The sequence below is a fragment of the Burkholderia glumae LMG 2196 = ATCC 33617 genome (genome assembly GCF_000960995.1).
GTDB classification, from domain to species: domain Bacteria; phylum Pseudomonadota; class Gammaproteobacteria; order Burkholderiales; family Burkholderiaceae; genus Burkholderia; species Burkholderia glumae.
Genome location: NZ_CP009435.1, coordinates 3180608 through 3231637, shown reverse-complemented (window position 1 = coordinate 3231637; position 51030 = coordinate 3180608). Strand labels below are relative to the sequence as shown.

The following is a 51030-nucleotide window of genomic DNA, read 5'->3' as shown; positions in this document are numbered from 1 at the left end:
GCCACGTCGCCGAGGCGACCAGCGCGAACGTGTTCTTCGTGCGCGACGGCGTGCTGCACACGCCGGTGCCCGACTGTTTCCTCGACGGCATCACGCGGCAGACCGTGATCGGGCTCGCGCGCGAGCGCGGCCTGAGGGTGATCGAGCGCACCGTCCTGCCGGAAGAACTCGGCAGCTTCAGCGAGTGCTTCCTGACCGGCACGGCGGCCGAGGTCTGCCCGGTCGGCCGCATCGACGCGCACGCATTCACGCCGTCGGCCATCACGTTCGACCTGATGGCCGCCTATTCGGCGCTGGTCCGTCAACCCGCAGGAGTCGCGATCCATGCCTGACACGCTCGACATCGACCTCAACGACGCCGCCCTGCTGCTCGACACCGCGCGCGCGGAGCTGGACCGCCAGGGCTGGACCGTGCTGCCGCCGCAGGCGTTCGGCGCCGGCGTGCGCGAGACGCTCGCGCGCTTCGGCACGATCGTGCCGCAATACAACGGCCAGGACACCTGGGAGGTGAGGGTCAAGCCCGGCTTCGAGAAGGTGCCGTATTCGCAGAGCCGCAACGGCATCGGTCCGCATACCGAGGTGCCGGTCGGCGCGCCGCCGCCGCGCTATCTGGCGCTGCACTGCCATCGCCAGGCGCGCTGCGGGCAGGGGCATACGCGGCTCGCGGACGGCCTCGCGTTCTGCCGCTCGCTGCCTCCGGAGCTGCAGCGCTTCGTGAGCGAGGTGCCCGTCACGTTCGCGGCCACGCTGGTGCCGGGCACCCGCTCGCGCCAGACGCTGACGGTGCCGATCATGAGCCGCGACGGCGAGCGGCCGGTGTTTCGCTTCAGCTACAACCAGTTCCTGTACGGCGACGTCAATCCGTCGGAGGACGCGCTCGAACGCGCGCCGAGCGGCGAGGGCGCCGACACGCCGCTCGCGCGTCTCGCGAAGCTGGCGCAGGCGTATTTCGAAGCGGACGCCGTGCCGGTGCTGATCCCGGACGGCCACCTGCTGATCTGGGACAACCACCGGCTGATCCACGCGCGCAGCACGTTCACCGACCCCGAGCGCCACCTGACGCGCTACTGGCTGCAAACCGCACACTGAGGAATCTCGATGACCATCACCAACACGAAGTTGCTCACGCAACTGAACCATGCCTGGCCGCGCCGCGCGACCGTCTGCGACATGGCGAAATTCCGTGTCGAGGGCGAGTTCGACCCGACGCGCGCCGACTATCCGGCCGCGCTGGTGCCGTTCTTCACGCACGACGCCATCCAGCGGCTCGACGATCCGCTGCGGCAGGCGATCCTGACCTGGGGCTGGATCGGCTACAACCGCCGCACGGTGGCTGCCGAGGACCTGGTCGTGAATCCTGCGCTGAACTATCTGGCCAGCGAGATCCTGGCCGGCGACGACTGGGTGTTCACCGAGTCGGTGCGGCAGACGCTGATCGACGAGCACTACCACACGCTGATGCACCTGAGCGCGATCCAGCGTACCCGCGCGCAGCGCGCCATCACGATCGACATGGAACTGCCGATGTCGGTCACCTACCGCGAGCTCGAGGCACTGAAGGCGACGCTCGCCGAGCCGTGGCAACGCCAGCTCGCCGCCGTGGTGTTCGCGACGGTGGCCGAGATCAGCGTCAACGCGTTCCTCGACATCCTCGCCGACGACGAGACGATCCAGCCGCAGAACCGCAGCGTCGCGCAGCTCCACAACCGCGACGAGTATGCGCACAGCAAGACGCTCGGCGAGATCAGCAAGGTGGTGTTCCACCGCCTGAACGCGAAGCAGAAGGCGTTCTTCATCGAGACGCTGCCGGTCGCGCTGCGTGCCTTCGTGGCGCAGGATTTCTCGATGTGGGAGGCGATCCTGCGCCAGCTCGGCGTGCCGAACGGCGCGCAGATCGTGCGCGAGTGCCGCCAGCCCGGCAGCGGCAACACGCTGACCCGCGACTACAGCGGGCTGCACCGGCTCGCCGACGAGCTCGGCATCCTCGGGCAACTCGATTTCGAGTTCGCCGGCACCACGCGGATCGCCCATTGAGCGCCGCCCGCCAGCCCCCGAGGTCCATCATGCAACCAGCTTCAGGGATTTCTCAGATGCCTGCCCCGACGCCGCCGCTCTACGAGGTCTACGCGCTTCGCATCGGCAGTAACGCGCAACGCACCGCGCGCGAAAACTTCTTCTTCGACGCGTGCTGCGGGCCGCCCGACGCCTCGATGCCGCTCGACTACTTCTTCTGGGTGGTGCGCGACGCCAACCGGACCGTGATCGTCGACACGGCGTTCCCGATCTCCACCGGCGTGCGCCGCGAGCGTCAGATGATGCGCTCGGTCGGCGAGGCGCTGGCCGGCCTCGACATCGATCCGTCCAGCGTGACCGACGTGATCATCACGCATCTGCACTGGGACCATGCCGGCAATCTGGACCTGTTCCCCAACGCGCGCGTCCACCTGCAGGGCGCCGAGCTGCGCTTCTGCACCGGCACCGAGATGCGCCACCCGGCGCTGCGCAAGATCTACGATCGCGAGGACGTGCTGCAGGCCGTGGGCATCCTCTACGACGGCCGGCTCGTCGTGCATGAAGGCAACACCGAGTTCGCCCCCGGCATCGAGATGTGCCTGGTGGGCGGGCATACGCCCGGCAGCCAGGTGGTGCGCGTCGCGACGCGGCGCGGCCATGTCGTGCTGGCGGCCGACGCCGCCCACCTGTGGGCCAACGTGCGCGGCCGGCTCGCGTTCCCGATCCTGCACGACCTGGCGAAGGTACTCGACGCGTTCGAGACCATCGACGCGCTCGCCGACGGTCCCGACCACGTGATTCCCGGCCACGATCCGCTCGTCGCGAGCGTGTTCCCGCACTTTCGCGGCGATCCGCACACCTTTTGCCTGCACGAGGACCCGTTGCCGGGCAAGGCCGTGCGGGCAACACGCAAGGAGGGCTGAGATGGCCGATATCGTGACCCGAGGGCAACTGTTCGATTATCAGCGGTATCGCGCGCATTTCACCGAGGTCGAGCCGGGTGCGGTGGCATGGTCGTGGGCTGCGATCGCGGCGCGGCTCGCCGGCTGCGCGCACGGCGAGCGCGGCACCTTCACGCTGAGTGCGGACGGCGCGGCCGCCGGCTGCGAGATTCTGCCCGGCATGGCCGTCAACGTGCAGGTGGTGCAGGCCGGCGCGTCCACGCGGCCGCATGCGCATGCATGGTGGCATCTGTTCGTGGTGCAGTCGGGCAGCGGCACGGCCTATCTCGGCGCCACCGGCGAGGCGGTGGAACTTGCCACGCGCGACTTGCTGCTGGTGCCCGCTTGGTGCGAGCATGCGTTCCAGAGTGATAAAGCGGCGGCGCTCATTTTGTTCAGCATGAGCAACCTGCCGCAACAGACGCGGCTCGGCAACCTGATGGCCCAGGAGCCGACCGATTCCGACGACGTACCGGCGGTCTCGCCTGCCGGAGCAGCTACCTCGACAGGGTCTCATCCATGAGCGCAACGAATCTTCCTTCCGGCAACCTGGCGCAAGGCCGCGGCGACCGATACCGATGGATCGTGCTGGGCGTCGCGGCGCTGGCCCAGACCACGGCCTCGATCACCGCGCAGGGCATCTACACGCTGATCCCGTCGCTGCAGACGGCGTTCCATCTGTCCGAGGGGGCCGGGGCGCTGTCGGTATCGGCGCTCAACGGCGGGCAGGTCGTGACCATGCTGATGCTGGGCTGGCTGATCGACCGCTTCGGCGAACGCTACGTGGTCGCGTTCACGATGGTGACGATGGGGCTTTCGGCGCTGGCCGGGGCGGTGGTGTCGCCGAGCTATCTCGTGCTGCTGCTGTTCTTCGTGCTGGTGGGCACCTCGTATGCCTCGGTGCAGCCGGGCGGCACGCGCGCCATCGTGCGCTGGTTCCCGCCCAACGAGCGTGGCATGGCCACCGGCGTGCGGCAGGCGGGGCTGCCGCTCGGCACCGCGCTCGCCGCGATGGTGCTGCCGCTCATGGCCGCCACCTACAGCTGGCGTGCCGCGCTGATGCTGCAGGGGGCGATCGGCATCGCGGGAGGAATATTGTTCGGACTGCTGCATCGTGACGAGCGCAACATTCCCGGCGCGCCGCCCGCCGCGCCGCCGAACCTGCTCAAGGCCGTGAAGCTGGTGGCCGGCTATTCCGCCCTATGGCCCGTCATGCTGGCCGGGGCCGCGATGGTCACGTTCCAGTACACGTTCGCCACCCATGCGATTCCGTTCATCGCTGCGCGCTTCCATTACTCGGTGGTGGCCGCCGCGCTGCTGTTCTCGATCTCGCAGTGGCTCGGCATCGCCGGGCGGGTCGGCCTTGCCTGGATCAGCGACCGCTTCTGGCCCAACCGCCGGGTGCGCTCGCTCGGCGCCAGCATGGCGATCTGCATCGCCGCGACGATCGCGTTGCTGCTGTTGCCGGTGGGCACCTCGAACGCCGTACTGACCGCGATCTTCTGCGTGCTCGGGCTGTTCGGCGTGGGCTGGTATCCGCTCTATCTGCTGCAGATCGCAGAAATGGCGCCGAAGACCGTGGTCGCCTCCACCATCAGCTTCTCGATGACGCTGAACATGGTCGCGATCAGCGTGGTGCCGCCCCTCTTCGGCGTGGTGGTCGATCAGGCCAGCTATGGCGTGGCCTGGAGCGCACTGTCGCTGTTGCTGCTGGCCGGGATCGTCGTGCTGTGGCGCGGCGCCTCGAAGGCCGAACTGGCGCGCGTAAACGGCTGAACCCATGCGGCATGGCCGGTGCGCGTCGGCTCCGGCCCGCGCCCGCGCCAGGTGCCGCCGGAACACGCGTCAATCGATTCCAAGACGCTTCAATCATTCATTCAGAACGTCGGCCGGCCCGTGCCGGCCGACACAGATCAGGAAACACCATGAGCCAGAAACCGATCACGCTGTATGTCGGCGCCGACTATGTCAGCGCCTTCGCGATGTCCGCCTTCGTCGTGCTGAAGGAAAAAGGTCTCGACTTCGAGATTCGCACCGTCGATCTGAAGAGCAAGCAGCAACACGGCTCGGCCTATCGAGAGGTGTCGCTGACGCGCCGCGTGCCGACCCTGCAGCACGACCGCTTCACGCTGTCGGAATCGTCGGCGATCGCCGAGTATCTCGACGAGGTCTATCCGGCGCCGCACTACGCGGCCGTCCTGCCGGCCGACCGCGAGACGCGCGCGCTCGCTCGGCAGCTACAGGCGTGGATCCGCAGCGACTTCATGCCGCTCAAGAGCGAGCGGCAGGCCGACCGGATCTATTTTCCGGAGCCGGTGAAGCCGCTGGGCGAGGCGGCGCAGCTGGCGTGCGAGAAGCTGCTGTCGGCGGCCGATCGACTGATCGACGACGAGCGCTACGGCGTGTTCGGCGACTGGTGCATCGCCGACACCGATTTCGCGCTGATGCTGAACCGGCTGGTGGCGTGCGGCGACCCGGTGCCGCCGAAGGTGCTGCGCTACGTCGAGCGGCAGTGGGCGAGGCCGAGCGTGCAGCAGTGGGTGAAGCAGAAGCGCGACTGAGGCGGGGCAGGGCGGCGCGGCTCAGTGCCCCTTGGGGGACACCGCGCCGGTGCGCGCCTGGTTAGCGTTGCGCGCGAACCAGGCGCGCACCCGAGCCATCAGGCCCGGCTTGACCGGCGCTTCGAGGTGCAGCGTGGTCATGCCGGAGCGGATGCCGGACAGCGCGACATGGCAGGGCTGTTCGATCTGGTGCGTGTCGCCTTCGTGCAGCATGAGCCGCATCGTGGGCACCGCCGTGCCCAGCCAGTCGAGCGTCGGGTCGGGGAACGCCAACTGCGCGGCGCCCTCGGCGACCACCAGCCGCGTGCCGCGAGGCAGCGCGACGATCAGCGACTGGCGATGGTGAAGCCGGACTTCCGAGGTGGCCGACTCCTGCCGTGTGCCGGATGCATGCGTTTTCATGTTGACTCCTGGGTGACGGGCTCGATGACCCGTGCGACGCAGGTTATCGTTTGCGTCGCGGTGAAAACAGCAGCACAAAGCACCGATTTTTTCCCATACAGCGCGGCGGGGCGATGCAGACAGGGCGACAGGCCCGAGCCGGCCGTCCCATGGCGGAGGTTGTCGAGCGGCGCGTCGGCACGACGCATCGCGGCTTGGGCCGGAATTCGCATCGGCAGCAAGGCTTGCGGAAAAGCCATGCAAAAAATTGCGTCGGGACGGTTTTACCCGAACAAACTGTCTGATATACTCTCGATCTTTCTCGGGGCGTAGCGCAGCCTGGTAGCGTACCTGCATGGGGTGCAGGTGGTCGGAGGTTCAAATCCTCTCGCCCCGACCAGTATCAAACCCGCGTCAGTTAAGGCTGACGCGGGTTTTTCGTTTGTGCCTATTTTTTGTGCATATTGGAGACCATATTGGAGGTTCTCCAATATCGCCGCCCAGGTTATGCCGATTTCGGCATCGGAAGGTGCAGGACGACCTTGGAGCGGGGTACCTCCCGCGCCTTCAGGTAGGTCTCGGTCGTCGCAGTATCCGTGTGCGCCCCGGCCACCCTCAGATCCTCGATTGCATACCCGGCGCGCTTCGCGTCCGTCAGCGCCTTCGCGCGAATATCCTTGATCGTGTAGGGTTTACCCGCGATGCTCGGGTCGAGCTTGGCGACGCGATCGATCGCCCCGTCCCACGCGTCGCGGCACGACTGATCCGTCTTCGGTTTGCCTTTCCTGTCCCGGATAACGTAGGTCTGCCCGAAAGCCGGGTCCAGCAGCTTCGCGCGCGCCAGCACCGCCTCGATATCGGGCGTCAGGGGCCAGTCCACGGCCTCGCCGCTCGAATCCTCCGTCTTCGTCGGCACGAAGTGGATAACGCCGGCATCCCTGTCGATCTGGTCCCACCGCAGCAGCCGGATGTCCGTCGAGCGCTGGCAGGTCAGGTAGCAGAGGTCGATGAAGCACTGCATCATCGGCCCCGTCTGTACCTTACCGACCAAGGTCTTCTCCTTCGGCGTGCCGGCGTTCTTCGTGTAGGTGTAGGTCATCAGCGCATCGCGAATGGCGACGAAATCCCGGTCCGGGATGTAGACGTCGCGGGCCTTCGGCTTCTTGACGATGACCTCGCGGCAGGGGTTCACCTGCATCAGTTTCTTCCGGCGGATGATCCAGTTGAAGAACGTCGACAGCCACGCTTTCATCGCCCGCTGCATTGGCAGCCGGTCCGCCCAGTTCTTCATGAGGAAGTCCTCGACGGCTCCAGCGTCGACGCGCTCGACGTTCCACTCGCAGAGCGATTCGATTACCGCCTCGCCGCGACGCACCCACTCGTCGCGGAAGGATGGGGCGTAGCGCATCTTGTGCGTGTCCATGAATTCGCCGACCAGCCTGGGCAGGTTGCCGCCACCGGCGGCCGCCGTGAACTGGCGCTTCTCAGCGGCCAGGCGCTCGAGCATCAGCGCGTCGCCCTCGCTGACGCGGCATAGCCGGATCCACTTGTTGCTGTCCGGCCGGACCCAATAGAACGACCCGTCGCGAATGTAGACGCGGCTCGGGAGCCCATCTGGGCTCTTTCGGCGGCGGGGCGTCATGCTTTTCGCAGCACGTGGATCGGTGGGCGATCGGGCGACGCATCGATCCGCCGGTCGACAGCCCGAATCCCGAGCTTGGCCTCGGCGAGAGCGTCGAGGGTCTCCCACGTCAGCACGATGCTGCCGTCGGTCCGCTGCGGCACGTCGACGCCGTACTGCGCCTTGAACCACTTCGCTTGCGCGCTGTATCGTTTCTTGTGGGTGACCTTCACCAGGTCCTCAGGCGTCATCAGTCCCGTGCTCATCCTTCCATCCTCCGAAATTCCACCACCCACACCCACGGGTTCGCCTTCCAACCTAGGCCGCGCTCCGCGTTGAGGCCATCCCAGAGTTCGGCGTATGAGCCCACCGGATTGATGTCGCCGGTGCTCATTCCTTCCGCGATCGCATCGGCCTCGCTGATCTGCTGCACGCGTTCGATCCTGGTGCGGACCACCTCGAGCTGCGTGCGCGAGGCGGCGCGTGGCATGAAGATCGCCGGCCGGCGCCACCAGGTCGGCGTCGCGCCCGCACGCTGCGCGTTCGGCAAGTCGCCGCCGTAGCGGTACTGCCGGCCGGTGTCGAGCGTCATGTCGACGAAGTGCCATTGGTCCCGGCCTTTCTTCACGCTGAAGCGCGTCTCCCAGCGGCCGAATGCCACGAACGTCTCGCGGACCCAGAGCTGGTCGTCCGGTCCGCCGTAGGGGCAGCGAGCCAGCCATGCCGGATCGGGAGCACCACCGGGCGGTCCCCAGCTTCCGCGGTTCTTCGCGAACATCCAGGCGAGCCGGCGGTAGTCGTCATACGGTTGCGGGGTCATCGGGCGGCGCGTCTGCGACTTGCGACCCTGCGATATCGCCCGTACCATCGGCGCAGAAAACAATATCGGGAGTTCACGCATGGGTCGCTACTCCGGTCTGGCAATGTTCATAGGGGCGTTTGCAGCAGGGATACTCGTCACGGCAGTGTTGCGCTGGCCACCTGCGCAAAGTTCGGACTGGGCGGCATGGGTTCAGGCGGTGGGCTCGATCGGCGCCATCGTCGCGGCGACTAAGATCGCGTCCCAACAGGCGGATCGCGACAGGAAGCTGCGTCGTGATGAACTGCATGAGCGAGTCCAATGCGTGGCGGTCCTCGTGTCGCAGTGCAGAGACGTCGTGCTCACGTTGGATGAACAGATTCAGCGGCTTCCTGCCACCAATGGCTTGAAGTGGCCGCATCCCGACCAAGTAAATGCCGTGCGAGCCGCGATGAATATCGTGAGCCTGATTAGGCCAGAACAGGCGCCTACCCCTAATACCGTGGGCGCGTTGCTGAGGGTCCAGACAGCCATCGCGGGATGCGCGGGAATTGTCCCGATGCCCAGTGCGGAATTTCACGTTGGCTGGGGCGATAAGCTGAAAGAGCTGGCCAGGGAATTGGTTGGGGCCAGCGAAACTCTGGAAATCGAGGCGGCGGTGGTCGCAAATAGCTAAGCGCATTTCGTATCCTCGATCACGGGGAATTCGTCATGCGTGCGGCCGTCGAGCAGCCGGCCGGCAGCGCGCTTGCCGACGCTCCAAACCGATTCGTTGTCGTCCGTCTCCTGCCCGTCAAGGTAAGCTCGCTCGCCGCTTGGGATCGGGACGTCCTCAGGCCAGTTCGAACCTGGCGCCCATTGCCCCCACTGCTTGAAGAAGAACGCCACGTGCGCCTCGGCGCATTGGTCGCGCAGCGACCGGAACCAGTCGGGATGGGCGGGCCGCGCGCGGTGGCCGCTTTCGCCGCCAGCGATCACCCAGTCGATGCCAATCGGCGTTCCAGATGCGTGGGCCGACAGCGCGCCATAGTCGGCGTCGCAGGTGTCACAATGAAACGGCGGGAGCGCCTGGTTGAGATCGATCGGCCCGAGCATCGGCTCGATCGACAGGAAGCGCACGCGCGCTGGCACCGCGAGGAGCTTCGGGATATCGCGGTCAGCTTCCTCCTGGTTGACGATCGTCGCGCCGAGCCAGACGTTGTCCGGGATGGGCGATAGCGGGCTGCCGATGAGCATTTCGCGCGCGTTGCCGGTTCTCTTCGTCAGAAGGAGCCAGTCGAGATTCGGGGTGGCCTTGATCAGCGCGAAAAGGTCGCGACGCCAGGAGGACGGCACGCGGTTATCGAATACATCGGCAAGCGATGAGCAGAAGACGCGCTGCCGGCGCCCGTGAGCGGCCATGAACTCGTCGTGTCGCGCGTTCCACCGCACCGGCAGCCGCCAGTTCTCGGGGGTCGTGCGGGCGCGCAGTGCTGACGCTCCCCACTTCACCTTGTGCATTCTCTTGTCCATCATCGCCTCGGCGTAGCAGTTATCGCAGCCGGGTGAAATCTTCGTGCAACCGATCCACGGGTTGAATGTGTGGTCGCACCACTCGATTTTGCTGTTCTCGCTCATGTTAGGATGTCCCGAAATTTCTGGAGGAGCAGTTCATGTCCAATGTGAATCCATTGAAGTCGGTTTCGATTGAAGACCTTGAACAAGCGCTGGCGAAGGCGATAAGCGATTTGACAGGGCACAAATACCAGGCGGCGATAACGCAGTTGGCTATTCAGCCGACCTCGGCAGTTGAAACGCTTGTCGGGAAGTACGCGACTGACGCAGCGATTACGATCAACTTGGTGCCAGAGCAGAAGAAGCAGGACGAAGGCCTTTTTTAACGTCGGACCAGCATCCGGGTCGCGCGCCGGTGGCGTCGGCCACTTCGAATGGGAGCACCCATTCGGGTGAGCGGAAGCGCGTAGCGCGGCATTTACTTCAGCGGTCCGCACGGCTACCTCCTCCGAGGACAGAGTCGATCGCGGCGAGCCGCGCCTCCAGCGCCGTGGCCGCTTCGCCGTAGGCATCTGCGAGATAGCACGCCGGGGAGCCCATGAAGTCCTTGCGATAAGCGTTCCGGCAGCGTTTCTCGGCGGCGCGCAGGTCTTCAGCACGTGAGCGCAGGCTGTTGACTACGAACGGGCGCCGCGATTCGCACGTCATCCAGGCTGGTGTTGCCTCGTCGTGCGCCTCGGGACTTTCCGAGATAGCGGGCGCAGGCCGGGCGAGCAGGGCGGTCGCGCGCTCGTGCCAGTCGTTTCCCAAAGCCGAGATCGCGTACTCGCTGGCGTGTGCGATCAACTTGCGCGCCTCGATGAGTTGGTCGTTCATGAGGTCCTCCTAGTCGCAGAGCAGGATCAAGCGCTGGTTGTTCGAGCACACGTCGGTCCGGCCGTCGACGATGCCGAACCAGCGGAGAAAGGCGCGGTCGCCGTAGACGGCCTTCCACATCTTTCCCGGATAGACCCCGGCGGGGATGGTGGTGGAGTACTCGAGCAGCTCGTCGTAGGTCAAGCGCGACATAACGGCGTGCTCGTCGTCAACGAGGATTTCTTGGGGCGACGGATGCCGCCAGTGCCGCCCCAGCGGATCGGTCATCGGAGGGATCACGCTTCACCCCCTTCGCTGTCCGGCAGGTCGATACTCTGTGCGCAGGCGGCATCGAGCAAATCCTGAGCGCGCTCTGCATTGCGCTGGCACTGACCACACGGGCTCCAGTGATCTGGCTTCTCCGGCTTCTGCGTAGCTACTTCACGGATGAACGCCGCTACGTCGCGCGTATCGGCCGGTGCGGGGGCCTGCGATGCGCGGGCCTCGTCGCGTTCGTTGAGGAGGTCGCTCACGATTTCGGTCGGCGATTCGTTCCAGCAGTAGCCCGGCACCATGCGCTCGATCGTCTGCATCAGCGCGTAGCCGATGTTCGCCATGTCCGCGACGGCGTGCTGCGCATCCGGCTCGAAATCGAGGTCGTTATCGATGAACGCGGGATCGCGCTCGGTCGTATTGATCGGATTTGCCGCGAGCAGGGCATCGTGTCGCGGCCCGAGCAGCGACACGTCATCGCCGCCGCAATGCCGGATGACCTGACGCCACGTATCGTCAAGGGAGCGGCGATGGACGTTGATGAGCGGCCGGTGCTTCACTTCCGCATCCCATCGCTCCGTGGCCCATTGGAGCAGCGCCGCCCGCTCGTCGGCCGTGGCCGGCGTCGCGGGAACGCCGGGGCGTCCGGCTTTCTGCCAATCACGCAGGGGCCGCAAGTAGCCGGCGCGGCTGGCGTGAATCTTCTCCAGCGCCGCATTCGGATCGGCTGCGTTCGCAGCATTCCAGCCCGCTTTGACGCCCGCGAGGTATTGGCTGTCCATCAGCGACTCGCGCACCTCGTCGGGCATCCCCGTGGAGGTCTCAGCCGTGGCCGGCGATACTGCTGCGCGCGGCACGGTGATCGCGAGGGCCTTCTCCAAGCGATGTTTGTGTGCGGTCAACGACTGCACGACTGGCACCTTGTCGAGGAAGTTTCCCGGGGCGCGTTCAAAAATCAATTCAAGCTGCCGTCTGATCGTATCGATCGTGCGCGTCACGGCTTCTTTCAACGCATCCCCATCAGCGGCGACAGCCTGAGCGGCGACGGTCGAGCCGTCGAGCAGCGACGCGCCTTCGTCGGGATAGTCGGTGATCCAGCAGTACATGCCCTTGCCGGAATGGCCATTCCCGTATTGGAACGACACCTCGCTTTCGAACTGGTCAGCCGTGCGATCCGGCGCGACGAGATCCAGCGCTTCGAGCAACTGCGCTCCGGTGAGGATCAATGCCGGCTCAAGCTTATCGATCGGCTCGGCCTCGGCGACCGGGGCGGAGCGAGTGGCGTACACGACAGCCGGCGCCCGGCCGCCGTCAGGCATCATGTACAGCTCGCAGTCCCGCGGCTTGCGTCCCGTCATCCAGCGAAGATTCCCACCATCCTCGGCCAAGGCGACGTGGACGAGCCGGATCGGCTCGACGGCTGGGGCGGCAGCAGTCGCGTCGAGCAGCGCATCGACACGGGCGAGCAGTTCGCTCTTCAAGATGATCGTATTCCAACCGGAGTTGTTGCCCCAAGGCGCCGGGACGTTCGGGTCGTATCGCTTGCGCGCGGCGATCTCGCGAAGCAGATCGAGCGCATCGGCTCGGAGAGTCGCGGGCGTGGTGGTGTTGGGATCGGTCATGATGGTGTCTCAGGTATCCGAAAAAGATGAGGCGCCGTTGCTGGCCGCCTCACGTAACCGCGCGGTCGAGGAAACCTACGCGGGAGGCTCTGTTCAGTAGTTCAGCGGGGCATGCGGCGCGGCTCGTGGCGCCCGCGCGGTGCCGACTTCCACCACGCGTCTTCGGGCGACCGTCGGTGCTCGACGTAGATCGTGCCGATCTGCCCTTTGTCACGGAGGAAGCCCCAGGGCTTCGAGCGCTTGGCGCGGTGAGCGAACAGCGTCCAGACGTTGTCTACGCCGCGGTCGAGCGGCAGCACGACGCGGTGGAAGCTGTCGCCGATCAGGAAGTTGAACCAGCGCACGCGCGCGCAATTTCCGCGTGTGACCTCCCAATACCAGCCGGCCAGGATCACGGAGAAGGCCCAGGGCCACGGATGGTCGTGCAGGCCTCGATCCGGGTCGCTGGCGACGAACCGGTGCAGGTAGAAGCGCACGCCGAACACCGTCGCCAGGTAGTACCTTTCGAGGTACGGTTTATTGCCGTCGGCGATGATCCGGCAGGGCAGTCGGCTGCTGATGGCGTAGAGAACGCGTCTCATGGTTGGCTCCTGGCTAGACGTTGGCGGGGAGGGGCGTGACGGACAGAGCGATCGCGATGTCGCGGACCCAGATCGGCGTCGATGACAGGCGAAAGGTCTCGCCGGATTCGGCGAGCAGCAGCGTTGTGCCCATGACCTCGCCGATTGCCTCGGCGGCATCCGGCGGCACCGCGTTGCCGATGCGTTCGCGCCAGGCTTGGTCGGACAGGCCGTCGAGCTGCAGGTATTCCTCCGGCTCGACGAGCGACTGCAGGACGGCGAGATCCAGAGTCGTGAACGGGCGATGCCAGGTGCCGTCGAGCGCGCGGATGATGGCGACGATCTTCTCGTTCTGCGCCGGCAATCTCGGATCGGCAACGGACCATCGGCCGTTGTCGTGGCCGGCGGCGGCCGAAACGGCGCCGCTGGGCTCGCTCCAACCGACCACGCCGTAATGTCCGCCGGTCAGGTAGGCATCGCCGCGTTCGCGGCGCATGCCCGGGCGCGGGTCGGCGACAGCGAAAGCGCCCTGGCCGCTGTCGCTGCGCGCGATCACTGTGCCGGCCGGCTCGTCGAAGTGCGTCACCGCGTATTTGCTGAACAGCGGCCCGGGCGCTGGGCGTGGATCGGCGACACCGCCACCACCAGACGCTTTGAAATCGCCCGTCACGGTGCCCGAGTGGGAATCCCACGGGGTGACGCGATACGCGTTCGCGTGGTACTCGCTGGCGGCGCGGGGATCCTGCACGCACTGGCCGGTACCGTGCGCGCTGGTGACCGCGCCAGCGGCATCGGACCACGGGATGATGCGGAATTCGTTGTTGTGCTTCGCCGGGCCAGCGTGGCGCGGATCAGCGACGCTGTAATAGCCTTGGCCCGGGGTCTGCTGGCCGGCGATCGTGCCGCTGTGATCGTCCCAGGGGAGCACGCCGTATGCGTGTCCGTCGTTCCACTTCGCGCTCTGGGTGAACCTCGGATCGGCGACGCTGAAGGAGCCGTTCGTCGGCAGCGACTCGCCGGCGACGGTGCCTGCCGGCTCGCTCCAGTCGACCACCCCGAGGTGGCCACCGCGACGCTCCGGCACAATCAGGTAGTCGCGCAGCTGGCCGTTCTCGACGGCGAGCTTATTGAGGCTGCGCCAGTCGCTGCCGGCCTCGACGAAGGCCAAGCGCACCCAGGTCTTCCACTGCAACGACGGGATGCGGTGCATGGGGCCGGCCGCCGGATCACCGGGCAGCGGCATGCGGCCGAGCAGCGTGCCGACTCCCTGCAGGCGATTCTGCTCCGGCTCGTACAAGAACGCTGGCACCTTCGCGACGTGCCGCGCGACTTTCAGATAGCGTTTCCGGCTTTGTGCCATGCCGCGCTTCGCGATCTTGCCGCAGTCGTGCGTCGTGTCGGCAGTGACATACCCGTAGTGCTGAAACAGTTGGTCGATCTGGCTGAGCAGGTGGCCGGCGCGCGTCGCGAGCCGCGGCACGTTCTCGAACACGATCAGCTCGACCGGATCGTCTTTCCAGGCTTCGCACATGAGCCACACGCAGCGCAGCGTCAGCTCGTTGAGCGCCTGGTACTTCGGCGTTCGACTGAGCGTCTCCGACAGTAGCCCGGAGGCACCCTTACACGGCGACGAGATGAACACGCAGTGCGGATGCTCGTGGCCGGCAGCGGCGCGCACGTCGGCGGCCGTCGCTTCCTTCCAGCCGGCCGGCGGCGGCGCGCCGTGGAACGCCGTGTACTGCTCGCGCGTGAACAGGTCCATCACGGTGCAGTCGGTACCGACCAAGCGCCGGAAATCGCGAGCCGCGGCGGGATCGTTGTCGATACCGCCGATGCAACGCCACGAGGCCGTCATCGCGCCGACGCGCGACATCGCCTTCGTGAAGCCCTTGGCGCCGCCGCCGAGGCCGGCGCAGAAACTGAAGTTGTTGTAGACCCTATGCATGTCGGCCCTCGGCGGTCAGTCGGACGAATCCACGACTTCGGAGAAGCCGCAGGCCTGGCACGTGTAACGGTGCAGGCAGTTGCCGACGGTCTCGGACTTCATCTGGTGCTCGCAACCGAACCGGAACACCTTCACCGTGCCGGCCCAGTAGTCGTTGATCAGGGCGTAGCCGTTCTGGTCGTGCATGAAGAACAGCTTGGCGTCACCGATCGTCGTGCGGATCCAGCCCACGGCCTTCGGCGTGTACATGAAGAACTTCGACTTCGCGAATTCCTCCCAGGTGATCTCGACCCAACCGCTCGGGAGCATGTCGCAGCCGTAATGCCGAGTCGGGTCCGGCTCGGTTCCGACAGGACCACCCCAGTACGTTTTCTCGATGTGGCCGCGATAGGCAGCGTCCGCGCCTTCGATCTTGTTGAGCAGCATGGTCAAGCCTCCTTGGACTTCGGTAACGTGGCGTCGAGGTGCCGGATGCGGGCCACCACGCGCTCGGGGAGTTGCATCGCGTGGCTGACGTGCATCACCGCGAACGCGGGACGGAGCAGGTTGCGATCGGCGTCGGCCAGGTCGGCGTGCTCAAGGCGCAGCAGGGCGCGCCACACGGGTTCTTGGGTCGCGGTCATTGCGGGCGTCCCTCGTTGATGATCTCGACGACGCGGTCGCACATGGCGACATCGAACCAGCCGACGTGGCACTCGCCGACGGCTATCCCGAGACGCCCTGCGAGCCACGAGTACGCAGCGGATCTGGTCATGACGCGCGTTTGCCAGAGGGGCTGAAACGCTGCCTTCGCGCGCTTGCGCGCCGCACGCGTCGGACCGTCGGCGAGCGTGCCGAGCGGGATGCCGGTTTGCGGATGCATGCCGACATAGGCCCCGCATTTACGGCACAGGAAGGCCCACGGCCATTCCCCGTATTCGCGGCCATAGATTTCGCTGTTCCGGACGATGTGCACGGAGCCGCCGCAGAAGCGGCAGACGGTGGGCGCCGGCAGCGGGTTGAGAACGCGGCGGACGGCGCGCCGCGAGGGGTTCCACGGGGTCTTGTCGCCCGTGGCCCGGTCGAAGGCTTCGGCGAGCTGGGTCATTTGCCCACCCATTCGACGCCACGGACGACGCGGCCCACCGGAGCGCAGACGTGGACCTCGGTCTCGCGCTCGCTTCGCACCAGGGCGTTCGCGCGCTTGCGGGCCTTCTCGATCGAGGTGTGGCGCTTGCTGTCGCAGTTGCGGCCGACGGTAAAGAACACCGGGCCCTTAGAACCGGGAGGCCCGAGCGTCAGATCGTCGATCTTTCGCTCGAGCTGGGCGTTGTTCTGCTTGAGGCGCTCGACGGTCGCGATCGCGGCTTGGAGGCTGGTGAGGGCGGTCTCGGCTTCTTGCCGCAGCCGCGCGCTGGTGCTGCGCTCCGCCTCGAGCTCGGCGAGCAGCTCCTGAACGACGACGGGATCGGCCGGCGGTTGCTCGCCGGCGATCGGAATTGCGGCGGCAGGCGCGGCAGGCGGGAACGGGACAGAGTTCTTCGCGGCGAGTTCGGCCGGCGACGGGCCGGTAGCGCGCGGGGTGCCGGCGAGCCAATACAGGTATTCGTTGCCGCCGCCGGTTCGCTTCTGCCGCTCGACGACGCCGTCGGCGTGCATCTTGTTCAGTTCCTTCGCGACGTCGAAGTGGGGTTGCGCGATCCGCGCGGCGATCGTCTTGGCCGTGGAGTCCATCACCGTGCCCAAGTACTTCACGATTTCGTCCCTCATGGTCATGCTCCTGAAGGGGATAGGGGGCTCTGCCGCCGGCTCTGTCGGAGAACCGCGCCTGGCGCCAATTCCGGTCGGCCGGCGGCTTCGCCCGTTCGGTTACTCGGCGCTGGCGCCGTCGGCGATCTGCTGTGCGGCGTCGGCAAAGGCGTCCGTCTGCTTGCCTCGGCGCGGCTTGCGACCGGTCTTCGCGGCGGCCGGCTTTTCAAGCTTCTCAGCGTCGGTCGGCGGCGCGGTGTCGTCCTCATCCGGGTCGCTGTCGATCGTTCCGGTGATCTCGCTCTGCAGGAGAGCGCACATCCGCGCGACTTGCGCCTCGTCGGGGTTGCACTGGACGCGCACATTGAAGAGCGTCGTGCCGCCTTCCTTCGGGTGGAACTTGATCTCGTTGATCTTCGCTTCCAGCATGACGATGTCGTCGGACGGTTTGTTTCCGTGGTGGACGCGGAACAGACCCTCCTCGTACTTCTCGGCCCACTTAAGCGGCGTGACCAGGTGCTCGAAGCGCAGGTTCGGCAAATCGGTGACGCGCTCGACGCCTTCGAGCGCCTCGGTGTTGCCCGTCGGACTCTTCCAGTAGAAGGCCTCGACCAGCCGCCCGTCGAGCTTGTCCAGCGCGCGGTTCGACTGGTTGAATTCCAGATGAATGTCCATCGCGAGGCAGTGCTCCTCGCCGTGCAGCTCCTGGCGCACGTTGATGCTGGTGACCTTCATCTTGATCTTGGTGAAACGGAATTCCGGCATGTCGATGACTCCTTCGGTGATGGCGGCGAGCGGGGGTTAGAACGCAGCGGCAAGCCGCTCGCTCGCCGCTTTCAGGTCCATGGCGAGGAGCCATTCGACGATCTTCGATTCGTGCTGGCGGTAGTGCAGGGCGAGCACGCCGACAATCTCGTCGTCGCTCGGGCGCGACGGCTGGGTACGCATGGAGCCGCCGGTGCCGCGCCGAGGGCCGGCAGACGCTGCTGCAGGAACCGACGTGGTCTGCGGTGCCGGTTGCCGGGTCGCCTGGGCGGCTGCGGGAGCCGGCTCGTCAACCGCGGGGGCGGCGTTCGCCTTCGCTGCTGCGGCCGCCGCTGCCTCATCGGCTGCTGCCCGCTCAGCGGCGCGCTTGCGTTCGGCTTCCTCGGCCTGCTGCTTCTTGTGCTGCTCGATGCGGGCGTCGACGGCGAGGTGGAAGTCCTCAGCCGGCTTCTGGATGAGCTGCTGCAGGTCGCGGAACAGGAAGGTGTGCTCGGCGGCCTGCTTGCGGTACCAGTCGAGCTTGGCGCGCAGGTCGCGCGCGGCCGCGTCGGCGGCGATCTTGCCGTTGGCCACGGCGGTGTCGATCGCTTCGTGCAGGCTGGCCAGCGTGCGCTTGTTCTTCGCGGCGGTGACGAAATCCGGTACGGCGACGACGAGCGTCACGTCGGCCAGCTCGTCGTTCAGCGACTTGATGTGGGCGGCGTAGGCGCTTTTGCCACCGAGGATGATCTCGTCCTTGATCTCGCCCTTGCGCTTCGTCACGAGCTTGTCGAGCGCCAAGCGCTTTTCGCGCAGCTGCGCGCTGATGTGGTCGAGCGTGCGCATCAGCTCGTCGATACTCGCCGTCTGGCCGATGGCCGCGTTCTTCGCCATCTCCAGTTCCTTCTCGGCTTTCTCGCAGAACGAAACCGTCGACGCGGCGTTGGCAAAGTCCTCGTCGGTCTTGAGGTCGGTCTTGATGTTGGCGATGAACGATTCGGCCGCCGCCTTGAAGCGGGGCAGGTTGCTCGACACCACTTCGCCGCGAATCTGCACGGCCAGCGTCGGCAGGCTGAGAATCGCTTCGCCCTTCGGGGCTTCGCGGATATCGCGCGGTTGGTACGTGGCGAGATCCTTCGCGAACTGTTCCCAGCCGGCGTTGATGCGCGCGACCCATTCCGGATCGGGTGCCACCCACAGGTGGACCATCTTCTCTTCGGTGCCATTGGAGCAGGTGAACAGCAGGCGGGACGCACCGGTGACGTGCATGTTCTGCTGCACCTGCGGCTGGTGCTCGTCGGGAAGCACGCCGGCGCGCAGCGATTTCGCCAGATCCTCATTCCATTGCTTGTGTTCCCACGCGGTGCTGTGGTCCATCGTCAGGCCGTCGCAGGATGCCGACGGCACGCCGAACGAGCAGGTCACGGGATACAGGTCTTCGCCGATTACTTCCTCGGCGAATGGGCGCGCGAGCGCTTCGACTTCGTGGCCGCGATCGAGGATGTGCTCCTGCACCCAGTCGCTGAATTCCTTCGGCGTGCCTGTGTGCTTCATGTGCAGCAGCTCGTTGCGCTTGACCTTCGGCGAGATGCCGAGCATGGCGGCCGCCTCGCTGGCGCCGAAGTGTTCGAGGCGGAAAGCCTCCCATTCGGGAGTACCTTGGATGAGGTCGTGGATGATGCGTTCAGTCATTTTCATGGCTCCAAGAGTCGATGGTGTTCTTCTGGGCTTCAGTGAGCGGGGCGCCACGGGATTCGATGAAGGCGATCATCTTGGCCGGGGTCTTACGCTTCGACGTGACGACCTTTCTCCATTCGGCTTTGTTGGCGTCGAACTTCGCCTGGTCGTAGAAGGCAGGGCGAGCGGGCTGGTTCTGGCCTGCGGCGCGCGCGCTCCGGGCGCCGTTTTGCTGGGCCTCGCCGGCCGGCTGCTGGCCGGCGCCAGGATCGCCGTCGGGATCTGCGCCGCCTGCGCCGTCGTCGTCCTCGCCCTTCGTGGACATGCCAGTCGCGGCGAGCAGCGTGTAGCGCTGCAGATAAGTGATCGTGCTGGCCGCCTGCTGGATGGCGTTCTTCTTGCCGCTCGCGTCTGGTGCGCCGGACATCGTGACCTTCTTGAAATGTCCCTGAACGTGCGTCACGACGCAGTCGACGGTAATGAGGCCGTTACTCTGGTGGATGTCCCAGTCGAACGACAGGCCATACTTCGCCATGGCCGGCCCGACGACGTCGGTGATGTCCGACAGCTCGGCGTGCTTGTAGCGCGTCCATTCGCCGTCCCGAGTCTGGAACTCGACCTGCTTGCGCTTGAAGATATCGAGCGGTTCCTTCTTGAAGGCGGCCATCGCCTCAACGAACGCGAGCCGTGCGTCGCGCGCTTCGTTTCGATCCAGCAGATCCATCAGCTTCTCGATCTGCTCGAGGCTCGCCCCGCGTTCGACCGACAGGCGGAGGAGATCCCGCGCCGTGATGGTCGAAGCGGCGCGAACTGGCGCGGGCGGCGACGACTGGACGTTGGCCAGGGGCTGCTCGGGGCGTGGGGCGGTGATGTCGGCGTCGATGACGTCGGCCATGGTGGCGGTCTGCATGAAATGCTCCGGGGCGGTTACACCTGGCGCACGCTGGCCAGTTGCCAGCGCAGCAGGTCGGAGTTGGTGTGGTCGATCTCGCGTGCGACGTAGAGGACGGCGAAGGCGATCAGGATCGCCGCTGCCATCGTCAGGCGAGGGTGCTTGGAGTGGAGTCGGTCGAGCCAGCGCATCACAGGTCCTTGTTGCAGTCGTGTTCTTCGTTGCTGAACAAGTGCGCGTCGGAAAACTCGGTAGGGCCTTCGCCGTCTTCGTAGGCGTCGCGGCGATCCACGAACGCCCGGTGCTGCCCGGTGCGCTGCTCTTGCTTGATCGCTTTGCACGACTTCGAGCAAAAGCGGCCCCAGCCGCGCTTTACGTCAGCAGCGCGCGCTTGAAACGACCTGCCGCACCGGTTGCATTTGCGATCGACCATCTTCGGCATCGGGACGCGTTTTTTCCGTTTGTCGGTGGTCATGTCAGGCGACCTTGCAGTAGGTGTAGACGCGCGCGATCCCGCGCGGCACAAAGCCGGAGCTGATGGGCACGCGCGGCGAGCGCGTGAGGCGCTGAACCATCCAGGCGCGCCGCTGCTCGCGGTTGAGGTGCGCGCCGTAGCGGCGCAGGGAGGGGCGAAGGGACATCGGGCTCATGCCGGCGTCCTGTCCGTCGGGGCGTTGTCGATCGCGAGCAGCGTCTGGATCAGCCGATTGATGTCGGTGACCTTGAGATTGGCCTCGGCGAGGATCTGGGTCTTCTCGCGCTCGAGGTTCTCGACGATGCCCGGGCGCGGGTCGAAGTCGTCGGGCACGTCGACCTCGATCGAGTGCTCCCGGACTTTGGCGGCGTGGTTGTCGTACTTCGTCACGTCGTATTCCGAGAACTCGAAATTCAACGAACCGTCACGCGCCGGCCGCGCGAAGATGAAGCCATTGATGGTTACTTTCATGTCGCACCTCGGTGAATCGCCTGTGTGGGCGCCGACTGCGATGACCTGGCCGGCGTCGTGTTCTGACTCCTGATGGGAGCCCGCTGTCTAGCCCGCTCACCGCGCTCACGAGCTAGACCTCGTGTCGTCTGTTGCGGCAGTGGGCTCCCATCAAGGTGCCGGGTACTCGCGTCCGGCGACTCGCCAGCCACGCGCCACATGACGCGCCACTGCTAGTCAGGTGCCCCGCGCTCGCCGCGGGGTGAAGCAGGGTGTTTCCAACCGACTGGAGGCTCAGCCGACCTGCAGCGCTATGGGCCTAACCGCATGTCGCGCAGCTCTCGCGCTTGATGCGGCCGCCGCAAACTTCTGCGGCGTGCGGCCCTCCGGGGGTTGCGTTACGCCGGCGCGGTCGCCGGCATCTTCTCGATCTGCACGTACGGGTACTTCTTGTCGTACGGCTTGATGTTCTGGCTGAAGTACGTGCCGATCGACTCGGCCGACGCGAACTCGGCGAACAAGGCGGCCGGCACGTTCGCGTAGTGGTAGAGCGACGTCGGGCCGTTCGTTTTGTAGCTGCGGAAGCGGATCGCCAGCGTGTTCGTTGCGGCGTCATGGCCGATCGCGAAGATCTGCGACGATTCGACTTCCTTCACGGCGATGGGGGCCGTGGACACTGCTGCGGTTGCCGTGGCTTGCATGTCTACCTCTCGTGGTGATTTCGAAGCGGGCTTGCTGAAGGCCCGGAGTTCGACCCGCGGCGCATTCGCCGCGACGCCCAGCGGTTAATGCGTGGCGGCGGCGCGCTGACGGCGTGCGTCGAGGCGCCCCGCGAGGTAATGCAGCTCCGGCTCGGCGTACGGCGCGGGCCGGTCGAACATCTCGTCGTGCCAGCCCCGGTGGTAGAGCGCGATCTCGCGCGCCAGGGTGAGCTCGCCGGCCGCCGCGTAGCTGATGCCGCGCGCCAGTTGATCCATCGCCTTGCGCTCGCCGTGCTCGCGGGCGACGGCGTACTCTTGCTTCAGGTCCGACATGAGGTCCGTGTGCATCGCTATCCCCAGATCCGAAAAGTGGGAGGCGCCTTACCGGCCGCCTCGCCGAAAAACTCCAGGCCATTTCCGAGGGCCGTGCCTGGAGCTGAGAGCCTTCGTGCCGAGCGGCACGCGAATCAGTTGTGGTCTTTGTTGTCGTCCTGCTTGCCCTTGATGCCACCAATCAGGCCGAGTACAACGAAGCCGACGATCGTCCCGACGATGACCAAGCCGGCAATGAACCAGTCCGAGGTCATCACGGGCTCAGGCGAAAACCAGCTTGTTGATCGCGGCCATGTCGGCCACCGTCTGCTTCGAGCGCGCGATCGCGCGCGCCGCTTCGCGCTCCGCAGCAACGTGCGCTGCGTCGAGCAGCTCGCGCGCTTCGAGCGGCGTGACCTTCTCGACGCCGTTGTGGGGAACGAACTTGTAGAGCTGCGTGCCCGCAGCGTTGACGAGGATGTAGGCGTCCGGCGCGTGGTCGCCGGGCGTCGGCACGACCGCCTTCACGGTCAGCGACAGGAAACCGACCTTCACGGTCGAGCCTGCTTCCCACGATTGCTTGCTGTTCTTGATCACGTCTGACTCCTCGATTTCTAAAGCGAATCGGAAGACAGGCGATCTCGACACTTGGGGTTTGAGGGAGGGCGCGAACGGTTCTGCTATGCTCGGCGCGCTGGCGTATTGCATCGCCAGCACGGCGTCTGGCAAGACGCCGAAGGTGACGCCAGTGTCGGAGCCGGTATCAAATCCGGTGTACCGACCCGCGCCGAGCCGACCGACAGCAACTTGTCGGGCGGGTGGTCATCCTAGGCAGCCACTCGCACGCGCCAGCTAGGGCGCGCTACAAGTACTCAACGGGCTTAACGCCTGTGGCCACAGGCTTTCTCCGGTGCGCAACACATGGTGAAAGTAACTGTGAAGGTGGACGTTAAGGTCGATCTGGCCAAGTGCCTCTGGTACCTGTTCCTGATCGTCTGGACCGTCGTGACCTAGGATTTGCGGCCCGGTTCGCGCCGGGCCGCGCCTCCTAACAGAGCAGGCGAACTGAGCCAGCAACTCGCCAGCACCGCCACGCCCTCTCTCGAATCCCCAAGTTGTCAAAGATCGCCGGCTTCCGCCGTGCAGCGTGTTGTGTGCTGCGATGGACCGAATATTAGAAGTTCTTCTTTTTCAAAGCAAGAGAACTTCTAATATTTTCGAGGAAAATTTGTAACAGCCGATCGACAGCACAAGGCGCAGCGTTGGCCTGAAATAGACGGTTCGGTATGCTTCCTGGACAACGAAACTCGACGGGGTGGCCGGATGGCGCTGGTGAAATGTGGGGAGTGCGGAGCAGAGATAAGCGACAAGGCGGACGCGTGCGTGCGCTGCGGCGCTCCGATCAAGAAAAATCTCTCGAAGCGGGCCGCCTGGATCACGGCTGGAGTTGTCGTCGTGTGCGGCGTGGCTGCTTACCTTGCGGTGACCGCGCCGAAGCAGGAGGGCGGAGCACCGCCGGCAGCGGCGGAGAGGTCAGGCACGAAGGAAAGCGCTTCGGACTGCGCCAAGACCGATCTGCAGTGCCTTGGCGACAAGGGCATAGTCGGCGCCAGCGTGTACTGTAAAAATCCAGTCACCAAACTTGCTAAGTACGACGTCAAGTGGACTGACCGAACCTTCGAGCTGAAATTCAGCCGATTCCGTTGGGCCGATCAGGCCGCCGGAGTGATCACGTATGTGGGCGACAAGGCCTTATTCCAGAACGGATTCGGCGCTTACACCCCAGTCATATACGAGTGTGATCTGGCGGCCGACAACAAAACCGTGCTCGATGTGCGGGTGAAAGAAGGGCGTCTGCCCTGACGAACGGGGCTGGAGGACGAGCGGCTCACGCAAGCCTTTTACCGATGTTGCGGTGCTGAATCCGGTTGAACCGGGTTTCGAAACGCGGCAAACTACTGTTCACATATACAGTTGTTTGCCGAGCAACAGGAGGTGTCATGCGACGGGTCAGCGATGGGCGTGGGAGTTTGCGCTGCAAGCCGGGGGACCTGGCTCGTATTACCTCTGCCTGGAACCGCCTGTTGGTCGGGGAACTTGTGATTGTGAACCACGCGTTGCCGGACGGCCGCTGGATGACCCACCTGGTGGGGGATCCCGCTTTCACGGTGCGCTCTACAGGACCGGGATACGTGGTTACTCGGCGCCTCAAGGCGAAGGATTCCTCGCTGGAACCCCTTACCGATGAGGAGAAACAGGTGGCGATCGCGGCTATGATCGCTCGAGTTCGCCTGCCTCATCGCGAGGCGGAAACAGCCGAAGCACCAGCCGAAACACTTCGTCCGATTCGCCCGCCTGTTCTGCACGAAGAATAGCTTCAATCGCATCCCGTGCTGCAGGACGGACGTCGGCCAGGATTTCCTTCAGACCGGCCGGCATGATCTGACTCATGAGCCGCGGGCTGATTGCCTGAGGATCGGCGTTGATGTGCTTACAGATCGTCAGGAGAGCCCGGACGTTGAGCGGGATGACGCCGCGGAAATACTGCGAGATCAGGCTCTGACCACCAAGTCCTGTCACTTGGCCCAACCAGTTCTGTGACGCTCCCGGATTGTCTTGCTTGTGCCGCTCCCAAGCCTGGGCCAAGCGGCGGCACTCTTCGATTTCTTCGGATGTGAGAGGTCGTTTCTTTACGGTAGCCATGCGGCAATCATAAAAAGGGCTACTAATATCCGCTGGCCGACAGCATTAGAACTTCTCTTGACCATGAAAAGAAGAAGTTCTAATATTCGGCCATGAACAACATCCGCCACCTTCGCAAGAGTCTCAGCCTCTCCCAGGCCGAAATGGCCGAGCAGATTGGCGTGACTCAATCCGCCCTGTCCCAGTACGAACGGCAGCTTTGCGATCCGGTTATCGAAACCGCGCGGCGAATGATCGTGTACGCCGGCTCGCTGGGCGCGACCTGGACGCTGGACCAGATCTACTCCGATCCGCCCTTGGCCGAGCCGGCCCAGGCCGAAGGGGGATGAGATGAAGCATTGGTTTGCGCGGCGTGTTGCCGACTTCATCGACTTGCGGCTGCACTGGTCTGTGCGGTTTGCCGCCGAGTACGAGGGGAAGGCGCCGTGTCCGTGCGCAGCATGCGTGAGGCTTCGCAAATTGCGGCTGGACAGCCATGGGCATGACCTGTTGTGCGACGTCCATCGGCATATCTGGGGCTTCGATATGCCGCATCCCTGCAACTGCAGTGCCCGTTTCAAGTTTGAGCGTAGGTGGTGGAAATACTGCTTCGCAAGTGTTCGGGGATCGATCTTGGGCGAAAGGAACTTGGCTTCCCAGCGGGGATACCGAATCCCGTGGCTGGCAGGCACTTCCATAGTTCTTCGTGCGCTGCTCGGTGCCCACCGTCGATTTGATAGCAGATCACCACACCGTCTCCGCCGCGCGCCCCGTAAAGGTGAGGCTCGACGAGGCGGGTATGGCCGAAGCGATCGTGAAACCGGAGCAGGTGCCGATTGGCAATCGCATCGCAGATGAATTGAAAGGTCATGCGAACCCCGTCGGAAAAGGGTTGAGGAGGTGAGATACCTCGATTCTGGCACGACGGCGGTTCGCACCCAGTGGTCTCCACCTGCAAACCCCCGTGCAGTGTGGTTTCGCCCAGCCTCCGGGCTGGGCTTTTTTACGCCTGATCCGGTTGCACGCGTGTTGTGCGGCCGGCCGCAGTGAGGGGTGAGAAGAGAGTTCGTGTCCATGACCGAACTCTATTTTTTCCGCCGGACGGTGTCTTTCCGAACGCGTCCGAATTTTTCGGGGAACCTCGGAAATGCAGCTCGACATCCCGTTTTACGAAGGACCGGAAGACGCGCTCAAGGCCGCCGTACAAGCCTTGGGCGGTGCGAAGAAGATCGGTCCGATGCTTTGGCCGGACAAGTCCACCGACACGGCCGCACGCCTGTTGCTCGATTGCCTCAATCCCGCGCGCTCGGAAAAGCTCGACCTGTCCCAGACGATGATGGTCTTCCGGCTGGCACGCGACGCGGGCTACTTCGCCCCGTTCCAATGGTTCGCGCTGGAGATCGGCTTCGAGGCGAAGCCGGCGAACAAAGCCGAGGAAGTGAACCGTATCACCACGGTCATCGAGCGAGCGACATCGACGCTGTCGAACGCGCTGCGGATGCTCGACCGCATGCAAGGCCCCCAGGGGTAGCCGGTCGCCATGAAACGCCGGCCCGCACCACTCCCCGAGTCGACGACCGACCGCGAGCTCGCGGCGCGCAGCGAGCGGCTCGCGCGCACGCGGTCCGCGTATCCGATCGACCACCCGCAGCTCGCCGATATATCGGAGCTGCTCCACCGAATTTGCGACGCTGAATCGCTGCCTGTCGCGCGCTGGTATGCCGGCGACGCGCTGGCGCTGCTGCGCGCCTTCAGCATGGAAGTCAGGAATCAAAGTCATGAGTGAACCGACCAAGCCCGACGAGAAAAAGGCGCGGTTCCGGAAAATCCAGGTGCGCATGTGGGGCGACGAGAAATTCCGCGAGCTGACACCGATTCCGCCGTGCGGCGCGGGCCTCTGGGTCTACCTGCTGACCGGGCCTCACACCGGCCCGATCCCCGGCATTTTTCGGAGCGGCCGCGCGGCGATGGCTGAAGAGCTGGACTGGGATCAGGAAGCCTTCGACGAAGCCTTCCGGGAAGTCTTTCAGCAAGGCATGGCGAAAGCCGACTGGAAAGCCAAGGTCGTGTGGATCCCGAAGGCCATCGCCTGCAACCTGCCCGAGTCGCCGAACGTGGTGAAGTCGTGGGGCTCGGAGTGGGAGTTGATCCCCGAATGCGACTTGAAACGCGAGGCATACGAATCGCTGAGAGCCAATATCTGCGGGCGTGGAGAGGCTTTCGCCAAGGCTTTCCATGAGACTTTCGACAAGCCATCGCCTAAGCCTTCCGGAAAGCCTTCCCCGAAGGCTATCGGGAATCAGGAGCAGGAGCAGGAGCAGGAGAAAAAGACGGGGGCTAACGCCCCTGTGCCCAGCGCCGCTGACGCGACGCCGGCCACCCCGGTCGCTGCCGAGCCAGCCGGACCGGCCGGTGCTGCCGAACCTGATGGCCCCAACAGGGATCTGCTCGGCGATGGCGACAGCGACGCTGACGCTGGCGGCAAGGGGGCACGTCGCAAGCCGGCGGAACTGCCGTGCCCCGTCGAGCGGATCGTCGAGGCGTATCACGAGCTGATGCCGCTGAATCCCAGGGTGCGGCTGCTCAACGCCAAGCGGCGCCGGGCGATCGCCGCGCGCTGGCGCGAGGCCGCCACGCTCACCTGCAAGCCGTTCGGCTACTCGACCGTCGAGGCGGGCATGCAGGCCTGGTGCCGGTTCTTCCGCGTTTGCGCCGATTCGGACTTCCTGACCGGGAAAGCCAAGCCCAGGCCCGGGCAGCCGCCGTTCCTCGCCGACATCGATTTCCTGATCTCGCCCGACGGCTTCACGAAGTGCCTCGAGGACAAATACCACCGGGAGGCCTCGTGAGCCTGGTCATCGCACCGATATCGTTCGACGAGGCAAACGCCTTCGTCGCCACCCATCACCGACACCACCGGCCGGTGATCGGCCACAAGTTCAGCATCGCCGTCGTCGATCCGCTGTCGCTCGATTCGATTGCCGCGCAGGAGCCTTGCGTCTGCGGCCTGGTGATCGTTGGGCGCCCTGTTGCGCGCGGGAACGACGACGGGCTGACGCTCGAGGTGACGCGCTGCTGCACCGACGGCACGCGCAATGCATGCTCGGCGCTCTACGGCGCGGCCTGGCGCGCGGCCCGCGCGCTTGGCTACCGCCGCCTCATCACGTACACGCTGCCGGCCGAAGGCGGCGCCAGTTTGCGGGGCGCCGGCTGGCGGCTCGTTGGCGCCCGCGGCGGCGGTAATTGGAACACGCCCGCACGGCCGCGTATCGATACGGCTGCGCACCTGCGCGGGCAGAAGCTGCTGTGGGAGGCATCGTGACCGATCGCCAGACCCTGCACGTGGTGTCGCTGTCGGGCGGCAAGGACAGCACCGCGACGCTGCTCGTCGCGCTCGAGCTGCACGGCAGCGCGAACGTGCGCGCCGTGTTCGCGGACACCGGCAACGAGCACGAGGCCACCTACGCCTACGCGCTTGATTACCTGCCCGGCGCGCTCGGCATCACCGTCGACGTGGTGCGGGCCGATTTTGCGGACGAGTTCGCGACGAAGCGCGCGAACCTGGCGCGGCTCGCCGCCGGCGAGCCCGAGTCGGCGGTCTACGGCAAGCGCGAGTTCATGTACGCCTGGACGCCCGAGGCGGCTGCGCGCGCATTGGAGCTGTTGCATCCGACGGGTAATCCATTCCTGGACCTCTGCCTTGTACGCGGCGGGTTCCCGTCGCGCAAGCGGCAGTTCTGCACCGAGTACCTGAAGCGCAACCCGCTCACCGAATACGCGATCGGGTTGATCGATGACGGCTATTTCGTCGAATCGTGGCAAGGCGTGCGCGCCGACGAGAGCGAGGCACGCAGGTGGCTGCCGCACTACGAATGGCGCGGTGGTCACTACGCCGTGCTCCGTCCGATCCTGCGCTGGAACGTCGCCAACGTGTTCGAGGCGCACGCGGCCGCCGGCATCGAGCCGAACCCGCTGTATCGCGAGGGCATGTCGCGCGTCGGCTGCATGCCCTGCATCAACGCGCAGAAAGCGGAGATCCGGGAGATCGCGCGCCGCTTCCCCGAGCACGTTGAGCGCGTCGCAGCGTGGGAGCGCCTCGTTTCGGAGGTATGCCGGCCTCTCAGCCCGGTTTCGTTCTTTCACATGGGCACCACGGGGCACATGGGGCAGGCCACGACGGTGCTTCAGGTTGTCGAATGGTCGAAGACCACGCGCGGCGGCCGGCAATACGACTTACTCGCGGACGCGGAGCCGGCCACGGCCTGCTCGTCTGCCTACGGTTTGTGTGAGTGATCCAACTGAGAAGGAGAGGTAAATGGCAAAGAATTCGATCGATGCATACGGCGCGAAGGGGAAGGGCAACCTGCTCGACTTCGATCCAGATGACCTGACGCTCGTCGTGGACGAGGCCCACCCGCTGTACGACTCGCGCGTGCACCTTCCGCTCGACGAGGCCATGGTGCGCAACATCGACTTCCAGGGCGTCCTCCAGCCCATCGAGGTGACGAAGAACCCGGAGACCGGGGAAATCGAGGTCGTGACCGGCCGGCAGCGGGTCAAAAACTGCCGTGAGGCGAACCGCCGGCGCCGGGATCGTGGCGACCCGCCGCGGCTGATCCAAGGCTTCGTGCGTCGGCTTGGTCGCGAGGAGCGCGACAAGGTGCTTTCGGCAGCGACGGCCAGCGAGAACGCGATCCGCCAGCAGGAGACGCCGATTTCTCGCGCCGAAAAAATGGCACGCCAGCTGGCCTACCGCTCGGAAGATGATGTGGCGACGATCTTCGGCTGCACCGTGCAGACCGTGCGAGCCTCCCTCAGCCTGCTCGAATGCTGCGCCGACGTGCAGAAGGCCATCGAGGCCGAGCAGATCAACCTGACGCACGCGAAGGCACTGGCCAAGTTGTCACCCGCCGAGCAGCGCGAGAAGGTGAGGGCGCTTATCGCGGCTGGTTCTGGCGTCAAGGGCCGCGCCAAGGCGGCCGCGCAGCGGGCCGTGATCGACGGCGGCGCGCCCCGGATGCGCTCACGCGCGACGATCGAGGCGAAGCTGGCGGGGGAGCCTGCGGACAGCGAGTGCGCTGCCACGCTGCGTTGGGTTCTGGGCCAGGATTGACCGCCATGAACGCTGTCGAAAACTATTTCGGCGACGGGGCGATCGATGTGCCGCACAGCATCGAGGCCGAGCAATCGGTCCTCGGTGCGCTGATGATCGACAACGACTCGATCGACCGCATTGGCGCCCTGCAACAGGAACACTTCTTCCGCTACGAGCACCGGATCATCTTCGAGGGCGCCACCAAGCTGATTGCCGTCGGCCGTTCCGCTGACGCCGTGACGGTCTACGAATGGCTGCAAGCGCATGGCCATGTCGAGAAGACCGGCGGCCTGCCTTACCTCAACTCGATTGTTCAGAGCACGCCCGGCTCCGCCAACATGGCGCGCTATGCCGAGATCGTTGTGGAGCGCGCGAAGCTGCGGTACATCATGGCGGCCGCAGACAAAGTGAGCGCCGAGGTTCAAAACCGGAACGGTCGGACGGCTGACGAGCTGACAGCCTTTGCGCAATCGCAGTTCGAGCCACTTTCGGAAGGGCGCACAGACGGGCCGAAATTCATCGGCACCTTCCTGAGCCCCGTGGTCACGCAGATGGATCAGGAGCATCACGGGAACGCGCCGCTCGCTACGGCGACGGGTTACCGTGAGCTCGACTTCAAGCTGGGCGGCGGCGTGCGCGGTGGTGATCTGATCGTCGTCGCTGCGCGGCCTTCGATGGGTAAGACCGCGATGGCGCAGGGCATTGCCGAATACGTTGCGCAGACCCAGGGCACCGCGCTGATCTTCTCATTGGAGATGCCTGGCACGCAGCTTACGCAGCGCGCGATCGCGCGGCAGGGAAGCATCCAACTGCGGAGCGTCCGTAACGGCTCTCACATGACGGACGCCGACTGGCCGAAGCTGACCAACGTCGTCAGCTATCTGTCCGAGCTGCCACTGATGATCGACGAGACGCCCGGCCTGACGATGGCCGAGATCGCGAGCCGCGCGCGCTCCGTCAAGCGGAAGCACGGCCTAAAGTTGATCGTCGTGGATTACCTGCAGCTCATGACTGGCGGCACGGACGAGCGGCACGACCTTCGGATCGCCAGCTATTCCGGCGGCCTGAAGATGCTCGCGAAGCAGCTCGACGTGCCCGTCATCGCGCTGTCCCAACTGAACCGGCAGCTCGAGCAGCGGCCGAATAAGCGCCCGATCATGGCCGACCTGCGCGACTCCGGCGCAATCGAGCAGGACGCCGACACGATCATCTTCCTGTACCGGGACGAGGTCTATCACGAGGACTCGCCAGAAGCCGGTACCGCCGAGGCAATCATCGCGAAGCAACGCAACGGCGCACTCGGCACGGCCTATCTCGCATTCATCCATGAGCAGGCGAAGTTCGGCGACCTCGCCATGGGCTACTACCCGCAACCGCGCTCGGCGCCTGTTAAATCGCGAGGCTTCAATGACGACTGACATCACCACCGAGTTCGACGTCGCGGAGGCGCCGCCGGCGCTGGGCGGTCTGAACCTGCTGGCGCTCGACCTCGGCACGCAGTGCGGCTGGGCGCTTTCGAAAGGCGGCGTCCTGACCTACGGGACGAAGAACTTCTCCGCGAAGCGGACCGACGGGCCCGGGCAACGGTGGCTGAAGTTCCGCGCCATGCTCGGCAATCACTTTGCCGCGGCCGGCGAGATCCACGCGATCTACTACGAGCACGTCATGGCCCACGGCACGAAGGATCATCCGAACACGATCGCCGCACACGTGTACGGCGGGTTCCTCGCGCACCTGGAGGCGTGGTGCGATGTCCAGCGCGTTCGCCTGGTCGCGGTGTCGGTCGGGACCGTGAAGAAGGCCTGGACCGGCAACGGCAAGGCGAGCAAGGAGGCCATGATCGACGAGGCTCGTCGGCGCGGTTTCCGGGTGGGGGCCGAGGAAGACGACACGGCCGACGCGCTGGCCATCATGCACCTCGGCATGTCGATGGAGGGCATCCAATGAGCTGCCATGACGCGTCGTGGAACCGCATCCGAGTGGTGCTTCTGGGCAGCGACGGCATGTCCGTGCGCGATATCAGCGTGGCGAGCGGCATTCCGCTGACGACTGTTCATGACGCGCTGACCCGTCATTGCGACGAGGTGCGCGTCGTCCAGAGCCGAAAGACCAAAGGGCCGCAAGCCTCGGTCTGGGCCCTGTACACCGCCGGCGTCCCTGAACTCTCTCCCGCCGCGCCGCGAGATCCGCACTGGCGAATGCTGGTGTCAAGCCCGTTTGCCGTCGCCGCAGGCGCCGTTGCTCCATTGCAGACCGTCATCGGACGTGTTTATCGGCAGGACATGGATGCGGGTGGAGGCGCGGACGCCTGATGGAGCGACTGTTCATCGACGGCCCGCTGCCCGATACCCATCCGGGCGCATCCGTGCCGGCGCATTGGACTGAGGGGTATGCGGTGCTCCTCGCCTTCGGCCGACGTGCGCACTGGTTTCGCCGTGAGGCGGCGCGCCCGGTGTCGATCGACGGCGTGCCGCAGCTCATCACCCCGGTGGCCACCGCCTGCGGGCACACGCGGTTCGAAGTCGGGAATGCGGCGCTGCACGAGCGCGGCGAATTTGCTGTTTGCCAACGGTGCGCGGCCGCGCGCGGGGAGGGGACGTGACGGCGCGCCTGATTGGATTCCCGAAAGTGCTCACCTTCCGGTCGGAGGATCTGCGGCGCCTGGTGGTGACGCTCCCCTGCATGAACTGCGGCGTCGAGCGGTACACGCAGGCCGCGCACATGAACCTTGGCAAGGGCGGCGCGCTGAAGGCGAGCGACGCGGCGATCGCAGCCTTGTGCTGCGACCGTCCGGGCATCCGCGGTTGCCACGCGATGCTCGACCAGGGCGGCGTGATGACGAAATCCGAACGGCGGCTATTCGAGATCGAGATGGTGGCACTGACCTACATCGCGCTGATGGAGCGCGGCCTCCTGGAGGTGGGCAAGCAATGAGCGAGCGAGTGTTTCGGGCGTTCTCCCTGCGGACGCCGATGGTCTGGAAAGCGATCGTGGAGGTGGTTCGCGCGCACGCCAAGGCGTACATCGATCGCGGCACGCCGCTGGTGGTGATCATCACCAGCCCCGAGCACGACGCGCTGGACAGCCAGCGCGCGTACTGGCACAGCGTGGTGCTCCCGCAGATCGCCGAGCACATAGCCGACGAGGACGGCTGCCTGCGCGATGTCACCTACTGGCACGAGTACCTGGTGCTCGAGTTCCTCGGCATGACCGAGACCGCGAGCGAGAGCGGCAAGATCCGCCGCCAGCGCCGGTCGACCGCCCGCGGGAAGATCACGATCGGCGAGTACTCGGACCTCATCACGCGCGCGCAAGCGTGGGCCGCCCAGCGAGGTGTCGAGTGGGATTGAAGACACGTCGGAAGGACGAGGGCGAGCGCTGGACGTTCCGGGACCCGGCCGAAGTCTGCGCGCGCCGGCAGGAGGCGGACCGTCGGGCCGCGACGCGGACGTGCGCCGGCTGCAAGCACCTGATCGGCTCGCCGCTTGGCGGTCCTGAGGTCGCCTGCGACGTCCGCGTCCGCCGGCCGGCGAAGTCGGTGGCCGACAGCCGCCGGTGCGCCCTGTATCACCTGCAGAAAGACCCCCCCGTAACTGAAACTGGATCGCAATGACCATGGACGCCGTCTTCCAATCGACCTCGCAAGCACTGCACGTCTCCTTCCTCGTGATGGCGCAGCCGGTCCGGGAGAAGAACACCTTCCGCCTGGCCCTGATCCAGATCATGGAGATGCAGCCGACACTTACCGCGCGCCAGCGCATCTGGCTCAACCAACTCATCGGCGATGTCGTCGAATCGACAGTGAACTTCGCCGGCCTTGGGATGGACGACGTCCGCGCGCAGTGCGCAGTTGTCGTAAGCGCAGTGCGCACGAAGCTGCCGGACATCGAGCGCTGGGCCGTGCTGGCACGCTATGGGCAACTGGGCGACGAGCGTACGCCTGAGGGCACGAAGAGGTTCTTCTTCCTGCGGGAGCGGGCGGAGGCGATCCGGAGTTTGTCTGGATGGCTGGCGCCGTCGTTCGATGGGATTTCGACGCTCGCGCTCGACTGCATGCTTGCGCGCCGGTATGCCAACCACGCGCGAGTTGAAATCAGTTTTCGTGATCTCGCGAAGTCATTCGGTGCGAACCACATGACTTACAAGCGAGCGTTCGACAAGATTGAAGCTCGAATTCGAGAAGTGGAGAATCGGGCCGCTGGTATTCTCACACCATATTTCGAAGCTACGGGGCTTATCGGGCAGCAACAGTCTCATGCATAATCCTGCTGCGGCGGATTATTTTTTTGAGGAGAATCGCGCAGATGGCCCAAGAGCAAGTTTCCCATGCAGAGCTGCTCCACAAATTCGATGTGGCGCAGGGTAGATACGATATTGAGGTCGAAGAGCTTCGCAAGATTATTGACCAACTAAAAGCTGGAATTGAGCTTAAGCTTAACGCCGGCGGAATGGTCATTTTGTGGGGAGAGGATGATCTCGCAGTTTACGGGAACGCATCTGATTCCGAAGCTTCGAGCATGCCGGTTAGGGAGGGTCCCTCTATCAAATGCAATGTTCAAATTGTTTTGGGCAAGGTGCGAGTGGATATTCCGATTCACGCAAGAGCAACGGGTAGCGGGCTTTTCCTCTCGCTCGGCCTGAATAGGTTTTGGGATGGCAAAACCACCCCTGGCGACCATGCGACTGTTCAAGCAGTGATTGACGAACTGAAAAGCTCTGCCGACCAATGGCGCCGCAGGAAAGCAGACGAATTCACCGTCACGCTGTAATGGTTTGACCGCGCTGTTACAGAGACGTATACTTGTTGTCATTCTGCACGCGTTGTGTCCAAAGCCCCGCCGACTATGTCGAGCGGGGCTTTTTCGTTTCCGGGACGGCGCGGGCCGAACCCTCCGAACCGTCCCAAGGAACGTCTGATGAATGCTCGCTACCGCATGATCGCGGCCGCCGTCGTGGTGGCCGCCGCGTCGCTCGGCGCCGGCGCCGCTCGCGCCGAAATGGTCCAGTTCAAGAGCGGCCAGGTGCTGACCGCCCAGCAACTGAACCAGAACTTCGGCGACGCCGCCCAGCGTCTGGACGACCAGGCCGCCGAGCTGAAGGTGATGAAGTTCGTCGCCGGTGGCCTGGCCGCGCTGTCGATCGTCAGCCTGCTGGTGGCCACCGGCCGCCGTCGCCGCCGTGGCTGATCCCGTGCCGCACGGCTTCGCCCTACAAGGCCGGGATCTCGACTACTCGGACCTGACTGCGGTCGGCCGGGTGACGATCGAGATGGGGAAGGACGGCGTCGAGATCACGGTCGACGGCTTCGAGTTCAAGAACGCGTCCAGCTGCCGGCAGCACGCCTGCAAGGCGCTGGCGTGGGCTCGCGACGTCCTGGCGGCCGACGTGGCCGCGAATCGCGCCGTGCCCGGCGGCCGTATCGTCTCCATCACCGGCATGACGCAGGCCAAGCTCGAGGAGGAGCGAAGCCAAGATTGAGGTGAATCGATGCACACACGAGCGCTTTCCCTGAAAAGGGCGCTGGCCAAGCGATTGCCCTGCTTGCTCGCCTCAACTGGCGCGGTGATCTTCGTCTGCGGGCTGGTATGGGGATTTGTCAGCTTTCTCGCAAGACACCCATAGCTCGGACACTGGCCCTGCGATACGGGCCCCCTCATGTGTGACCCTTCGGCGGGAGTTTCCAGGCGCTGCCTGGATGCGTGGATCGCGGCGGGGCCACACATGAGGGTGACAGCCACAACCGACCATCGCATTTCGCCCGGCCCGCGGAGGGTGACAACGGGTGCGCCGCACTGCAAGTCGGCCGAAAGGTTGTGCCGCCGCTTCTTAGGCTAGGACGCGAAATAACGTCAGTGCTGTTTGCGGATTCCCTCGACTCGTTCATCTCAGGCTGTAAGACTGCAACGCCAATGCCTGTCAACGCCGTACGGCGATTTTCAGGAGTATCACCATGTCCACTGTAATGCGATGCAAGCTGCAACTTCACGACATCACCACGGTGCGCTATGCCGGTCAGGACACCTCGAAGCGAGCAGGTGCGACCGTCCGATTCGGCGCGGTTTGGGAAGGATCGACCGAGAAGCAGGCAGCGAGCGAAAACGCGATCTTCGGCGAAGCGACGCCGATGGCCGAGTTCAAGGCGACGATTCAGAACGGCGTCGTGGTTGACGCGCTCGTTCCCGGCAAGAAGTACTACGTCACCTTCACCGAAGCGCCGGACTAATCGAACCGGGTCTCCTCTCGCCGGGCCCGCGCTCGACGATTCGCCCGCACCGGGAAACCGGTTGCGGGCTTTTTCTTTTCGCGTGCTTGAACGGTATATGCGAGGCGTGGTGGTTAGACGGTGTCTAGCCCGCACCAGGCATGGCCGTTGGGAGCGGCCTGAGTGACGAGGACCCCGTTCTTGGCGTGTACCTTGTTTGCGATAGCGGTGGCTTTTTCTTGGACCTGGACGGCGGTCAAGGTGCCATTGAAGAGGTATTCCGCTGGGGGCAATTGATAGGTGCCGTTCTTGCCGACGATCTCGCGTTCGAATCCGCCTTTCTCCATCTCTTCATGGAGTGTGACGTACGTCGCGTGATGCTTGTTCGGGATGTCGTGCAAAACGACTCGGACTGTGAAATACGGCATGGCTGGTCTCTCAGTGTGGTTAAGGGCGGCATCCTGTCGAATGCCGACTACGAAGATAGCGGCTCCGCTCATCGAATCAATAATGGGTAAACCCTTGGAAGTCAGGGAGTAAGAGATGGCAGTAAAGAGCGTCGACTGGCTCGCGATAGAGGGTGCGTACCTAGCCGGCGTGGATTCGGTGCGCACCATCGCGAGTGCGCACGGTATCTCGGAAGCCATGATCCGCAAGAAGGCCAAGCAGCTTGGCTGGAGCCGTGATCCGGGCGGCACGAAGCGCGCCATGGTCAATGCGCACATGGCTGGCGGTACGCAGGGGAGTTCGCAGGAGGGTGCGCAGATCGCGCACGAGCAGATCGCCACCGCAGCGACTGCCGACATCCAGGACATGGAGCGCGGGCTGGCCGTGCACCGCGCCTGCCTGGTACGGCTTGAAGTCGCGGTCAAGAATGTGGCCGACCCGAAGATCATCAAGACGATCACCGAGGCGGCATCCCTCGCCATCAGCGGCATCCGAAAGATTCGGGGCCTCGACACCCCGAACCCAGCAGATGCAGCCGACCTCGACGCCGCCATCGAAGCCGAACTGGCGTACCTGGAGCGCAGCCGACAAGCTGGCACTGCTCCAGACGCTGAAGGCGCGTAACCGGCTGAGCTGGAAGCCGCTGCCCGGGCCGCAGTCGCAGGCCTACGCCTGCCGGGCGGACGTGATCCTGTACGGCGGCGCGGCTGGAGGCGGGAAGACCGACCTGGCGCTCGGCAAGGCGCTGACCCAGCACCAGCGGGCGCTGATCCTGCGCCGCGAGTACCCCCAACTGTCGGGGATGATCGATCGGTCGCGTGAGATCTACAGCGAGTACGGCGCCTTCAACCAGAAGGGCGTCTGGCGGTGCGAGTTCGCCGGAAAGAAGCGCCTGATCGAGTTCGGCTCCGTCCAGTACGAGGACGACAAGCTGAAGTACCAGGGGCGGCCGCATGACCTGAAGGTATTCGACGAGGCGGCCAACTTCCTCGAGTCGCAGGTGGAGTTCATCGCCGGCTGGAACCGGAGCGAGGATCCGAACCAGCTCTGCCAGGTGCTGCTCTGCTCGAACCCGCCGACCGATGCAACCGGCGACTGGCTGATCCGCTGGTTCGCGCCATGGCTCGACCCGATGCACCCGAATCCGGCCGCGCCCGGCGAGCTGCGCTACTTCGCCTCGGTCGCGGGCCGGCAGATCGAGTGCGCTGACGGGCGCCCGTTCATCATCGCCGAGCAGGAGAACGGCGACCAGGTGCTGGTCTACGAGTTCGACCCGACGACGGTCGACGCGGTGGACATCATCCGGCCGCTGACGCGCACCTTCATCCCGGCGCGCGTGACGGACAACCCCTTCTACGCGCAGTCCGGCTACGTGGCGAAGCTGCAGGCGCTGCCCGAGCCGCTGCGCTCGAAGATGCTGTACGGCGACTTCGCCGCCGGTCGCGAGGATGATCCGTGGCAGGTGATCCCGAGCGAGTGGGTGCGGCTGGCGCAGGAACGGTGGCGCGCCAGGTCCCGGCCGCGCATCCCGATGACCGCCCTCGGCGTCGACGTCGCGCGCGGTGGCCAGGACCAGTCGATCTACACGCCGCGGTACGGCAACTGGTTCGACGAGCAGGTGTGCCAGCCGGGCCTCGCGACGCCGGACGGCTTCGTCGTCGCGCAGCAGGTGTTCAACCTGCGCGAGCCGAGCACGCTGGTCAACCTGGACGTGGTCGGCGTCGGCGCCAGCCCGTTCGACATCATCCACCAGGTGATCGGCGACAAGATCTGGGGCATCTCCGGCGCGGCCCGCACGGATGAGCTGGACATGAGCGGCCAGTTCGGCTTCGTGAACCTGCGCGCCTTGCTCTGGTGGCGCATGCGCGAGGCGCTCGACCCGATCAACGGCGAGGACCTGGCAATTCCGCCGGATCCCGCCTTGGCGGCCGACCTGTGCGCGCCCCGGTACCGGAAGGCACCGCGCGGCATCCTGGTCGAGTCGAAGGAAGAAATCAAGAAGCGCATTGGCCGCTCGCCCGACAGGGGCGACAGCGCGGTGTATGCGCTTCCCGAGCGCAGCGGTGGATTCGCGTTCGGCTCTCTCTAACGGAACCCTCATGGATCACACGAAGCTGCATCAGCGACCGCCGCCGTCGCGCTGGACGCGCATGAAGCGGGCGATCGCCGGCGCGGTGCGGGCGATCCGCGCCGGGCGCGTGGGGCGCCCGAAGCACGAGCCGCAGCGGCGGACCTCGGCATTCGCGCGCCTGCGGCAGACCGGCTCATGGGGCTTGCGCGATGCCCGGCCGCTGATCAAGCCGGTGCCGGCGAACCTCCGGTACTTCTCGAAGACCCCGTACGCCTCGCGCGCGATCCAGATCTACACGCGCTCGATCACCTCGCTGGAATGGGCGGTCAAGGTGAAGAAGGACGTCGCCGAGAACAGCGAGATCAAGCGCCAGCTCGAGGTGACGTCCGCCTGCCTGTTCAGCCCGAACAACCAGGACACGTTCACGACGCTGCTGCAGGCGGTGATCGAGGACCTATGCGTGTGCGGCGCCGGCGCGATCGAGCCCGAGCTGGGCGGCGACAAGCTGCGTCCGCTCTGGATGTGGCCGGTCGACGCGCTCTCGATCCAGATCTACGCCGACTGGGACGGGGACGAGGCGAAGCCCCGGTACTGCCAGACCTACGGCTACGGGAATGTCGGCGTGGCGCAGGGCGTCAACCTGCTGAACCGGGAGCTGGTGTACATCCGGGACCGGGTGACGACCGATTCGCCGTTCTCCTTCGGCATGCTGGAGATCGCCTTCGAGTCGATCAATCGGCTGCTGGGCGTGGCGGAGTACGCCGGCGACATCGCGGCCAACGCCCACCCGGAGAACCTGATCTTCCTGCAGGAGGCCTCGCAGGAAACCATCGAAGCCTTCCGCGGCTACTGGCGGAACGAAATCGAAGGGCAGGGCCAGGTGCCGATCATCGGCGGCAAGGACGCGAAGGTACTGAATCTCCGTGGCGCAAGCGACGAGGCGTTGTACCTGAAGTACCAGGAGTTCGTCATCCGCGAGATCGCGGTGGCCTTCGGCATCAGCGCCCAGAACCTCGGGGTGGAGCAGAACATCAACCGGAACAACGGTGAGGTGGCCGAAGACCGCGACTGGGATCTGTCCATCAAGCCGATGGCGCGCGCGATCGCCTCGTACCTCAATCGCGAGGTGATCTGGGGGCTGCTCGGCCACACGCAGATCGAGCTGACGCCCGGCGGCCTCGACCGCGAGGACGAGAAGGCCACGGCCGACATCTACACGCTCGAATACAAGGGCAACGCGATCACCCCGAACGAGTACCGCGCCCGCCGCAACATGCCGCCGCTGAAGAGCAAGTTCGGCGACATGGTCTTTGCCGACGCCCAGATCGCCATCGAGGCGGCGCGGGGCGCCAAGCAGGTCAATCCTGAGCTGACCAACATCGAGTAGCAGGCCGAACGCCTGCACCCCGCCGCAAGGCAACCCCTCGGGCGTTCGCCCTCACAGGAGCATTCATGGGCCTTCCCATCCATACCGTCGAAGTCTTGCCCGGCAGCAATCCCCCGGCGCAGCCGGATCGCGTCGCCGTGGCGCTGCTCACGGCTGTCGCCACCGCGGCCGGCTCGGGCGCAGGTGCGGCTGTGACCACCGCAATCACCGGTCTGGCGCTGCCGGCCACGTACAGCGTGCAGGTCACGCCGAACCAGGACGCCGTCGCCTACGTGACGAGCAAGAGCCAGACTGGCTTCAGCGTGGTGCTGAACCCGCGCCTGGCGGCGAACACCCTGGCCGCCGGCACCGTCGACATCACCATCTTCGCGTAACCCCCACGCGCCTCGTGCGCGCCCCTTCGTTTCATCTTCCACGCACAGGAGAACGCCATGGGCGTCCGTACTTCCATCCTCGCCATCACGCCGCTCACGGCGGAAACCTCGACGGCCGCTGCCAACGGCCAGGATCTGCCCGGCATGCTGAATTTCGCCGCCGAGAAGGTCGCCGACGCGATTCAGGTGCTCAACGCGATCGCCGACTTCCTGCCGGCCGGCTCGAACCTGACCGCGATCAACGCGCAGATCACCGCGCTGACCTGATCCACCACGTCGACACGCGCGCCTGACCGGGCGCGCCAATAGGAGCTTCCATGGCGAAAGCTAATTCCGATGCCGCGAAGGGCGCGGCCGCCGAGGCGAAACAGCCCGAGAAGGCGTCGAGCCTGTACCAGGCGCTGGAGAAGGTCGCGGAAAAGGCGCTGACGGACGGCGATCACGCGGCGTACCAGGTGCTCCACCCGGTGGTGGTGGCGCTGGCCGGCGCGAAGTTTGCAGCCGGCCAGGCTGCTCGCACGCCCGCAGCTCAGGATGCGCTCGAGCTGCTGGAACGCGTCAAGTCGCTGTAACGGAGCCGATGATGTCGCTGTCGAAAGAAGAACGGGACAAGCTCCCCGCCGACCAGTTCGCGGTGCCGGGCAAGCGCAAGTTGCCGATCCATGATGCGCCGCATACGCGGCTCGCATGGGACATGGTCGACCGCACGCAAGGCCTGAGCGATACCGAGCGCCGTGAGGCGCGAGACAACATCCGGCGGCGCGCGAAGGAACTCGGCATCGACACCACCGGCTGGCACGCGGTCCGCGCTGCTGCGCTGGCCGCTGCTACAGCGATGACGCTCTGGGGCATGTCGCTGAATGTTCCCGAGGTCACCGACCACCCGAACCGCATGCCGTTCTCCGGCGTGCTCACGTTCGTCAACCAGCCGTCCGATCTGCCTCCGGGTGGATCTGGCGGCAAGCGCACCTACCTGCCGAAGGATGTTGCCGAGAAGGCTCTCGGGAGCCTGCTCGGCATGGCTGTCGATTTCTCCGACGACCTAAGCGCCCACGACGTCACCCAGAAGATCGGGGTCATCACGAGCGCTGAGATCGTCGGCGACGAGGTGCGGATCGAAGGCTTTTTCTACGCCGCGGACTTTCCGCAGGAATGCGCCCGCATTCAGGAAGAGAAAGAGGACCTGGGCTTCAGCTACGAAGTCCGGGCTCAAACTCGCCCGATGGGTGACCTGCTTCAGATCGTGAGCTGCGTGTTCACCGGGGCCGCCGTCCTCTACAAGGACAAGGCCGCCTATCAGTCAACGTCTCTGGCCGCTCAGGCCGAACAGGATATCGAGATGAACAAGGAAGAAATGGAAGCGCTGCTCGCCGGCGCGCTGGGTCCGATCACGAAGCAGATCACCGACGTGACCGCGCAGGTCGCCGCGCTGAAGGCTTCGACGGAAACCGCCGTGCACGCGAACGCCGCGATGCGCGAGCGCGTCGCGCCGCACGCGACGGCGCTGCGCAACTGCGCGGCCGCGATGGAAGCGGCCGGCATCGGCCTGCACAGCGCGCGCGGGCACGTGAAGGTGCTGCACCACATGGCGGCGAGCATGGAAGCCGAGGCGGCCGGCGGCCACCTGCCGCACATCTACCGCGACCACGACTGGGGCTTCTCCGCCTCGAGCGATCCGGCCGAACTCGCGGCCGCTGCGGCGGCTGCAGCCGCGCGCGCGAAGCCGGCCGACGCGTCGGGCCTCACCGCCGAGAACCCGGTGATCAAGGGCATCACCGACACGCTCGCCGCGCTGGGCACGCAACTGACCGATCTCAAGGCCGCGGCGTTCAAGGGCGCCGAGGCACCGCAGCGCCGCACGATCTCGTCGGAGACGATCGCGCTGCTGGCCAAGGGCGGTCTCACGCTCACGGACGAGCAGAAGAAGGAGGGCATCACCGAAGAGCAGATCGACGCGACGCTGAAGGCGGCCGGGGTGACGAGCATCACCGCCCGCATCGCCGCGAAGCAGAAGATCGCCGCCGACGGCTTGCTGCGCAAGTAAGCGCGGCTCGTTCGCCCTCAATCCAGCCCCTACAGCTACAGGAAAAGTCATGAGCAAACTCATCGCACGTTCGGCGGACACGTCCACCGACGACGCGCTGCTCGCACTGGGCAACGTGCTCGGCGCCAGCGGCAACACCGTGCAAGCACTGTCGGCCGCGGCCGACTACAGCGGCCCCGGCGCTCTCGAAGTGCCGGTGTTCGAACGCGAGATCGTCGACCTGATCCGTCGCGAATCGCCGATGCTGGCCATCACGGAGCACAACCCGGCGACGGGCCACCCGCACCGCTACTTCGAGCAGATCGCGATCGCCACCGCGAGCTCGAACGATCCGCGCAACCTCGCGGCCACCCCGACGGGCCCGACGCGCGTCGAGCGTGCGGCGTTCATCAAGGCGACCGTCGCCCAGTCGAACCTCTCGCTGTTCGACCGCGACGTGACCGAGCAGCAGGGCCAGTTCGCGACGCTGCAGGCGAAGGACGTCGAGGACATCCTCACGGCGATCATCGTCTGGCGCGCCAACATGTACTGGGCCGGCACGGACACGTCGCTGCTGATGCCGACCACGCTGCAATGGGTCGGCGGCCTGGAGCAGATCACGCAGCAGGCCACGATCCCGTACGGCTCCTCGATCATCGACGGCCTGAAGACGATGGTCGCCACGATGATGGCGAACAAGATCTTCAAGCCGAAGCCGACGGCGATCGGGCTGAACCCGCTGCTGATCGACAAGATCGAGAAGGAAGCGAAAGCGTCCCACATCGAGCTGCGCACGAAGGAGATCGTCGCGGGCGTGACCGTGAAGTACCTGGCCACGCAGGCGGGCGAGCTGCCGCTGATCCCGGATCCGTACATGCCGACCGACACGACCGGCAAGTATGGCTTCGCGAATCCGCCGAATGGCCTGAGCAACTACTACGCGGCGATCCTGACGATGCCGATGGTCGAGGTGGTGTACATCGGCAAGGGCACCAACGGCCAGCCGCGCATCTTCCAGCTCGGCCTGACCGGCAACCTGGCCGGCCAGTTCGTCGGCGTGCAGTTCGACGCGCTGCTGTTCAAGGGCTACAGCTACGCCCACGCGGTGGTGGCGGTCGTCAGCAACTGACCGGCCCAGCAGTAGCAGCGGTCGAATCGGGCGCCTGTGCGAGCAGGCGCCCGTTTTCTTTTCTCTCCCCTGAAGGGCGACATGAACCTCTACCTCACCACCGGCAAGCGTGATCACCTCGTGATCTGCCAGCCCGGCAAGGAATTCCCGACGTCGGATTTCCTCGCCGAAAACGGGAATCCGATCACCTTCACGGTCCAGTTCATCGACGGGAAGGCGAAGGACGTGCCGACCAACGTTGGCAACTACCTGATCGACAAGGGCGTCGCGCAGCGCTCGCCGATCATGACGGACCTCGCGATGGCGAAGCGGCTCGAGGTGCACGACGAGCGCGTCCGCACCCACATCATGCTGGCCTCGCAATGACGCAACGATCCGATATCTCTGGCGTCGGTGGCGAACTCGGGCCCGCGCTGCAGTGCTTGCAGAGCGCTGCGCAGCTCGGCCTCACCGGCAACGTGCCGCCCAACGGCAGTCTGGCAGGTCCCGCCCTGGTGTCGAACGGCTGGAAGCTGTTCTCGGTCGGTCTGAAGAGCACGCAGGCCGGCCAGATCAGCGTCCAGCGCTTCCTCGACCTCGCGGGCACCATACCTCAAGGGGCGGCGGTGACGGCTGCGCTGACCGCCAACACCGCAGCGTCTGCGACCGTCGGCACGGACGGCCTCCCGTTCGCCAGCGTGCAGGTCACGGTGACGAACTCCAGCGGCTCGGCCGCGACGCTCTCCGCAGTCCAAGGGCTCTTCCAGGCTTCCTGACATGCCGTCTTCCTACCTCTCGGATGCCGATTACACGACCTACGGCCTTCCCGCGTCGACGACGGCCAACCAGGTGACGCAGGCCTCGACCATCATCGATCTGTACCTGAAGCGCCCGGACGGCCTCGTGTGGATGCCCGACGGCACTGGCGCGCCGGGGTGGATGGCGGCGATGTCGCCGACGATCACCTACCAGGCGGCCGGCCCGATCCCGGCGGGGCAGAACGTGCAAGTCGAGATAACGGGTGGCGTGGCCGCGCTGCAGGTGGGTGACGTGGTGATTCTGGACCGCGAGAACAGTCAACTGGCCGAGCCGGTGGCGATCGTCTCCTTCGGCGACGGGCTGCAGTCGATCGCCGGCGTGAAGCCGCCCGTGACCGTGATCCTCCAGAACGTGGTGTTCGACCACCCGGGCCCGTGCACGCTCGATGCCGGCATGGTCGTGAAGCAGCACAAGTACCTGCCGGAGGGCCGGCCGCTCACGAACTTGGCTTTCACCCCAATCGCCCGACTGCTGGCCGGCCAAGGACGGTACGCCTACGGGCGGCGCGGTGCATCCTCGCGATACCAGGTGGACGAGTTCAACCTCATAGCGTCGCTGTCGCACTTCGGCGGCCCGCCGGTGTGGGAGTTCTTCCCGATGGTGAACACCGGCGTGGACTTCGAGACGGGGCAGGTCTGGGTGCCGGCCGGCGTGATGCTGGCGTACTACAGCGAGGTCAACCTCTGGTACGTCGCCGGCTTCCCGGCGTCCGGCCTGCCGCCGGCGGTGAAGATGGCGTGCGCCAACATCATCCAGGCGAAGGCGAATTCGATGCAGCTCGGCGCGACGAAGAAGTACCAGGCTGGCGACACTTCGCTCGAGCGGTTCGCGGCGACGCTGATCGATGACGACACGAAGGCGATGCTGGCTCCCTACATGGCGAAGGCCTGGTCATGAGCTTCATGTACCCGAGAACCATCTCGATCAGCCGGCAGGCGGTCTCGACGGCCGGCGGCCTGAAGCCCTACAGTGGCGCCGATCCGGTGGCTGAGCAGGTGCTGTTCAGCGGCCTGCCGGCGTCGATCCAGCAGACCAGCACCAGCGCGAAGCCGGACGCCAACCTGCCGGCGGACGCCCGTAGCCGATCGATCTGGCGCGTGTTCATGCCGCTGTCCGCCGGCGTGCCGGCCGGCGCGGTGCTGCGCGGCGACATCGTCACGGACGACGCCGGCCAGCGCTACCAGGTCTGGGCGCCGTACGTGAATTCGCTGGGACCGAACCTGCTCGTGGAGCGGCTGGAGGCGTAAATGGCAGACGTGCAGGACGTGCTCGACACCGTGGCCGCGCAGGTCGCCGGGTTCGTGTACCCGAACGGCACCGGGCAACCCTCGGTGTCAGGGAAGGCCATCAACGTCTTCCCGGGCTGGCCGATGCCGAACCAGATCGACGTCGACATGCCGACGGGGGTGGCCGACGTCAGCGTGTATGCGACGCCGACCGAGCGCAACACGACGCGGTACCAGCCCAAGCAGAAGGTCATGTCGATCGCGGCCGCGACAGTGACCCTCACGGCAGCCGGCGGCACGCTGACCGTCGGGGGCGTGATGCCGTCTCCCTTCACGCCGCACAACGTTGCCGCGCTGATCAACGGCCAGGCGTTCATCTATCCGGTGCAGCCGACTGATTCGCTGACCTCGGTCGCGACCGGGCTCGCCAACCTGATCGCCTCCCAGTACCCGGGAACGACGAACAGCGGCCCGGTGATCACGCTGGCCGCCGGCGTTGAGGCCGCGGTGGCGCGCGTGGGCACGACCGGCACCGTCACCACCGAGTGGGAGCGGCAGGCGCAGTTGTTCCAGATCACGGTGTGGGCGCCGGACCCGGCGACGCGCAAGGCGATCGGCGCCGCCATCAAAGAAGCGCTCGCGCCGATCACGTTCATCACCATGCCTGACGGCTACGGCGCGCGGATTCGCTATGTCCGCAACGTGCTGTCCGACGTCGCTGAGAAGGTGCACGTCTACCGGCGCGATCTGTACTACGAGATCGAGTACGCGACGACGGCAACGGAGCAGGTGGCGACGGTGGTGGCCACGAAAGTCGAGGTCGAAACCCAGGCCGGCACGCCGGTCTTCACACGCACTTATTAGGAGCCAGCATGGCAAAGAATGATCAGACGGAAGGCGAGGCTGTTGAGTCCGCCGAAGGACAACCCGACGTCAACAACAAGAAGCCCCTCGCGGATCGTCCGCTCGTCGTCGTGCACGCGTTCGGCGACTACCGTCGCGGCGACGCAATCACCGATCCCCGCGAGGTGGCCGCCGTGCTCGCCAGCGAGAACGCCAACCACTGTCGCAAGGTAATCCCGCAGTAATCCACCTCACACCGCCAAACTGGCCGCCTTTCGGCGGCTTTTTGCATTTGGGAGCCGCTAGATGGGCACGATGATTTACCAGTATGGCCAGCTCAACACCGCTGGCGCGATGGCGCCGGGCGCCTACGTCCAGATCGTCAAGCCGCCGCCGGTGGTTGCCGGCGTCGCGACGAACGGTTACGGCCTGGTCGGCGTGGCCTCGTGGGGCCCCGTGAACAGCCCGGTGGTGACCGGCTCGCCGCAAGCGAACCAGTCGAACTGGGGCGCCGTCACGAACCGGCAGCGGGATCTCGCGACGGCGATCGCCATCGCGTTCGCGATCGGCCAGTACAACAACGTCGCGGTGCGTGTCACGGACGGCACCGACACCGCGGCGACGGGCACGCTGAAGGATGCGTCCAACGCGGTGGGAGCGACCCTGACGGGCTACTACACGGGCTCGCTCGGCAACAGCCTGGTGGCGACCCCCTCGACCGGGACCAAGCCGAACAGCTACAAGGTGACGCTGGCGCTGCCCGGCTTCCAGCCGGAGATCTTCGACAACATCACGCAGGGCGTCAGCGGCGCGACCGTCACGCCCGGCACCGGCTTCACGTCGGTGCCGAACCTGGCGATCTCGGCGCCGCAGGCGGCTGGCGGCGTGCAGGCCGCTGGCAACGCATCGCTGAAGGTTGTGTCGGCGAACGTGTCGGGCGGCGGCGCGAATGGTGGGAGCGGGTTCGTCACCGGCGATACGGTGACGCTGGCAAACGGCGTGGTGCTCGGCGTGACGGCCTCGTCCGGCGCCATCACGGCCCTGTCCGTGACGAACGGCGGCACGCTGACGGGCGGCTCGGTGCCGACCAATCCGTCCGCGCCGCAGTCGACGTCTGGAGCCGGCACCGGCGCGCTGATCAACCTCGTCTGGGGCCTCGGTCCCGTGTCGATCACGAACCCGGGCAACGGCTACACGAGCGCCACGGCGACCCTCTCAGGCGGCGGCGCGGGGACGGGCGGCGCAGTCACGCTCGCCACCAGCATCTGGTTGAACCTGGTCAACGCGATCAACCAGGGCCAGTCGGGGGTGCGCGGGCCGTCGCAGCTGGTGGTGGCCACCATCGGCACGTCGGCGGCCGCGCCGGCGCTGACCGCGGTGACGCTAAGCGGTGGCACGGACGGCGCGGCTGGCGTGACGGACGCGACGCTCGTGGGCACCAACACGACGCCGCCGACCGGCATGTACGCGCTGCAGAGCGCCGGCGTGCAGACCATGAACCTCGTGGACCACTCGACCTCGAGCCAGTGGAGCACGATGGCGGCCTTCGCCCAGCAGTTCGGGTTGTTCGGTGCGGCGCAAGGCCAACCGGGGCAGTCCATCGCGACGGTCTCGACCAACCTGAACACCGCCGGCGTCGACACCTACGGCCTGAAGTGCCTGGTCGGCGACTGGGTGTACTGGCAGGACACGTTGAACAACGTGCAGCGGCTGGTCGGCCCGGCGACGATCTGGGGGCCGATGCGCGCGAACCTGGCGCCGAACCAGTCGACGCTGAACAAGCCGGTTCTCGGCATCGTGGGCACGCAGCGCTCGGTGCAGGAGGTCCCGTACTCCGGTCCGGAAACCCTCTCGGCGGTGCAGGCCCGGCTCGACTTCCTGGCCAACCCGGCGCCGGGCGGCAACTACTTCGCCTTCCAGACGGACCGCAACGTGTCGAGCGACGCCGCGACGAACAGCGAGGCGTACACCACGATGACGAACTTCCTGGCGCTGACGCTGGCGGCGAATTACGGATTCGTGGTGGGCAACCCGCAGACGGACAACCTGCGCACGGAGGTGAGGGATTCGATCACCTCGTTCCTGACGAACCTGTGGCTGGTAAGCCAGTACATCGGCGACGTGAACAACCCGCAGGCGGTGCCGTTCAAGGTCACGCTGGATGCGTCGAACAACCCGGATGCGCAGGTCGCGATCGGCCTGATGCAGTGCCTGGTGGTGGTCAAGTTCCAGTCGATCGTTCGGGAGTTCCTGATCTCGCTACAAGGCGGCTCGACGGTGCAGGTGACCGTCAGCAACGGCTCCTGAGTTCGACCGGCCGGCGAATGCCGCTGGCCGGTCGTCGTTCGGTCCATTTCTTCTGTCCGGCCACGCGCCGGCTTTTTCACATCAGGAGCCGCAAATGGCTGGCACCAACGATTTTTCCGTAGGGCGCGACGGGGCGCAACTCACGATCATCGATTCCAACTTCGGGACGGTGACCATCAACGGCATCACGAAGTTCGAGGCCAAGCCGGCCGTCGTGAAGCTCAAGAGCGTGCAGATCCGCGGCCGGATTCTGCATAAAACCGTCCCTGACGGCCATGCGCTCTCGTTCGAGATCGACCGCCAAGATCCCTCGTACGAGCAGTACTTCGCCGACGCGGAGGCTGCGTACTATGCCGGGCTGCCGGCCGCGGCGATTTTTCTGACTCACACGATCAACAATCCGGACGGGACCGTCTCCCAGTACCAGTACCTCGATATGGCGCTCGCGCCGGATGACGACGGCAGCTGGGAAGGGCAGGCGAAGGTCACCCAGAAATTCAGCGCCGAGGCCGGGCGCAAGATCCGACTCGCATAAGGAAGCCACATGAACCAGAAAGTGATCGTTCGCCCGCAGGGCGCCGCCGGAGAAGCGCCCGCAGCACCGCTGACGCCGTCCCAGACCGTGATCTCGCAGGGCGCGAGCGAAGTGACCGTCGTCGACACCGCGGGGCGCGCGATCGTCCTGCGCAAGCCCGGCCCGCTCGCTCGGCTGCGATTCATCGACGCGATGGGCGAGTCATCGGCCAACAAGCTGTGGGCCGGCACGGTGTGGCCGCTGATGTTCGTCGTGTCGATCGACGGCGTCCCGGTGCCGCCGCCGGCCCAGAAGGCGCAAATCGAGGCGCTGTATCAGCGGCTCGACGAGCACGGGTACGAGGCGCTCTCGGAGGGCGTCAGCGCGCACTTCAGCGCTGAGCAGTCCAGCGTCGACGAGGATCTCGCAAAAAAATCGTAGGTGACCCCGAGACGCGCCGGTGCCTCTGGCTGGTGCGTCACGGCGTGCCGTTCGACGTCGCCTTCGGCATGGACGACACGACGCGATTCGCGTGGTCGGTGATCTTCTCGGAGCAGGAAACCGGGAAGACCTACAACTTTTCGACAGGGCAGTTCGAGGGGGGCGCATGAAACGGTTCAACAGCTTCGGCGCGTTTGCCGCCCACCTCGAGCGTCTCGCGCTGGCCGGCCCGGAGGTGGTCCACTTCATCGCGGACCGCGCGGCAGAAGACATCGAGAAGAACGCCAAGGGGATGCTCGGCGAGTACCAGTCCGCCGTTGGCCAGTTTCCCGCGTGGGAAGAACTGGCCGAATCCACCCAGGCAGAGCGGGCGCGGCTGGGCTATTCGGAGAACGACCCGGGCTTTCGTTCGGGTGAGGCGCAGGCGTCGATCGGACGGCACGTGGAGCACGGGCACGCTGTCGTCGGGTCGAGCGACCAGAACCTGGTCTGGTTCGATCTGGGGACGTCCAAGCAGCCCCCGCGCCCGGTGTTCGGGCCGGCCGCCATTCACGCGACGCCGCGGATCATGGCGATGGCGGCCTGGACGACCTTCGCATGGGTGTCCGGCCGCGGCTGGCGGCGCGGTCGCCTTACCAGCGGCGGTTGAAGTAGGCGAACAGGAACAGGATGCTGCAGATCGTCAGGTACACGCCGATCCGCGGCACGAACAGCAGGGCCGTCGGCCCGAAGATCGCCACGAACCGGTTGATCGGCGGCCGGTGCGCCCACCAGGCGCGGAACCCGTGCGGGTGGCCGCTCAAGCTGCGGAGCCGCGGCTTGGGGTATTGGACCCACGAAATGTGATCGGCCAGCCATTCGTGGATGCGGTACGAAATTCGCATGTTCCCTCCCAGAAGCCATTGATTTTATAGCGAAATGATCAACGTCTACGACATCGGCACGACCCTGAAGCTGGTTGACCGGGTGTCGCCCGAGCTGCTCAAGCTCTCGCGCGAGTTCTCGAAGGTCGACGCGATGGCGCTCCAGCTCGGGAAGCGCTTGCAGAAGATCGGCGCGGAAGCCGGCGGGGTCCGCAACGTGGCAGCCGCGTCGAAGGCGCTCGATTCCAGCCTGAAGGCGGTCGGCAACCAGGCAGCGCTGGCCGAGCGGAACCTGCGCGGCATCAAGGGCGCCATCCCGACCGGGAAGATCGGCATCGAGGCGGAGTTGACCGCAGCGAACGTGCAGGCGAAGACGCTGGCCACCACGCTCGCCGGCATGCGCGGTGGCCGCTGGTTGCCGGGCCCGGGCGGCGGAGGCGGTGGAGGTGGCGGCGCGGGACGTGGGGGCCACGGCGGCCGGATTCACGGCGGCAACCTGCATTTCGGCTCGCACGGTATTGGCATCGGCGGCGTGGGCATGGGCCTGATGAGCGACGCCCTGGTGCCGCTGGGCGCGGCCATGG

General features: G+C 65.7%; 76 protein-coding genes and 1 tRNA gene (2 of these 77 only partly in view). 49 read left to right on the top strand and 28 right to left on the bottom strand.

Annotation, left to right across the window (positions count from 1 at the left end; translation table 11 throughout):
* The 7 genes from KS03_RS27130 to yfcF all read left to right on the top strand — a co-directional run.
* Positions 1 to 332 carry the 3' portion of a branched-chain amino acid aminotransferase gene (locus KS03_RS27130; RefSeq protein ID WP_015876128.1) on the top strand. It extends 574 nt beyond the left edge of the window, so only the last 332 of its 906 coding nucleotides appear in the window; the start codon falls outside the window, past its left edge; it ends in the stop codon at positions 330 to 332.
* Positions 325 to 1089, top strand: coding sequence for a TauD/TfdA family dioxygenase (locus tag KS03_RS27125; RefSeq protein ID WP_015876127.1), 765 nt, complete (start codon positions 325 to 327; stop codon positions 1087 to 1089). Before KS03_RS27130 ends, KS03_RS27125 begins: the two co-directional genes overlap by 8 nt.
* Positions 1090 to 1098: 9 nt before the next feature.
* Positions 1099 to 2034: a diiron oxygenase gene (locus KS03_RS27120; RefSeq protein WP_015876126.1), complete on the top strand. Its 936-nt coding sequence runs from the start codon at positions 1099 to 1101 to the stop codon at positions 2032 to 2034.
* A 56-nt stretch (positions 2035 to 2090) separates the two neighbouring features.
* Positions 2091 to 2936: an N-acyl homoserine lactonase family protein gene (locus KS03_RS27115; RefSeq protein ID WP_015876125.1), complete on the top strand. Its 846-nt coding sequence runs from the start codon at positions 2091 to 2093 to the stop codon at positions 2934 to 2936.
* 1 nt (position 2937) lies between these two features.
* Positions 2938 to 3477 carry a cupin domain-containing protein gene (locus tag KS03_RS27110; protein ID WP_015876124.1) on the top strand — a complete coding sequence of 180 codons (540 nt, stop codon included), beginning with the start codon at positions 2938 to 2940 and terminating at the stop codon, positions 3475 to 3477.
* Positions 3474 to 4730, top strand: coding sequence for an MFS transporter (locus KS03_RS27105; RefSeq protein WP_015876123.1), 1257 nt, complete (start codon positions 3474 to 3476; stop codon positions 4728 to 4730). The genes KS03_RS27110 and KS03_RS27105 overlap by 4 nt, the downstream gene beginning before the upstream one ends.
* Positions 4731 to 4879: 149 nt before the next feature.
* Positions 4880 to 5515: a glutathione transferase gene (gene yfcF / locus KS03_RS27100; RefSeq protein WP_015876122.1), complete on the top strand. Its 636-nt coding sequence runs from the start codon at positions 4880 to 4882 to the stop codon at positions 5513 to 5515.
* A gap of 21 nt (positions 5516 to 5536) precedes the next feature.
* Here the strand turns inward: yfcF and KS03_RS27095 are convergent, their stop codons facing one another.
* Positions 5537 to 5917: a hypothetical protein gene (locus KS03_RS27095; protein WP_015876121.1), complete on the bottom strand. Its 381-nt coding sequence runs from the start codon at positions 5915 to 5917 to the stop codon at positions 5537 to 5539.
* Positions 5914 to 6156, bottom strand: coding sequence for a hypothetical protein (locus KS03_RS31820; RefSeq protein WP_124836406.1), 243 nt, complete (start codon positions 6154 to 6156; stop codon positions 5914 to 5916). Before KS03_RS31820 ends, KS03_RS27095 begins: the two co-directional genes overlap by 4 nt.
* Positions 6157 to 6219: 63 nt before the next feature.
* Here KS03_RS31820 and KS03_RS27090 point away from each other — a divergent pair.
* Positions 6220 to 6296 (top strand) — tRNA-Pro (locus KS03_RS27090).
* A 105-nt stretch (positions 6297 to 6401) separates the two neighbouring features.
* Here KS03_RS27090 and KS03_RS27085 read toward each other — a convergent pair.
* From KS03_RS27085 to KS03_RS27075, 3 genes are read right to left on the bottom strand one after another with little or no spacing between them, the layout of a single operon-like run.
* Complete coding sequence (locus KS03_RS27085; RefSeq protein ID WP_015876072.1) at positions 6402 to 7538, bottom strand: tyrosine-type recombinase/integrase; 1137 nt, start codon at positions 7536 to 7538, stop codon at positions 6402 to 6404.
* Positions 7535 to 7783, bottom strand: a complete 249-nt coding sequence (locus KS03_RS27080) for a DUF4224 domain-containing protein (protein ID WP_015876071.1) — start codon at positions 7781 to 7783, stop codon at positions 7535 to 7537. Before KS03_RS27080 ends, KS03_RS27085 begins: the two co-directional genes overlap by 4 nt.
* On the bottom strand, positions 7780 to 8418 hold the full coding sequence (locus KS03_RS27075) for a hypothetical protein (protein WP_015876070.1): 639 nt from the start codon (positions 8416 to 8418) through the stop codon (positions 7780 to 7782). Before KS03_RS27075 ends, KS03_RS27080 begins: the two co-directional genes overlap by 4 nt.
* Between KS03_RS27075 and KS03_RS27070 the strand changes: the two genes are divergently transcribed.
* Positions 8417 to 8992: a hypothetical protein gene (locus KS03_RS27070; protein WP_015876069.1), complete on the top strand. Its 576-nt coding sequence runs from the start codon at positions 8417 to 8419 to the stop codon at positions 8990 to 8992. The genes KS03_RS27075 and KS03_RS27070 overlap by 2 nt on opposite strands.
* On the opposite strand, the gene KS03_RS27065 is transcribed toward KS03_RS27070, so the two are convergent.
* The gene (locus KS03_RS27065) at positions 8989 to 9933 is read right to left on the bottom strand and encodes a phage Gp37/Gp68 family protein (RefSeq protein ID WP_015876068.1); all 945 of its coding nucleotides are present in this window, start codon (positions 9931 to 9933) and stop codon (positions 8989 to 8991) included. The genes KS03_RS27070 and KS03_RS27065 overlap by 4 nt on opposite strands.
* 35 nt (positions 9934 to 9968) lie before the next feature.
* Between KS03_RS27065 and KS03_RS27060 the strand changes: the two genes are divergently transcribed.
* Positions 9969 to 10196 (top strand): hypothetical protein, encoded by a 228-nt coding sequence (locus KS03_RS27060; protein WP_045678921.1) that lies wholly within the window; start codon positions 9969 to 9971, stop codon positions 10194 to 10196.
* 97 nt (positions 10197 to 10293) lie between these two features.
* Here the strand turns inward: KS03_RS27060 and KS03_RS27055 are convergent, their stop codons facing one another.
* The 19 genes from KS03_RS27055 to KS03_RS26975 all read right to left on the bottom strand — a co-directional run bounded on the left by KS03_RS27055 (position 10294) and on the right by KS03_RS26975 (position 22641).
* Entirely contained in the window at positions 10294 to 10686 is a 393-nt protein-coding gene (locus KS03_RS27055; RefSeq protein ID WP_017432407.1) for a hypothetical protein, read from the bottom strand.
* Positions 10687 to 10695: 9 nt separating this feature from the next.
* A complete protein-coding gene (locus KS03_RS27050) occupies positions 10696 to 10953 on the bottom strand; it encodes a hypothetical protein (protein ID WP_042967310.1) in 258 nt (85 codons plus the stop codon).
* A gap of 8 nt (positions 10954 to 10961) precedes the next feature.
* Positions 10962 to 12560: a hypothetical protein gene (locus tag KS03_RS33000; protein ID WP_015876067.1), complete on the bottom strand. Its 1599-nt coding sequence runs from the start codon at positions 12558 to 12560 to the stop codon at positions 10962 to 10964.
* Positions 12561 to 12661: 101 nt separating this feature from the next.
* Entirely contained in the window at positions 12662 to 13141 is a 480-nt protein-coding gene (locus tag KS03_RS27040; RefSeq protein ID WP_015876066.1) for a hypothetical protein, read from the bottom strand.
* Positions 13142 to 13154: 13 nt separating this feature from the next.
* Positions 13155 to 15065, bottom strand: a complete 1911-nt coding sequence (locus KS03_RS27035; RefSeq protein ID WP_015876065.1) for a DNA cytosine methyltransferase — start codon at positions 15063 to 15065, stop codon at positions 13155 to 13157.
* 15 nt (positions 15066 to 15080) lie between these two features.
* Positions 15081 to 15491, bottom strand: a complete 411-nt coding sequence (locus KS03_RS27030) for a hypothetical protein (RefSeq protein WP_043307279.1) — start codon at positions 15489 to 15491, stop codon at positions 15081 to 15083.
* Positions 15492 to 15493: 2 nt separating this feature from the next.
* Positions 15494 to 15688 (bottom strand): hypothetical protein, encoded by a 195-nt coding sequence (locus tag KS03_RS27025; RefSeq protein WP_015876064.1) that lies wholly within the window; start codon positions 15686 to 15688, stop codon positions 15494 to 15496.
* Positions 15685 to 16152: a DUF3268 family zinc-finger domain-containing protein gene (locus KS03_RS27020; RefSeq protein WP_015876063.1), complete on the bottom strand. Its 468-nt coding sequence runs from the start codon at positions 16150 to 16152 to the stop codon at positions 15685 to 15687. Before KS03_RS27020 ends, KS03_RS27025 begins: the two co-directional genes overlap by 4 nt.
* On the bottom strand, positions 16149 to 16814 hold the full coding sequence (locus tag KS03_RS27015) for a hypothetical protein (RefSeq protein WP_015876062.1): 666 nt from the start codon (positions 16812 to 16814) through the stop codon (positions 16149 to 16151). Before KS03_RS27015 ends, KS03_RS27020 begins: the two co-directional genes overlap by 4 nt.
* Before the next feature lie 99 nt (positions 16815 to 16913).
* Positions 16914 to 17558: a hypothetical protein gene (locus KS03_RS27010; protein ID WP_015876061.1), complete on the bottom strand. Its 645-nt coding sequence runs from the start codon at positions 17556 to 17558 to the stop codon at positions 16914 to 16916.
* Between the two features lie 36 nt (positions 17559 to 17594).
* Complete coding sequence (locus KS03_RS27005; protein WP_015876060.1) at positions 17595 to 19229, bottom strand: YqaJ viral recombinase family protein; 1635 nt, start codon at positions 19227 to 19229, stop codon at positions 17595 to 17597.
* Complete coding sequence (locus KS03_RS27000) at positions 19222 to 20124, bottom strand: ERF family protein (protein ID WP_015876059.1); 903 nt, start codon at positions 20122 to 20124, stop codon at positions 19222 to 19224. Before KS03_RS27000 ends, KS03_RS27005 begins: the two co-directional genes overlap by 8 nt.
* Positions 20125 to 20141: 17 nt before the next feature.
* Complete coding sequence (locus KS03_RS32125; RefSeq protein WP_017432510.1) at positions 20142 to 20297, bottom strand: hypothetical protein; 156 nt, start codon at positions 20295 to 20297, stop codon at positions 20142 to 20144.
* On the bottom strand, positions 20297 to 20581 hold the full coding sequence (locus KS03_RS26995) for a hypothetical protein (protein ID WP_232252243.1): 285 nt from the start codon (positions 20579 to 20581) through the stop codon (positions 20297 to 20299). Before KS03_RS26995 ends, KS03_RS32125 begins: the two co-directional genes overlap by 1 nt.
* A gap of 1 nt (position 20582) precedes the next feature.
* A complete protein-coding gene (locus KS03_RS32120) occupies positions 20583 to 20756 on the bottom strand; it encodes a hypothetical protein (protein ID WP_017432509.1) in 174 nt (57 codons plus the stop codon).
* Complete coding sequence (locus KS03_RS26990; RefSeq protein ID WP_015876057.1) at positions 20753 to 21052, bottom strand: hypothetical protein; 300 nt, start codon at positions 21050 to 21052, stop codon at positions 20753 to 20755. Before KS03_RS26990 ends, KS03_RS32120 begins: the two co-directional genes overlap by 4 nt.
* A gap of 377 nt (positions 21053 to 21429) precedes the next feature.
* Positions 21430 to 21732 (bottom strand): KTSC domain-containing protein, encoded by a 303-nt coding sequence (locus KS03_RS26985; RefSeq protein ID WP_015876056.1) that lies wholly within the window; start codon positions 21730 to 21732, stop codon positions 21430 to 21432.
* An 84-nt stretch (positions 21733 to 21816) separates the two neighbouring features.
* Positions 21817 to 22065, bottom strand: a complete 249-nt coding sequence (locus KS03_RS26980; RefSeq protein ID WP_127913942.1) for a hypothetical protein — start codon at positions 22063 to 22065, stop codon at positions 21817 to 21819.
* A 261-nt stretch (positions 22066 to 22326) separates the two neighbouring features.
* Positions 22327 to 22641, bottom strand: coding sequence for a hypothetical protein (locus KS03_RS26975; RefSeq protein WP_017432506.1), 315 nt, complete (start codon positions 22639 to 22641; stop codon positions 22327 to 22329).
* A 726-nt stretch (positions 22642 to 23367) separates the two neighbouring features.
* Here KS03_RS26975 and KS03_RS26970 point away from each other — a divergent pair.
* Positions 23368 to 23907: a zinc-ribbon domain-containing protein gene (locus tag KS03_RS26970; protein WP_015876055.1), complete on the top strand. Its 540-nt coding sequence runs from the start codon at positions 23368 to 23370 to the stop codon at positions 23905 to 23907.
* A gap of 408 nt (positions 23908 to 24315) precedes the next feature.
* On the opposite strand, the gene KS03_RS29045 is transcribed toward KS03_RS26970, so the two are convergent.
* Positions 24316 to 24747: a hypothetical protein gene (locus KS03_RS29045; RefSeq protein WP_015876053.1), complete on the bottom strand. Its 432-nt coding sequence runs from the start codon at positions 24745 to 24747 to the stop codon at positions 24316 to 24318.
* Positions 24748 to 24839: 92 nt separating this feature from the next.
* Between KS03_RS29045 and KS03_RS26960 the strand changes: the two genes are divergently transcribed.
* The 18 genes from KS03_RS26960 (at position 24840) to KS03_RS26880 (ending at position 36044) form a co-directional block, all read left to right on the top strand.
* The gene (locus tag KS03_RS26960) at positions 24840 to 25076 is read left to right on the top strand and encodes a helix-turn-helix transcriptional regulator (RefSeq protein WP_015876052.1); all 237 of its coding nucleotides are present in this window, start codon (positions 24840 to 24842) and stop codon (positions 25074 to 25076) included.
* 797 nt (positions 25077 to 25873) lie between these two features.
* On the top strand, positions 25874 to 26257 hold the full coding sequence (locus KS03_RS26955) for a hypothetical protein (RefSeq protein WP_015876051.1): 384 nt from the start codon (positions 25874 to 25876) through the stop codon (positions 26255 to 26257).
* Positions 26258 to 26266: 9 nt separating this feature from the next.
* Positions 26267 to 26512 (top strand): hypothetical protein, encoded by a 246-nt coding sequence (locus KS03_RS26950; protein WP_017432502.1) that lies wholly within the window; start codon positions 26267 to 26269, stop codon positions 26510 to 26512.
* Positions 26505 to 27575 (top strand): hypothetical protein, encoded by a 1071-nt coding sequence (locus KS03_RS26945; RefSeq protein WP_015876050.1) that lies wholly within the window; start codon positions 26505 to 26507, stop codon positions 27573 to 27575. Before KS03_RS26950 ends, KS03_RS26945 begins: the two co-directional genes overlap by 8 nt.
* Complete coding sequence (locus tag KS03_RS26940; protein ID WP_017432501.1) at positions 27572 to 28048, top strand: XF1762 family protein; 477 nt, start codon at positions 27572 to 27574, stop codon at positions 28046 to 28048. Before KS03_RS26945 ends, KS03_RS26940 begins: the two co-directional genes overlap by 4 nt.
* Positions 28045 to 29019 carry a phosphoadenosine phosphosulfate reductase domain-containing protein gene (locus tag KS03_RS26935; RefSeq protein ID WP_174484819.1) on the top strand — a complete coding sequence of 325 codons (975 nt, stop codon included), beginning with the start codon at positions 28045 to 28047 and terminating at the stop codon, positions 29017 to 29019. Before KS03_RS26940 ends, KS03_RS26935 begins: the two co-directional genes overlap by 4 nt.
* A 22-nt stretch (positions 29020 to 29041) precedes the next feature.
* Positions 29042 to 29839, top strand: a complete 798-nt coding sequence (locus tag KS03_RS26930) for a ParB/RepB/Spo0J family partition protein (RefSeq protein WP_015876047.1) — start codon at positions 29042 to 29044, stop codon at positions 29837 to 29839.
* A gap of 5 nt (positions 29840 to 29844) precedes the next feature.
* A complete protein-coding gene (gene dnaB, locus KS03_RS26925) occupies positions 29845 to 31239 on the top strand; it encodes a replicative DNA helicase (protein WP_015876046.1) in 1395 nt (464 codons plus the stop codon).
* Positions 31229 to 31768: a RuvC family protein gene (locus tag KS03_RS26920; RefSeq protein WP_015876045.1), complete on the top strand. Its 540-nt coding sequence runs from the start codon at positions 31229 to 31231 to the stop codon at positions 31766 to 31768. The genes dnaB and KS03_RS26920 overlap by 11 nt, the downstream gene beginning before the upstream one ends.
* A complete protein-coding gene (locus tag KS03_RS26915) occupies positions 31765 to 32133 on the top strand; it encodes a hypothetical protein (RefSeq protein ID WP_017432500.1) in 369 nt (122 codons plus the stop codon). The genes KS03_RS26920 and KS03_RS26915 overlap by 4 nt, the downstream gene beginning before the upstream one ends.
* Positions 32133 to 32423 carry a hypothetical protein gene (locus tag KS03_RS26910; protein ID WP_017432499.1) on the top strand — a complete coding sequence of 97 codons (291 nt, stop codon included), beginning with the start codon at positions 32133 to 32135 and terminating at the stop codon, positions 32421 to 32423. Before KS03_RS26915 ends, KS03_RS26910 begins: the two co-directional genes overlap by 1 nt.
* Positions 32420 to 32755, top strand: a complete 336-nt coding sequence (locus tag KS03_RS26905; RefSeq protein ID WP_015876044.1) for a hypothetical protein — start codon at positions 32420 to 32422, stop codon at positions 32753 to 32755. Before KS03_RS26910 ends, KS03_RS26905 begins: the two co-directional genes overlap by 4 nt.
* Positions 32752 to 33171 (top strand): hypothetical protein, encoded by a 420-nt coding sequence (locus tag KS03_RS26900; protein WP_045678920.1) that lies wholly within the window; start codon positions 32752 to 32754, stop codon positions 33169 to 33171. The genes KS03_RS26905 and KS03_RS26900 overlap by 4 nt, the downstream gene beginning before the upstream one ends.
* A gap of 265 nt (positions 33172 to 33436) precedes the next feature.
* Positions 33437 to 34084, top strand: a complete 648-nt coding sequence (locus tag KS03_RS26895) for a hypothetical protein (protein ID WP_015876042.1) — start codon at positions 33437 to 33439, stop codon at positions 34082 to 34084.
* A 41-nt stretch (positions 34085 to 34125) separates the two neighbouring features.
* A complete protein-coding gene (locus tag KS03_RS31815) occupies positions 34126 to 34590 on the top strand; it encodes a hypothetical protein (RefSeq protein WP_017432496.1) in 465 nt (154 codons plus the stop codon).
* A 147-nt stretch (positions 34591 to 34737) separates the two neighbouring features.
* On the top strand, positions 34738 to 35007 hold the full coding sequence (locus KS03_RS26890) for a hypothetical protein (RefSeq protein WP_017432495.1): 270 nt from the start codon (positions 34738 to 34740) through the stop codon (positions 35005 to 35007).
* Positions 35000 to 35299, top strand: coding sequence for a phage capsid protein (locus KS03_RS26885; protein WP_127913943.1), 300 nt, complete (start codon positions 35000 to 35002; stop codon positions 35297 to 35299). Before KS03_RS26890 ends, KS03_RS26885 begins: the two co-directional genes overlap by 8 nt.
* Before the next feature lie 472 nt (positions 35300 to 35771).
* Positions 35772 to 36044 (top strand): hypothetical protein, encoded by a 273-nt coding sequence (locus KS03_RS26880; protein WP_127913944.1) that lies wholly within the window; start codon positions 35772 to 35774, stop codon positions 36042 to 36044.
* A gap of 113 nt (positions 36045 to 36157) precedes the next feature.
* Here KS03_RS26880 and KS03_RS26875 read toward each other — a convergent pair whose 3' ends face one another.
* On the bottom strand, positions 36158 to 36451 hold the full coding sequence (locus KS03_RS26875) for a hypothetical protein (protein ID WP_042967364.1): 294 nt from the start codon (positions 36449 to 36451) through the stop codon (positions 36158 to 36160).
* 115 nt (positions 36452 to 36566) lie between these two features.
* On the opposite strand from KS03_RS26875, the gene KS03_RS26870 reads away from it, so the two are divergent.
* The 19 genes from KS03_RS26870 (at position 36567) to KS03_RS26785 (ending at position 50232) form a co-directional block, all read left to right on the top strand.
* On the top strand, positions 36567 to 37094 hold the full coding sequence (locus KS03_RS26870; protein WP_015876040.1) for a hypothetical protein: 528 nt from the start codon (positions 36567 to 36569) through the stop codon (positions 37092 to 37094).
* Entirely contained in the window at positions 37000 to 38559 is a 1560-nt protein-coding gene (locus tag KS03_RS26865; protein WP_045678919.1) for a hypothetical protein, read from the top strand. The genes KS03_RS26870 and KS03_RS26865 overlap by 95 nt, the downstream gene beginning before the upstream one ends.
* Before the next feature lie 10 nt (positions 38560 to 38569).
* Positions 38570 to 39928 (top strand): phage portal protein, encoded by a 1359-nt coding sequence (locus tag KS03_RS26860; protein WP_017433415.1) that lies wholly within the window; start codon positions 38570 to 38572, stop codon positions 39926 to 39928.
* A 65-nt stretch (positions 39929 to 39993) separates the two neighbouring features.
* Positions 39994 to 40302, top strand: coding sequence for a hypothetical protein (locus tag KS03_RS26855; RefSeq protein ID WP_015876037.1), 309 nt, complete (start codon positions 39994 to 39996; stop codon positions 40300 to 40302).
* Between the two features lie 57 nt (positions 40303 to 40359).
* Positions 40360 to 40569: a hypothetical protein gene (locus KS03_RS26850; protein ID WP_017433414.1), complete on the top strand. Its 210-nt coding sequence runs from the start codon at positions 40360 to 40362 to the stop codon at positions 40567 to 40569.
* Positions 40570 to 40619: 50 nt separating this feature from the next.
* The gene (locus KS03_RS26845) at positions 40620 to 40874 is read left to right on the top strand and encodes a hypothetical protein (protein WP_017433413.1); all 255 of its coding nucleotides are present in this window, start codon (positions 40620 to 40622) and stop codon (positions 40872 to 40874) included.
* Positions 40875 to 40885: 11 nt separating this feature from the next.
* On the top strand, positions 40886 to 42346 hold the full coding sequence (locus tag KS03_RS26840; RefSeq protein WP_232252246.1) for a DUF6582 domain-containing protein: 1461 nt from the start codon (positions 40886 to 40888) through the stop codon (positions 42344 to 42346).
* 49 nt (positions 42347 to 42395) lie between these two features.
* Positions 42396 to 43454, top strand: a complete 1059-nt coding sequence (locus tag KS03_RS26835) for a hypothetical protein (RefSeq protein ID WP_015876035.1) — start codon at positions 42396 to 42398, stop codon at positions 43452 to 43454.
* An 81-nt stretch (positions 43455 to 43535) separates the two neighbouring features.
* Positions 43536 to 43820, top strand: coding sequence for a hypothetical protein (locus tag KS03_RS26830; protein WP_015876034.1), 285 nt, complete (start codon positions 43536 to 43538; stop codon positions 43818 to 43820).
* A complete protein-coding gene (locus KS03_RS26825; protein ID WP_043307270.1) occupies positions 43817 to 44209 on the top strand; it encodes a hypothetical protein in 393 nt (130 codons plus the stop codon). Before KS03_RS26830 ends, KS03_RS26825 begins: the two co-directional genes overlap by 4 nt.
* 1 nt (position 44210) lies before the next feature.
* Positions 44211 to 45149, top strand: a complete 939-nt coding sequence (locus tag KS03_RS26820; protein ID WP_015876033.1) for a hypothetical protein — start codon at positions 44211 to 44213, stop codon at positions 45147 to 45149.
* Positions 45150 to 45154: 5 nt separating this feature from the next.
* On the top strand, positions 45155 to 45499 hold the full coding sequence (locus KS03_RS26815) for a hypothetical protein (RefSeq protein ID WP_232252248.1): 345 nt from the start codon (positions 45155 to 45157) through the stop codon (positions 45497 to 45499).
* A gap of 18 nt (positions 45500 to 45517) precedes the next feature.
* On the top strand, positions 45518 to 46342 hold the full coding sequence (locus tag KS03_RS26810) for a hypothetical protein (RefSeq protein ID WP_232252250.1): 825 nt from the start codon (positions 45518 to 45520) through the stop codon (positions 46340 to 46342).
* An 8-nt stretch (positions 46343 to 46350) separates the two neighbouring features.
* A complete protein-coding gene (locus KS03_RS26805) occupies positions 46351 to 46566 on the top strand; it encodes a hypothetical protein (protein WP_043307268.1) in 216 nt (71 codons plus the stop codon).
* Between the two features lie 61 nt (positions 46567 to 46627).
* On the top strand, positions 46628 to 48628 hold the full coding sequence (locus KS03_RS26800) for a phage tail sheath protein (RefSeq protein ID WP_015876030.1): 2001 nt from the start codon (positions 46628 to 46630) through the stop codon (positions 48626 to 48628).
* Between the two features lie 94 nt (positions 48629 to 48722).
* Positions 48723 to 49163 carry a hypothetical protein gene (locus KS03_RS26795; protein WP_015876029.1) on the top strand — a complete coding sequence of 147 codons (441 nt, stop codon included), beginning with the start codon at positions 48723 to 48725 and terminating at the stop codon, positions 49161 to 49163.
* A 9-nt stretch (positions 49164 to 49172) separates the two neighbouring features.
* Positions 49173 to 49583, top strand: coding sequence for a hypothetical protein (locus KS03_RS26790; RefSeq protein WP_015876028.1), 411 nt, complete (start codon positions 49173 to 49175; stop codon positions 49581 to 49583).
* Between the two features lie 44 nt (positions 49584 to 49627).
* Positions 49628 to 49753 (top strand): hypothetical protein, encoded by a 126-nt coding sequence (locus tag KS03_RS33110; RefSeq protein ID WP_257739402.1) that lies wholly within the window; start codon positions 49628 to 49630, stop codon positions 49751 to 49753.
* Entirely contained in the window at positions 49750 to 50232 is a 483-nt protein-coding gene (locus KS03_RS26785) for a hypothetical protein (RefSeq protein WP_015876027.1), read from the top strand. Before KS03_RS33110 ends, KS03_RS26785 begins: the two co-directional genes overlap by 4 nt.
* On the opposite strand, the gene KS03_RS26780 is transcribed toward KS03_RS26785, so the two are convergent.
* Positions 50216 to 50467: a hypothetical protein gene (locus tag KS03_RS26780; RefSeq protein WP_017433231.1), complete on the bottom strand. Its 252-nt coding sequence runs from the start codon at positions 50465 to 50467 to the stop codon at positions 50216 to 50218. The genes KS03_RS26785 and KS03_RS26780 overlap by 17 nt on opposite strands.
* 34 nt (positions 50468 to 50501) lie before the next feature.
* On the opposite strand from KS03_RS26780, the gene KS03_RS26775 reads away from it, so the two are divergent.
* Positions 50502 to 51030, top strand: the start of a protein-coding gene (locus tag KS03_RS26775; protein ID WP_015876026.1) for a hypothetical protein. 1379 nt of this gene lie beyond the right edge of the window; only the first 529 of its 1908 coding nucleotides appear in the window; its start codon is at positions 50502 to 50504; its stop codon lies beyond the right edge, outside the window.

Bases quoted from the DNA above. Each gene is read 5' to 3' on its own strand.
- KS03_RS27125 (WP_015876127.1), top strand. From the start codon at position 325: ATGCCTGACACGCTCGACATCGACCTCAACGACGCCGCCCTGCTGCTC.
- KS03_RS27120 (WP_015876126.1), top strand. From the start codon at position 1,099: ATGACCATCACCAACACGAAGTTGCTCACGCAACTGAACCATGCCTGG.
- KS03_RS27115 (WP_015876125.1), top strand. From the start codon at position 2,091: ATGCCTGCCCCGACGCCGCCGCTCTACGAGGTCTACGCGCTTCGCATC.
- KS03_RS27110 (WP_015876124.1), top strand. From the start codon at position 2,938: ATGGCCGATATCGTGACCCGAGGGCAACTGTTCGATTATCAGCGGTAT.
- KS03_RS27105 (WP_015876123.1), top strand. From the start codon at position 3,474: ATGAGCGCAACGAATCTTCCTTCCGGCAACCTGGCGCAAGGCCGCGGC.
- yfcF (WP_015876122.1), top strand. From the start codon at position 4,880: ATGAGCCAGAAACCGATCACGCTGTATGTCGGCGCCGACTATGTCAGC.
- KS03_RS27095 (WP_015876121.1), bottom strand. From the start codon at position 5,917: ATGAAAACGCATGCATCCGGCACACGGCAGGAGTCGGCCACCTCGGAA.
- KS03_RS31820 (WP_124836406.1), bottom strand. From the start codon at position 6,156: ATGGCTTTTCCGCAAGCCTTGCTGCCGATGCGAATTCCGGCCCAAGCC.
- KS03_RS27085 (WP_015876072.1), bottom strand. From the start codon at position 7,538: ATGACGCCCCGCCGCCGAAAGAGCCCAGATGGGCTCCCGAGCCGCGTC.
- KS03_RS27080 (WP_015876071.1), bottom strand. From the start codon at position 7,783: ATGAGCACGGGACTGATGACGCCTGAGGACCTGGTGAAGGTCACCCAC.
- KS03_RS27070 (WP_015876069.1), top strand. From the start codon at position 8,417: ATGGGTCGCTACTCCGGTCTGGCAATGTTCATAGGGGCGTTTGCAGCA.
- KS03_RS27075 (WP_015876070.1), bottom strand. From the start codon at position 8,418: ATGCGTGAACTCCCGATATTGTTTTCTGCGCCGATGGTACGGGCGATA.
- KS03_RS27065 (WP_015876068.1), bottom strand. From the start codon at position 9,933: ATGAGCGAGAACAGCAAAATCGAGTGGTGCGACCACACATTCAACCCG.
- KS03_RS27060 (WP_045678921.1), top strand. From the start codon at position 9,969: ATGTCCAATGTGAATCCATTGAAGTCGGTTTCGATTGAAGACCTTGAA.
- KS03_RS27055 (WP_017432407.1), bottom strand. From the start codon at position 10,686: ATGAACGACCAACTCATCGAGGCGCGCAAGTTGATCGCACACGCCAGC.
- KS03_RS27050 (WP_042967310.1), bottom strand. From the start codon at position 10,953: ATGACCGATCCGCTGGGGCGGCACTGGCGGCATCCGTCGCCCCAAGAA.
- KS03_RS33000 (WP_015876067.1), bottom strand. From the start codon at position 12,560: ATGACCGATCCCAACACCACCACGCCCGCGACTCTCCGAGCCGATGCG.
- KS03_RS27040 (WP_015876066.1), bottom strand. From the start codon at position 13,141: ATGAGACGCGTTCTCTACGCCATCAGCAGCCGACTGCCCTGCCGGATC.
- KS03_RS27035 (WP_015876065.1), bottom strand. From the start codon at position 15,065: ATGCATAGGGTCTACAACAACTTCAGTTTCTGCGCCGGCCTCGGCGGC.
- KS03_RS27030 (WP_043307279.1), bottom strand. From the start codon at position 15,491: ATGCTGCTCAACAAGATCGAAGGCGCGGACGCTGCCTATCGCGGCCAC.
- KS03_RS27025 (WP_015876064.1), bottom strand. From the start codon at position 15,688: ATGACCGCGACCCAAGAACCCGTGTGGCGCGCCCTGCTGCGCCTTGAG.
- KS03_RS27020 (WP_015876063.1), bottom strand. From the start codon at position 16,152: ATGACCCAGCTCGCCGAAGCCTTCGACCGGGCCACGGGCGACAAGACC.
- KS03_RS27015 (WP_015876062.1), bottom strand. From the start codon at position 16,814: ATGAGGGACGAAATCGTGAAGTACTTGGGCACGGTGATGGACTCCACG.
- KS03_RS27010 (WP_015876061.1), bottom strand. From the start codon at position 17,558: ATGCCGGAATTCCGTTTCACCAAGATCAAGATGAAGGTCACCAGCATC.
- KS03_RS27005 (WP_015876060.1), bottom strand. From the start codon at position 19,229: ATGACTGAACGCATCATCCACGACCTCATCCAAGGTACTCCCGAATGG.
- KS03_RS27000 (WP_015876059.1), bottom strand. From the start codon at position 20,124: ATGCAGACCGCCACCATGGCCGACGTCATCGACGCCGACATCACCGCC.
- KS03_RS32125 (WP_017432510.1), bottom strand. From the start codon at position 20,297: ATGCGCTGGCTCGACCGACTCCACTCCAAGCACCCTCGCCTGACGATG.
- KS03_RS26995 (WP_232252243.1), bottom strand. From the start codon at position 20,581: ATGACCACCGACAAACGGAAAAAACGCGTCCCGATGCCGAAGATGGTC.
- KS03_RS32120 (WP_017432509.1), bottom strand. From the start codon at position 20,756: ATGAGCCCGATGTCCCTTCGCCCCTCCCTGCGCCGCTACGGCGCGCAC.
- KS03_RS26990 (WP_015876057.1), bottom strand. From the start codon at position 21,052: ATGAAAGTAACCATCAATGGCTTCATCTTCGCGCGGCCGGCGCGTGAC.
- KS03_RS26985 (WP_015876056.1), bottom strand. From the start codon at position 21,732: ATGCAAGCCACGGCAACCGCAGCAGTGTCCACGGCCCCCATCGCCGTG.
- KS03_RS26980 (WP_127913942.1), bottom strand. From the start codon at position 22,065: ATGTCGGACCTGAAGCAAGAGTACGCCGTCGCCCGCGAGCACGGCGAG.
- KS03_RS26970 (WP_015876055.1), top strand. From the start codon at position 23,368: ATGGCGCTGGTGAAATGTGGGGAGTGCGGAGCAGAGATAAGCGACAAG.
- KS03_RS29045 (WP_015876053.1), bottom strand. From the start codon at position 24,747: ATGGCTACCGTAAAGAAACGACCTCTCACATCCGAAGAAATCGAAGAG.
- KS03_RS26960 (WP_015876052.1), top strand. From the start codon at position 24,840: ATGAACAACATCCGCCACCTTCGCAAGAGTCTCAGCCTCTCCCAGGCC.
- KS03_RS26955 (WP_015876051.1), top strand. From the start codon at position 25,874: ATGCAGCTCGACATCCCGTTTTACGAAGGACCGGAAGACGCGCTCAAG.
- KS03_RS26950 (WP_017432502.1), top strand. From the start codon at position 26,267: ATGAAACGCCGGCCCGCACCACTCCCCGAGTCGACGACCGACCGCGAG.
- KS03_RS26945 (WP_015876050.1), top strand. From the start codon at position 26,505: ATGAGTGAACCGACCAAGCCCGACGAGAAAAAGGCGCGGTTCCGGAAA.
- KS03_RS26930 (WP_015876047.1), top strand. From the start codon at position 29,042: ATGGCAAAGAATTCGATCGATGCATACGGCGCGAAGGGGAAGGGCAAC.
- dnaB (WP_015876046.1), top strand. From the start codon at position 29,845: ATGAACGCTGTCGAAAACTATTTCGGCGACGGGGCGATCGATGTGCCG.
- KS03_RS26920 (WP_015876045.1), top strand. From the start codon at position 31,229: ATGACGACTGACATCACCACCGAGTTCGACGTCGCGGAGGCGCCGCCG.
- KS03_RS26915 (WP_017432500.1), top strand. From the start codon at position 31,765: ATGAGCTGCCATGACGCGTCGTGGAACCGCATCCGAGTGGTGCTTCTG.
- KS03_RS26910 (WP_017432499.1), top strand. From the start codon at position 32,133: ATGGAGCGACTGTTCATCGACGGCCCGCTGCCCGATACCCATCCGGGC.
- KS03_RS26900 (WP_045678920.1), top strand. From the start codon at position 32,752: ATGAGCGAGCGAGTGTTTCGGGCGTTCTCCCTGCGGACGCCGATGGTC.
- KS03_RS26895 (WP_015876042.1), top strand. From the start codon at position 33,437: ATGGACGCCGTCTTCCAATCGACCTCGCAAGCACTGCACGTCTCCTTC.
- KS03_RS31815 (WP_017432496.1), top strand. From the start codon at position 34,126: ATGGCCCAAGAGCAAGTTTCCCATGCAGAGCTGCTCCACAAATTCGAT.
- KS03_RS26890 (WP_017432495.1), top strand. From the start codon at position 34,738: ATGAATGCTCGCTACCGCATGATCGCGGCCGCCGTCGTGGTGGCCGCC.
- KS03_RS26880 (WP_127913944.1), top strand. From the start codon at position 35,772: ATGTCCACTGTAATGCGATGCAAGCTGCAACTTCACGACATCACCACG.
- KS03_RS26875 (WP_042967364.1), bottom strand. From the start codon at position 36,451: ATGCCGTATTTCACAGTCCGAGTCGTTTTGCACGACATCCCGAACAAG.
- KS03_RS26870 (WP_015876040.1), top strand. From the start codon at position 36,567: ATGGCAGTAAAGAGCGTCGACTGGCTCGCGATAGAGGGTGCGTACCTA.
- KS03_RS26865 (WP_045678919.1), top strand. From the start codon at position 37,000: ATGCAGCCGACCTCGACGCCGCCATCGAAGCCGAACTGGCGTACCTGG.
- KS03_RS26860 (WP_017433415.1), top strand. From the start codon at position 38,570: ATGGATCACACGAAGCTGCATCAGCGACCGCCGCCGTCGCGCTGGACG.
- KS03_RS26855 (WP_015876037.1), top strand. From the start codon at position 39,994: ATGGGCCTTCCCATCCATACCGTCGAAGTCTTGCCCGGCAGCAATCCC.
- KS03_RS26850 (WP_017433414.1), top strand. From the start codon at position 40,360: ATGGGCGTCCGTACTTCCATCCTCGCCATCACGCCGCTCACGGCGGAA.
- KS03_RS26845 (WP_017433413.1), top strand. From the start codon at position 40,620: ATGGCGAAAGCTAATTCCGATGCCGCGAAGGGCGCGGCCGCCGAGGCG.
- KS03_RS26840 (WP_232252246.1), top strand. From the start codon at position 40,886: ATGTCGCTGTCGAAAGAAGAACGGGACAAGCTCCCCGCCGACCAGTTC.
- KS03_RS26835 (WP_015876035.1), top strand. From the start codon at position 42,396: ATGAGCAAACTCATCGCACGTTCGGCGGACACGTCCACCGACGACGCG.
- KS03_RS26830 (WP_015876034.1), top strand. From the start codon at position 43,536: ATGAACCTCTACCTCACCACCGGCAAGCGTGATCACCTCGTGATCTGC.
- KS03_RS26825 (WP_043307270.1), top strand. From the start codon at position 43,817: ATGACGCAACGATCCGATATCTCTGGCGTCGGTGGCGAACTCGGGCCC.
- KS03_RS26820 (WP_015876033.1), top strand. From the start codon at position 44,211: ATGCCGTCTTCCTACCTCTCGGATGCCGATTACACGACCTACGGCCTT.
- KS03_RS26815 (WP_232252248.1), top strand. From the start codon at position 45,155: ATGTACCCGAGAACCATCTCGATCAGCCGGCAGGCGGTCTCGACGGCC.
- KS03_RS26805 (WP_043307268.1), top strand. From the start codon at position 46,351: ATGGCAAAGAATGATCAGACGGAAGGCGAGGCTGTTGAGTCCGCCGAA.
- KS03_RS26800 (WP_015876030.1), top strand. From the start codon at position 46,628: ATGGGCACGATGATTTACCAGTATGGCCAGCTCAACACCGCTGGCGCG.
- KS03_RS26795 (WP_015876029.1), top strand. From the start codon at position 48,723: ATGGCTGGCACCAACGATTTTTCCGTAGGGCGCGACGGGGCGCAACTC.
- KS03_RS26790 (WP_015876028.1), top strand. From the start codon at position 49,173: ATGAACCAGAAAGTGATCGTTCGCCCGCAGGGCGCCGCCGGAGAAGCG.
- KS03_RS26785 (WP_015876027.1), top strand. From the start codon at position 49,750: ATGAAACGGTTCAACAGCTTCGGCGCGTTTGCCGCCCACCTCGAGCGT.
- KS03_RS26780 (WP_017433231.1), bottom strand. From the start codon at position 50,467: ATGCGAATTTCGTACCGCATCCACGAATGGCTGGCCGATCACATTTCG.